The following is a 57671-nucleotide window of genomic DNA, read 5'->3' as shown; positions in this document are numbered from 1 at the left end:
AAGCAACACAGAACTTCCAAGAATTCTGCCAACTCCTCAGACACACCAGCGCCAAATCAGTTTGCACCGCGTCGCTTTGTCGTTCAGCCCAAAACCGAAGAAGTAACGCCCCAACAAGAACAAACGCCTGATTCTGAAGCTCAACGAGAAGAGACAGAGCAGTATAAAAGTGGCTTTATAGATTTCTCAAAACTTACACCCCGCCCGTCCCCAGCTAGGACACCAAGAATTCAGATGAAGCTTACCCTTGGTGAGCCTGGGACTGTATATCAGCAACAAGCAGTCCCACCAAATCCTGTTGCTATCCAGCCTCAAACAAACCCAGATTTATCCCCAGAACAAAATACAACATTAGAGCCATTCGACAAAGTTGAGGAAGTAGCGAATGAAGCTGTTGAAATCCAGCGTCTGAGCGAGCCAGGAGATAATAGTGATGAAGATGCCAATGGGGGAACAATTCAACGTGCTTGCTCAGACTGTGAAGCAGAACAAGAAGATAAAAAACACACAGGAACTATTCAGGCTAAAAAAGAATTATCTGGTTTCAATCAAAACCTATTTAAGCCATCACTATTAAATAAACCAACTGATACCCTTCAAGCTAAAACAATTGAAGAGCAAACTTCAAAAACCGTATTAAATAACAACAAGAATGAATTTTCACTAACAAAGAAACCAGTTAACCATCTGCCAGCCAAAGAAATTTCCAAGCAAGATTATCAACCACAGAATAAATTAGAGTCTGGTAAAACTGAGGTTTTAAATGCAGTTCAACTGGTGCAGTCACAGACAAATAACCCATTAATTCAGAAGCAACCAACAGATCCACGACCTCAAGGTACAAACGTTAGTAAAAGCGGTGTAGCATTTTATGAAGCAGGTTTAGAGCTATATAATCAACCCTCAAAGGGTCATGGTTCCAGTATCATACGCAAGATACCAATCGGTACTAAACTCTTCATTGATAAACAATTATCTAGTGGTTGGTATCACATCGCTTTGTCCTCTGGAGAATACGGCTATGTTGAAGCGACAAAAGTCAATACCCGCTTACCTGAACCAGGGGCACAACTCTATAAAATTAAGTCTGGGGAGAATGCTATTGCCATTGCTGAACGCTATTATAAACAGTTTGTTCAACGTGATAGAGACTTGCGGTTTTATGTCAACGTTTTAGAAGAAATTAATCGCCTTGGTGGTGGTATTCACCGTCCACCTAATAGTTCTTGGCAAAACACTCAAGCAACAGCCGGGGTTTACATTTGGATTCCCAGTGCTGAATTTGCTAATAGCTTTGTCGGTAAAATATCCACTGGTTCCCCTGTGCGTGATGCTTTAGCAGTGGCTGGGAACGTTGCTAAAACTGTGGGGAATTTTGCTGTAGGAGGAGCAGCTTTAGTCGCTGGACTATTACAAGGGGCTTTGGAATCTATTTGGAGTAACTTGGTAGGTATCAAAGACCTAGCAGTGATGGTCTGGGATATACTCAAAAGTTTATTTACAGGTAACATTCTCAACGATGGACAAAATCTGTGGAAGCAGATTACTCAAATTAATTGGGGTGATTTAGCTCAAGCTTGGCTGGGAGATTTTGAAAAACAGTGGAATAATCCAGCTATATTTCAAAAATGGCAGTTTCGCGGCAAGGTATTAGGCTATGCTGCTGCTGAGATTGCTTTAGCTGTTCTGACTGCTGGTGGAGCAACTGGGGCAAAATGGGTAGGGAAGATGTCCACTAAAGCCATTGAAGTAGTCAAAAAGATTCCAGGTGTAGCTAAGTTAGCGGAGAAAGCAAAAACAATCAAAATACCAGCAGCAGTAAAAAAGGGTTTGAAAAATGCTAATACTGCTAAATGGCTTAGTAAACATCGTAACAATGTAATTAAAAAATATGGCGCTGATGGTATCAAAATGCTATCAGAGGGAGTCATTGCCAAACGAGTTACCCGAAATGGTCATACCTTAAAAGTTCTGGCCAATGGTAAAATAGTTCGCTGTTCAACTTGTGAAGAACTTGCCAAACAATTTGCTAAAGAATTAGCCGATCCTAAAAATAGTAAGTTGGCTGAACAATTAAGTGGGCTTCAAAAAAAAGCAGTAACTGATCCAGAAGGAGTTGTTGATGAAATTATACAAGTTGAAAAACAATTACAAGATGTTAGAAAAAATAATCTAGTACCTAAGAAGAGATCTGGTGAAGAAATTGGTAAAGCAGGTAAAGACTGGGAAGAAGCTGTTCAAAAGAAAACAGGTGGCAAGTCAGCGATAATAGAAGGAAGAGAAATAGATAGTGTCACAGATGAGGCTTTAATTCAAGCTAAAAATATTAATACAAGCAACCCTAAAAATTTTTTAAATAAGAAAACTAGAACTCAAATCAAAGAAACTATAAGGCTAGCTGATGAGCGAGGAAAGAGAGCAGAATTTTGGTTCAAAGAAGAACCGCATCCTCTGATTCGTGAGTATATTGAAAATAAACGTGGAATTGTTAAAGTTGGATTATGAGGTATTAAAAAATGTCTTATTATTACTCAATTCGAGGGTGGTTAGAAATAACACCTGATAGGTTTGTCAAAGTTGTAGAAAAAATTAAATCACTCCAGGAAAGTTATATTAATGAGCAAAAATTAGGGTTATATATGAATGGTTGGTGTTGGAGCGAAACACCAATTAACTGGTCAAGATATATTTTTTATGGTGCTGACGTAACCGAGGAAGGGATTAAATTACTTGAATTAACTTTACAAGAAATTGCTAATTTAAAATGTCAAGTAAGTGGTTATTTTCATATACAAGGAGAAGATGGCGAAATTAATTTTTTGTATAAATTAAATGATGATTTAATTCTTTTTCAAGAAAGCGATCTATTAATAGATATTAGCTAAATACAATAGAGTTCAAAATGGAGAAAATTGGCTAAAAGGTACTCCAGTCCTAGGTCAGTCCCAAGCCAGATATTCCGCTATAGGTAAGGTAATTGATCAGAATGGCGAAACCTGGATTAAGGTACACATAGATGGACAAGGTAACATTCATGGAGTACCGACAAATCGATAGGAGATTGATATGAATCTGGAAACGGTAATTGAAGAAATTCACAAAAACAGCAACAAGGTTGTTTCGCCAACAGCCGATCCACAACTGTGGGATAAGCAGCTAGAGTCTGAGTTTAAAGGCTACCCAGTTTTCAACTGGACTGATGACTTCAACTATAGCAAATCCCATACATATGAGATTCTGTTGCACCCTGGTACGTTGGACAAGCCAGGTTCACTAGAGCAAGAGCAAACTTTTATCCGCAGTGTGGGTGGGCAGAAGTATAGTGTTCTGTTGAAAATGTCAGTTATCACCTCGTATTACTTAGCAGGAGTATTTCGTCGGCAATTGGATAGCAACGGACAGGTAATTGAGCAGTTGATTCAGCCAGAAATTCCCCTACAAGTGGAATTTATGCAAAAGGTGGATCAATTTGCTCAACGAAATGGATTTGAGCCGATAAACCGAACCTATCTGGCTCAAGTCGTTCCAAACGTAAAATTAGATTTGGCTCAATGCTGCACTGTATACAACTGTTTGTTTGAAGATGAGGATAATTGTATACCAGTAATTTGGTACAAATAACGGGAAAAGCAGCTGAGTTACCTTGAAGATCAAAAATTAGGGTTATATATGAAGGAATGGTGTTGGTATGAAACACCTATGAAAAATTTTCTGACCTCTTACTATCGTGTCCGCACTCAGACTGGTGGTCGGCATAATACATGTATTTCTACTATTATTGAATATTTGGATGGAAAATTCTCAATTCGGATCACCCGAAATATCTAAATCAGGTGAATCTTTATGGTAGACGGTTTTGTACATACTTTTCCAGGTGAACAGATTAGACTTGTAAATAATCCTCTGGAAGACCTGGATGACTTGCAACTGGCAGCTTTAGCTGTTGAATTTATTCAAGAATTTTACTCATTTATACAACCCCTCTCCGCTGATTTAATGGTTGTTTTCCGAGATATTGATTGGTCTCCTATGAGTAATATAGAGCCATTACTTCCACAATGGAAATGCTGAAAAGTGGTTGGGAACTAAAATTTTCTTCTCCAAGACAAGCTGATAAGCTACCAGCACTGATTCACGCTTTACCGATTAAATAAGTGAAAGTTTATGCCAGATATTAATATTAGTCAACCGATCAGTATCACTATGGAAGTGGTAGAGGTAGATGATTATCTACCTTCCCTCAGAATGCTTGTCAAATGTCATATAGAACACCCTACTGGTTTTTTTACTTATCAAGCTACAGATATTTGGTTTGATTGTTCTCAATGGGATGAATTTGTTAGGATTTTATCACAACTGGAAGCTAAGATTGAGGTAGAAGCAATCTTAGTAGATATGAGTGAATGCTTGGAATTAAAAATATCTAATGTTCATAATCAATTACATTTCAACTTTTCTTGTAAGGAACTAAATGTTGGAGAGGGTCTAACTAAAATTAACTTTTCTTGTCAAATAGATTTTGAGATACTGTCTTTGATTAAAAGGGAATATAGTGAATTTCCAAAATGGTGGTAACTGAAAGCGTAATCACTCATCAGTAAATAGGTAATTTTTTATTACTCAGTTCGCTGGTGGTTAGAAATAACACTATATATTAAAATACTTACACATCGTGCTGGCGACTTAATCACTACATATCCAGTTCCACCAAATTAGAGTAATATTATGAGTCAAAAACAGCACCCAATAGTTAGAAAAATATGGCCGCAGTTAAGAGAGTTAATATCTCCTATTCCTGAAAATAACTTTGATGAATTACTGGCTAGTTTAAAAAACTGGATCTGTCATCATCAAATTTTATTACAAAATTTAAATAGTGAATGTGCGGCTTTATCGTTATTATTAGAGGATAAAACTTCCCAGTTCCCTATGGTTAAACTGACAGCAGGAGCATACCTAAAATCGCAGATAAATTCTGATATATACCCTCCTAAAGATATAAAAGATATTATTGAGCGGCTAGAGATAATCGTGCGTGAGTTTGCCTTATTTACTAAATGGGAACGTTGCCCAATTTGCAATGAAGGCTATCTTCAATATTGGAAAGATACAAATATTAATGAAATAGTTTTATCTTGTCCTGAGTGTGGTTGGGAACAGTATCTAAATGAGCAAAATGTAGCTGAAGATAATCTGCGTTTGTCAATTTTAGTACCAGCTTCTAAAGAAGATATGAAAGAGTATATACTTCCATAACTCATCAGCTACCAAATAAGTTATGTGGATATGTTAAGAGCGTTGCTGGAAAAGGTAAAGTAAAAGTAGCTTTTGTTTGAATCAAAAGAAATAATCCAAACATTATTACTACTTTTCATATTAAGACCGTAAAAGAAGTAGCTAAAAAAGCTCCAATTTTAGGGTAGAATCAATGAAGAATGTACTAGTTAAAACAATTGAAATTCTATCAGAAGATGCAGAAGAGGCTTTATTACATATAACTGATGGCGTTTATGAATGTGCTGCTTTCTGTCAGCCTTGTAATAAATCTCCAGGTGATATTATAGAAGAGCCATTTCTTGCTTTTAATACTGGATATACTGTGCTGAATACCACACAAGAAACACCCTACATCAAACGCAAAAATAATAGTCTGGGATATGAAATATTAGCAAAAGTAACGAATATAGAAAATAATTTGTTACAAGTGGGAGATATTCTAATTGAACTAGATGTTAATTTACCTGGAGGAATTAAAGTTAATTATTGCATAGAGTTTAGTTGTGGAAGACTAGATATATTTTAATGGTGAGATTAACCCAAGTTGCAAGTGATGAGGGGTTACCCATTGTAATAAATATTAGTATGCGTCAAACTTTGCCAGTTTAATCCCCAGACAAGAATTCAATATGACCACTTTTGATGATCTGCTATCTATAGTAACTGACCCCATGATTAGCCCTGATGGGTGGGGTGACTACTATCTCGAAGTCGTTATCGAACTGGCTCATAAGTTGAGCCAATCTGGAGAAATACAAGAGTGTCTTCAGCATTTGCCATTACTTGACGAAGAAGCTCATGTCAGGCTGATTCAGGTAATAACCAATTTTCCATCATCTCAATTGTTCGAGCCTTTACTTGGCTTGTTAGTAGAGGCAGATGGAGAACTGGCAGAGGTCTTGATCGACGGACTGCGAACGTGGTCACTTGACCGAGAACAGAGGCAACAGTTGTTGTTAGTTGCTGAAAAGTTTCGAGGTCAGTCAAAACTTCTGGATATGGTCATAAATGAACTGACTACTGGCATCCGCTAATTGAAATTAATTGGGGTGATTTAGCCTAAGCTTGGCTTGGAGAAGGATTTGAGAAAGTCGGTAAACTTTACTAGTTATAGGAATATGACTGACTGTTTTGTACATACTTTTCCAGGTGAACAGATTAGACTTGTAAATAATCCCCTGGAAGACCTGAATGACTTGCAACTAGCAGCTAAAGCTATTGAATTTATTCAAGAATTTTACTCATTTATACAACCCCTCTCTGCTGATTTGATGGTTGTTTTTCGAGATATTGATTGGTCTCCTATGAGTAATTTTGATAATTCTTATTCATTGAGCTAATAGCTTGGTTGTGTTGACTGCTTAGGAATAAAGCTGCAATATTTTTTACCATTAATGTGTTACTTTTGAGACAAATTGATGTTGATACTGTCAGATTTGTTCTGAGATTTATCTGGTAGATAATAATTAAACTTTTTGATTACCTAATGTGCCAGTTTTAAAAGTGGAATTTATCATATTTTATCTTAAAGCTTAAATAAAGATTTGATGAAAGCTGATAGGTTATCCTAGCGGACAATGTTAAAAAGTTGTACTATCTATTTTTATTCATCACCTCAAAAGCTTTGCTGACTTCTCAAAAGCAAAATCGCTGCAAATGGTGTCTTATATTGAGCAAAATCTAACATTGATCGTCCTGTAAATTTCCTATTGCACATTTAGATTAAGGCTAAAACTCTACGTTGATTTTCCGGCACATTTAGATAAAACTCATTTTTTTTTATTTCTCCTGGAAAATTCTAGCAAATTGGAACCAGCCAAGCAACTAAGCATGAATTAAAAAAGAAACTAACTGGAGATATTACATCTTGATTTTGTCATTAATTTAGCGACTCAATCTGATGAGTAAAAACCTAAATTCCTCTAGTCACTAATCATTTAGTTATTACTTTTAGACTATCAATGAGTAATCTTTATAGACCAATTAACAAGACAGCTTTAAAGCAACAATTTGTTTGCAACCGTCTGATTACAACGCCTCTAGGATTTGATAAATTTAAGAAAGTAGATATTGAGCAATCACTTGCTAGTCGGTTTGAAGAACAAGTTAGCAAGTATCCCCAATCTGTTGCTGTCAAAACCCAGACAGAAACACTCACTTATGAACAGTTAAACAACAATGCTAATATTTTAGCAAAATCCATCCTTTCTTTGAGAGGAGAAAAGCAAGAAGTAATAGTAATTTTGCTGGAAAAAAGTGCAAGTTACATTACCACTATTTTGGGAATATTAAAGACAGGAAAGATTTTTGTACCTTTAGATGCTTCATTTCCCCTTGAGCGGCTGGCTTATATTTTAGCAGATTCACAAGCCGTCTTGATAGTCACCAACAATCAAAATTTGACTTTGGCAAGTAAATTAGCTGTTAATGGATGTCAGATATTTAATATTGATGATATCGAACACAATATTTACCCTAAAAATCCAACTATTAAAATAGTCCCAGATACGCCAGCATACATAATTTATACTAGCGGCTCGACCGGAAAGCCAAAAGGAGTAGTGCAGAGTCATCGCAATGCATTGCACTACTGCATGAATGATACTAACACTTTACTCATCAGCCCAGAGGATCGGGTAATTTTCCTCTACTCATGTAGTGCATTGGGTGGAATATTGTGTATTTGTTATACTTTACTAAATGGTGCATCTCTCTACTCTTTTAATGTCAAAGAAGAGGGATTAAGCAACCTAGTTGACTGGTTGATTCAAGAAGAAATAACTATTTATCATTCCTTTGCCACACTCTTTCGACATTTTGTAGATACTCTCACAGGTAGAGAGCAGTTTCCCAAAATTCGCTTGGTTAAATTGGGTGGTGAGGCTACCTTGCAAAGAGATGTAGAACTTTATAAAAAGCATTTTTCGGCAAACTGTATTTTGTATGCGAGTTTAGGAGCAACTGAAACCGGAACTTTCCGAAATTTTATTGTTGAGCAAGACACCCAAATTAAAAATAGCACTGTACCAATTGGCTATGCAGTTGAGGATATGGATATTGTGCTGCTTGATGAAGCAGGGGTTGAAGTTAAGAATGGGGTGGGCGAAATTGCCGTTAAAAGTAAATATTTAGCTCTTGGTTATTGGCAAAAGCCAGAACTAACAAATGCTGTATTTATCCCAGATTGTCAAGGTGGAAGCGAACGGATTTATCGGACTGGAGATTTGGGACGAATTGAGGCTGACGGCTGTCTGGTTCACATGGGAAGAAAAGATTTTCAGGTGAAAATTAGAGGCTTCAGAATTGAAGTTACAGAAATTGAGATGGCACTTTTCAACACTGGCGCTATCAAAGAAGCTGTCGTTGTCGCCCGTGAAGATATCCCAGAAGATAAACGTTTAGTCGCTTATATTGTTCCTAAACAACAACCAGTACCCACCACTAGAGAACTACGGCAATATTTGCAGAATAAATTGCCTGATTATATGGTGCCTAGTGCCTTTGTCTTCTTGAATGCCTTGCCATTAACACCCAATGGTAAGATAGACCGCTTGGCTTTGCCAGCCCCTAATTTAGCACAGCCAGAGATGACAGCAACTTTTGTTGCACCCCGTGATGATTTAGAATGTCAGCTAACAGAAATTTGGGAAAAAGTTTTAGGTATTGAACCCATTGGGGTGAAGGATAATTTCTTTGAATTGGGGGGGCATTCGTTGTTAGCCGTGCGTTTATTCGCTGAAATAGAGCTTAAATTTGCCAAAAAACTCCCCCTCGCCGCGCTCTTTCCATTTGATACAGTGGAAGCGATCGCGCAAATAATCCGCGCCGAAGCCAAGAAAGACTTACAGAATCAATCAATAGCGACTTGGTCATCTCTAGTAGCAATGCAACCACAAGGTTCCAAGCCACCTGTTTTCTTAATTCACCCCCAAGGGGGTGAACTGCTTTGTTATCGTGATTTAGTCACTTATCTAGGAACGGAACAGCCAGTTTATGGGCTACAACCCCAAGGGCTAAATGGAAAACAGCCTCCTTATACCCGCGTGGAAGATATGGCAGCTCACTACATTCGAGAAATCCAAACTATTCAACCCCAAGGCCCTTATTTGCTGGGGGGTTACTCTTTTGGCGGTGTAGTTGCCTTTGAGATGGCGCAACAACTCCACAGACAAGGTCAAAAGGTGGGACTTCTGGCTATGTTTGATACCTGTCGTCCTGGTTATAGTGAGCGCTTATCGTTGCTGAAGCGAATTCCCTTGCATTTAGATAATCTTGTCCACAAAGGGCCTGATTACATTTGGCATAAGGCGATGAATTTGAGCCAATTGGCTAAATACCATCTTCAACAGAAATATAAGTCTTACTTAAATGCCGCATCTCAAGTATTAGAAATGGTTCAACAGATAGATTCCACAAAGAAGCAGTTAGACGTTATTAGTGCTAATTCCCAGGCTCTCTGGGGATATACCTTTGAAGCTTACCCAGGTGCAGTTACTCTATTGCGGACTGAGGATGAAAATCGAGCCGATGCTGTAGGTGTGAAATATGAGCCGCAATTTGGCTGGGGTGAAATTGTGATGGGCGGATTAGAAATACATTATATTCCTGGTTCTCACCTTTCTCTACTCGATAAACCCTATGTACAGGTGTTGGCGGAAAAGTTTAAAGTTTGTCTGGAGAAGGCGCAGACGATGAATTTAGTCACAGAGGAATAGTTAACCTTAAAGCCGCTTGAGCCGCCTAATTTACTCCTTTATCCCTAGCAATTCAGAAAAATGTGCAAAGATTGATACAAACACCACAACGGGAGTAAGAATGGCTTGGGGAGCAGGAGAGCAATTGCAAGGTGGTAGATATACTGTTGAGCGAGAGTTAGGCCGAGGACGCTTTGGGATTACTTATCTAGCAAAAGATGGGAATGGCGATCGCTTAGTTATTAAAACCTTAAATGATGATTTGTTGAACTCCCTAACACCACAAGAACGGGACAGACTGGAGTCGATGTTTTTGCAAGAAGCCGTGAAACTTGCTCGGTTTCGACATCCTCATATTGTGGAAGTTGAAGCACCATTTAAGCAAGATTCCCACTGGTGTCTAGCAATGGAATATATTGATGGCATCAGTTTAGGCGATCGCGCTCAACAAATTCTGTCTGAATCCCAAGCGCTGACATATATTCGGCAAATCGGTGAAGCGCTGATTGTGGTTCACGAAAATCAATTGATTCATCGAGATATCAGACCAGAAAATATTATGCTTAGAGTGCGGGATGGTAAGCCAGAAGCGGTTTTGATTGATTTTGGTTTGGCGCTGGATTTTGACCATACCCTCACCACCGCACGCACCAGAGAAACTTCTGAAGGATTTACCCCCCTAGAGTTATATTCCCAACAAGGTCAACCCACAGGAGCTTACACTGATATTTATTCCTTAGCGGCTACCCTCTACATTTTGCTGACTGGGAAAATTCCTGTGAGTGCCATTAAGCGCAAACTAAATAAAAAACCTTTAGTAAATCCTAAAAAACTGAATTCGCAAATTAGCGATCGCACAAATCGCCAAATTCTTGAAGGAATGAAATTAGACGCTAAAAAACGTCCCCAATCTGTGCGCGAATGGCTAGATGCATTGGGATTAACCAGTGTAAATGCAGTACCAGATACTTCTCCCGCGAAACCAGACCCGAAAATCAGTTGGTCAGTAATTTGGACAGCCGCAGGGGTAATAGTTACACTTTTGGTAGGTATACCAGCCTGGATTGCTATATTCAAACCGTCTCCTGATAATCCCCCAACGATTACACCCAGTCCAGCAGTTACCCAAAAACCCTAGTTAAAAGGGCGGCATTTGGATTAAATACACCCCAAATAATCATGTAGAGACGTTACATGTAACGTCTCTACATTGTGTATTGTATGCAATCGAGACGCGGGGTAGGGGCACAGCACTGCTCATTGGTGTCAACTTAACGTTAAAACCTGGTAACGGCGGTATAACAACATTTACCCAATTACCAATTAATCCAGAAGAACCCCACCCCGGTTTTGCTGGCGCAAAACCTCCCCTCCCCTCATGAGGGGAGGGGATTGAGGGGTGGGGTCAAACGGCTGTGGGACAACGGTTTGAGCTTAAGTTGACACTCATGAGCACTGCTGTGCCCCTACGACTTAGGGTATGATTATAGCTACATCACCCTCATCAGTAAAATCACCAGAAAACATACATGGTCTGGGCAGCAGGGAAGCAACTACAAAATGGTAAATATCGGATTGAGGAAGTTTTAGGACAGGGTGGTTTTGGCATTACCTACAAAGCACTGCACCTCCAGCTAGGGCAACAGGTAGTAATTAAAACTCCTAACGAATTTCTCAGCCGAGATCCAGATTATGACAAGTATGTAGAGCGTTTTATTAAAGAAGGACGGATGTTAGCGCGTCTGTCTCAAGACCCCCATCCCAATATTGTGGGAGTGATTGACCTGTTTCAAGAAGGTGAAATTCACTGTTTGGTGATGGATTACATCGCCGGGGAAAACTTATTTGATATAGTCAGTCGCAGGGGAGCATTACCAGAAGCGGAAATTTTGGAATGTTTTCGCCAAATTGGGGAAGCATTGACGGTGGTACATCAAGCAGGGTTGGTGCATCGAGATGCTCACCCTGGAAATATTATGTTGCGGCCTAATGGCAAAGCAATATTAATTGATTTTGGGATTGCGGGTGAGTTGGTTCCTACTACAGTAAGCTCAATGAATCCTGGAAACCAGAGATTTGCGCCTTATGAGCAGATGAGTGGCGATCGCAATCCTACAGTTGATGTCTACTGTTTAACTGCCACTCTCTATTTTGCTGTCACTGGTCAAAAACCGCCTACTTCTTTAGACCGGAAGTTATACGCTGTTCGTCTCATTCCACCGAAGGAAATTGTTCCCAGCATCAGCAATAAGTTGAATAAAGCAATCCTCAAAGGGATGGCGTTGGAAGCGAAAAACCGTCCGCAGACTATGGAAGCGTTGCTGAATTTTTTGGACGTGTCGCAGCCTGTCAAACCACAGGTAGTTAAGCCACCAATTCCTTCAAGTCCTTGGTTAGCGTTGATAGTATATCTTTTACTTTACGCTGGGATAGGTTTTTTGTTAGCAATGCCCAATAAACCGTCCGGACCACCAGCTATAAATGGGGCTTTAGCTGTGATGATACTTTTCTCTGTAATTTTGGTGTTATTTGAGAAAACCTGGGCTGAAAAGATGCCTTACTCAGTTGCTATTGCTGGAACTGTAGCTGTTGCTCTAAGTATGAAAATGGTTGGTGATTGGGCTGAAGCCATATCTATAACTTGGGCTTTGTTTGGGGCTGTTGCTGTTGCTAGGGTTAAAACTGTTGCTGGGGATGGAGTTGGGGCTGTAGCTACAGCTGGTTCTATGGCTATAGCTGTGACTGTAGCAATAACTTGGGATTGGTATGGGAATTGGGCTATGGCTTTAGCAGGGACTTTGGCTACTATTACATTTTATATAAGCAACCCAGATAATGTAAGTGTAGGTACTAAGTTTTTGGGTAGTTTTCTTGCTGCTTTGATTTTCTGCTGTTTAGGTGTTTTTCTTGGATATATAGGTGGGGGTACATTTGGGAGTATGGCTGGAGCTTTGACTATCTCTATCACATTTTTCATAATGGTTAATATTATTGAAGTTAGGGATAGATTACAAGAGCGTTTCAGCGATAAATACACATTTCTCACAATAGCTGTAACTTCAGGAATAGGTTTAGCTTTAGGCTGGTTAGGACATTGGGTATTTTGGCGGTGACGCGCAATTCTCTACCAGCAACTACAGAAAATTTTCAATAGCCACTCCACACTTCCACCTCAGAACCCGAAACTACTAGCTCAAAACTTGAAACTCCGAGCCTAAAGCTGGAAACTACTAGCCGAAAGGTGGAAACTACTAGTTCAGAGGTAGACAATAGAGAAAGCTATTAATAAAATAATTGAGTCGGTGAAATAGAAATGAGCGCAGAAAATGAGTTGTTAGAAAAGTGGCGGGAATTACCAAAAGACAAACAGCAGGAAGTTATAGATTTTGTAGAATTTCTCCACATCAAGACCGTAGAGCATCCACTAACCCAAAAAACTAAAACTCCGCTAGGAGAACGTTTGCGGCAACTTCGTACTAAAATAGTTGCTTCTGGTGCGCCTTTGCTAACTCAAGATGATATTGAAAAAGAAATTACTAGCAGTCGAGGTGGGTTACAGGAATTTACGGAATGAAGATAACCTTTATTGATGCTGGCGTACTAGTTACAGCGGCGCGTGGTGTAGGGGAAATGTCTGAAAAAGCATTATCTATTTTAGAAGATTCTGAACGTGAGTTTGCTGCCAGCGATTTTGTTAAATTAGAAGTGCTTCCCAAGGCCATTTATAACCGACAAACCACCGAAGCCGAATTTTACGAAGCTTTTTTTAGTGCTGTCACTTACTGGGCTAATGATTTAGAACAGATTGTGGAAGATGCCTATAAAATTGGTTGTCAGTATGGTTTGGCGGCAATGGACGCCCTACATCTGGCGGTGGCATTGTCAGTTGGTGCAGAGGAATTTGTGACAACAGAGAAACAAACAAAACCTATGCACCTCCTCTACAAGTATTCGAGTTATTTCAATTTTCAACTAATCAATTGACTATTCCAAATTTTGCAAACCCATAGCAATTTTGCTGTGTTGCTCAATTTGTCCCATCACCTGTTTAGCCCGTTTAATTACCACCGCAGGTAAACCCGCCAACCTTCCCGCCTCAATACCGTAAGACTTATCAGCACCTCCCGGTTGGACTTGGTGCAAAAAGATAATTTGGTCAGGTAACTCCTTCACCGTCACTTGATAATTAGCCACATTTGGCAAAATAGTTGCCAACTCATTCAACTCATGATAGTGCGTAGCAAAAATTGTCCGCGACCGAATATCAACCGCCAAATATTCCGCCACCGCCCAAGCTATTGATAAGCCGTCAAAAGTTGCCGTTCCTCTGCCAATTTCATCTAACAAAACCAACGACCGAGAAGTGGCATGATTAAGAATATTAGCCGTTTCATTCATTTCCACCATAAACGTAGATTGACCAGTGGCTAAATCATCCACCGCCCCCACACGAGTAAAAATGCGATCGCAAATTCCCAAATTCGCCAACCGCGCCGGCACAAAACTACCAACTTGCGCCATCAACTGAATCAACCCCACCTGACGCAAATAACAACTCTTCCCACTCGCATTCGGCCCCGTCAAAATCACCAAATCAGGCTTCTCCTCCTCCTCCTTGGCGCCCTCTGCGTCTTGGCGGTTCGTTTCTCCACCCAACCCCGTAGAATTCGGCACAAAAAACCCAGCAGGTAAAGACTGTTCCACCACCGGATGACGCCCATCAAAAATCACAACCTCCCGCCCCGCAACCATATCCGGACGACAGTAACCTTGATGCGCCGCCAACTCAGCCAACCCGCACAACACATCCGCCGCCGCCACCGCGCGAGAAAGATTGCGAATTATCTCCGCGAACTGTCCCACCTCAGCCCGCAAAGAGGCAAAAATCTCATATTCCAACTCATTTAAATCATCCCGCGCCGAGAGAATGCGCGCTTCCCGTTCCTTCAAATCTGGAGTAATGAAACGTTCCTCATTTGTCAGAGTTTGTTTGCGAATGTAATTAGGCGGTACAGTATCGGACTTACTACGGGTAATACTAATGTAATAACCAAAAGTTTTATTAAATCCCACCTTCAAATTAGGAATTCCCGTTCTCGTTCTTTCATCAACTTCTAAATTAGCAATCCATTGCTGATCTCCTTCCACAGTCGCCTTTCGCTCATCCAACTGCGGATTAATTCCCGGACGAATTAACCCCCCTTCCTTGAGATGTATCGGTGGTGATTCTACGATGTGGAGGTGTAACTTTTGTGCCAATTCTTCCAACACAGGTGGCACCTTCTGCAAAGCTTTCAAAAAAGGCGAATGGGCATCAGCGACTAAGCGGGATAGTTGCGGTAAGCGGGAGAGAGAATCAGCCAAAGCTACCAAATCTCGCGCATTTGCCGTACCGGAACCCGCCCTTCCCGTTAACCGTTCCAAGTCGTAAATTTGCCGTAACAACTGGCGCAAATCTTGACGTAAAGGGGTATTTTCTACCAATTCTTGAATCGTATCTTGGCGGGAACGAATGCCTTTAATATCGAGGAGGGGTTGCAATAACCATCGCCGTAAAGCACGCCCACCCATTGCTGTGCTAGTTCTATCTAATGCCCACAACAGGGAACCGTGAAAAGTGCCATCACGGACGGTTTGGGTGATTTCTAGGTTACGGCGGGTTTGCTGGTCAACGATGAGATAATCGGTAATCGTATAGGTGCGTAAGGTTTGGAGGACGACGGTGTTGGCTTTTTGAGTATCTTCCAGGTATTCCAGCAGACCACCAGCGGCGCGAACGGCGAGGGGGAGATGTTCACAACCGAGACCTTCTAGCGATCGCACTTTGAATTTCTGCAATAATCTAGGTCTAGCTTCTGCTTGGGAAAAAGGAATTTGCGATCGCAAGCTATAACAAAATGAAGGTGGTAAACATTGGGGAAGTGAAGGCGAAGTTTCCCCCGGACGCAATAAACTACCTAAATCGGGGGCGTTGGTGGGAAACAGCACTTCTGAAGGCTGCAACCGCATTAATTCTTGAGTCAGATGTTCTAAATCACTACCTTGAGTTGTCAGGTATTCGCCGGTGGAGATGTCTGCATAAGCTAAACCCCAATGATTTGCGGCAATTACTACCGCTGCTAGGTAATTATTGCGACTTGCTTTCAGCATTCCCTCTTCTAGCAAAGTCCCCGGTGTGAGGATGCGCGTTACCTCACGTTTGACCAAACCGATAGCATCGGCGGAGTCTTCCACTTGGTCGCAAATCACTACAGCGTAGCCTTTTTCCACCAACAGGGTTGTGTAGCGTTCCCATGCGTGGTGGGGTACACCTGTCATGGCGACGCGTCCAATTTCGCCGCCGTGTTTGCTGGTGAGAACCAGTTCTAGTTCTCTGGAGATAATTACAGCGTCTTGGAAAAATGTTTCAAAAAAGTCACCCACCCGATACAGCAACAGCGCATGCGGATATTTATCCTTCATTTCTACATAGTGCTGGTACATCTTACTCAGCTTGCTGCGGTCTACCAGTTGCGTGTTGGTGTGGGGCGCACTAGGGTTATTGGGTTCCGTTGGTTGGGTTGCAGATGGGGAGGCGGTCATAGATGCTTAGGATGTTACACACGGAGAAACCACAATATCCTGATGATAGCGTTTTGTGGGTTCGGGGATGCGATCGCTCAAAGTTTATTCATCCTTCGTCGGGGAATTGGCGGTGAAGTAACAGGTTGATACGCCTTTAGTCCCTCATCACCGGTGAGAATTTCCACCTCGAAACCGCTTTCGGCGTAGTATTCAGCTACAGATTTAATTGTGGCATCACCGATAGAAATATTCCTAGATGCTAATGTCGGCCATTCTAAAGCTAACTCTTTTAGCTTTTCAGCACTCCAAAGTTCATCTAACTGAGTGGTGAAAACAGCCCAAGGTATTTCTCCCTCTGCTACTTTTACCAGAATGTTAGCGAAAGTTTGAGCAATTTCATAACGCTTTAAAGCGCCTTGGGCAATATGATTACCAGTTTCTATAATAGTAGCTAAGGGTAAAATAAAAGTTGTCCCGTTTTGCTCTTCTTCTAGAAAACGAGCATCAACTTTTTGTTTATCCCATTTATCATCATCTGAACCACAAGTTTCTTTACGAGGAACACCCAAATAAACGCCAAGTATTGATGTGTCAATAATTAAAACCTTTCTCATATTTATAGTTATTTTTTATCGGAAAGGCTTTTTTCAATAGCGCCTTTAGTTGCTAGTTTACCCAAAGAACCTGATGCTAGTAATTTAGGCAGATTTTCAATATCTTCTAAAAGGGTAAGTTTACTTTCGCCGGTTTCTGAGTCACGATGTGCGACAACTACAAAGGGGACTATTTCGGGACCTAATGCATCAAGCAAAGCTGGGTTATGAGTAGTAAGTAAAATATCAATTTTTCTTTTTGTGCCAATTTCTCGTAATATTTTCACTAGCAATTGTGTGCGGGAAGGATGCAGACCGTTATCTATTTCTTCAATTACAATTTGACTACCTTCTGGGCGGGTGAGTAGTGCGGTGAGAATTCCTAGAAACCGCAGAGTTCCATCTGACATACTTCTAGCATCAATTTCTGTGATTTCTCCAGGTTTCCATTCTTCTTGACAATATAGCATGGCATCAGTACCAAATCTGCCTACTTTTTCCGCCCATACTTTTGTAATATCACCTTCTGGTAAATCTTTGATGTAGTAAGATAGATTTGATTCAACTCCGGCTTTCTGTTCGTCAGGTAATGCTGCTAGTACACCTGCAATATTTGAAGCATCACTTTCTAGGATGTCAGCCAGCCTAGAATACTCGCGCATTTTAGATGGGACTGGATTTAGAATTGAAATATTTTCCATACTGGAACTCACACATTTTTGAGCTTTATCTGTGAAATTAAAGTCATTATCATACAATTCTTTGCCTATAAGAACACTACCGCTAGTATTAATTTTGAAATTATTATTATCAATAGTAATATCATTCCAATCTACAAGAGACCTTAATTGCCTCATACCACTTTTGTTAGGATAATCAAGGAGGACAGGAAATTTTTTCACCTTATTATCGGCATTACTTTCTACAGAATCATGTTGTTCAATATATTCTTCAATAGCTTTTATTATAGGTAGGGTTTGCGTTTTATTAACATACAAATAATCTGTTCCATCATCCTCACCTGTGACCATTACCTTTAACGTAAACTGAGTTTCCGGTTTATGTGCAGCCCATTCTACACCACCGCGAATAGATACAATTGTTCTATCTCCTGCTAGCGCTGTTTTAATATCCTCACCTCTAGCGATTCTTTGCAAAAATTCCAAGGCTTCAACTACATTAGATTTACCACTTGCATTTGTTCCGATAAGAACCGTTAAAGGGTCTAGTGGGAGTTCTGCATAACGGAAACTTTTCCAATTTTCGAGAATGAGTTGTTTAAGCATGACCAACTCCAAAATTTACTTTCACTAAATACACTTAATTAATACTAGGCGATTAGAAATCGCGTCTACACAAACAAAGTCCGCCTGCGCGGACTCAATATATATAATTTACCATCGATTACCTCCTATTTCACCCATTCGCCAAAGGTCGCCGAGAGTATATTTTTCTAACCAATCTTTTAGTTTATCAGGTTCAAGACGGTGGAGGTGAGAGCCTTTTTCATCTCTTTCACAAATCAAAACTAATTCAGGATATTCACTTAAAGCAGAAAGCAAAGTATCAGAATATGTTGTCACAATTAATTGTGTTCTCTGTGATGCTTTGATTAACATTTCTGCAATCGTTGGTAAAATATCTGGGTGTAAACCTATTTCTGGTGCTTCAAGACAAATAAGTGGTGGTGGATTTGGGTCAAGTAGTAACGCCATTAAAAATAAATAACGCAGCGTTCCATCTGATAAGCGATTTGCAGAAATTGGTTGACTCAGACCTTCTTCACAAATAAATATCTGTACTGTAGCGCCATGAATTTCTATCCTGAGTTCTTCTGCTGCATCATCAAGCTTTTTCAGATTTTCAATAACTACTTTATTACCTATTTTGTATTGTAAGTTGTTTAAAAATAATCCCAGATTCCTCCCATTTTCTAAAAGAGGATGTCCGGGCAAATCTGATTTTTGAGGCTTTTTAATTTCAGAAATTTGCGCTAAACCCCATTCTCGATATAACGCTATATTGGCAAACCGATTACCTAAATATGAAATTGCTGGATACTGTACAGTGTTTTTTATTTGAGAAAGAATAGACTGATTTGGAGTTAAACTTATTGGCTGAATATATTTAATTCCTTTGCTTAAAGTTGGAGAACCCCTGTTATTTGTATAGAAGTCAGCGACAATATTATCACTAGAATTTGATGATTTATTTTCTATTACTTCATCTATCAAATCTAGTCCTTGACCGGTGGAGGTGAATTTCAACTTATAATCTAATGACTGAGTTACTTCTGAATAATCAACAGTAACTTGAATTTCTGCTACTGGAATCTCATTTCCACCCTTCCATAAAAATTCACTCACCCCTCCACCTTGACGAAATGGGGCAGGTAAATCTGTAGGTGTTGCCCGTAAAATTCCCAAGGACTCAATTAAATTAGATTTACCAGAAGTGTTGGCACCAATTAACACATTTAGCGGTTGTAATTCAATTTCTTCTCCCTCACTTCCATAAGAAAGGAAATTTTGTAATTTAATTTTGTGAATAAATCTTTTACCTTCCATCTCTGCCCCTATTTAGCTACTCATCTAAATTTGATTAAAATCTTTAACCTCATCCAAAAAAAACCTTAGCGAACCTCTGCGTTTAAACTTAAACCTTCAACCTCACTCGCCACCTTAATAGATTCCGATTCTTGGTTAAATTCACCCGCCCGCCAAGCATCTGTTACATCTTTAATAAAACTGGCAATGGGAATGGCAATTAACAAACCTAAAACGCCGCCTAATTTCGCACCTATCAACAAAGAAATCACTACCCAAACAGGATTTAAACCAGTCAAATTTCCTAGAAGTCGTGGTGCAATGATATTAGAATTTATTTGGTCAATTGCTACCGCTACGCCTAAAACTTCTACACCTAACCAAAAGTTTTGTAATGATACCAACAGACTCACAATGGCAATTCCTATCCCCGTACCGAAGGGAAACAGCGAGAATAAGCCAATCCCAATCCCAAAAAGTAGTGCTAAGGGAACTCGCAGCGCCAAAAACGCCAGTATAATTGTTACTCCCAACACAGCGCCTAATGTCGCCTGACCGATGAAATAATTATGAAAGTCTTCTCGCAGTAATTGCCGGACTTTTGTGCCGATATGCGTGGGAAACCATTGATAAATTCCATCCCACAAGCGATCGCCATTTAATACCAAATAAATCGTCAGAACCACCGCCAGCAGCACGTTGACGACAACACCGATGGTATCGAAAGCAAAACTAAGTATTTTACCAGTAAAAGACTGAAATTGACTAGATAACCGGTCTAAAACTTGAGTGACTAAACCGCTTAAATTCACCGGTAGCTGTTGTTTCGCCGCCCAAATTTGGAAAGCATCGAGTTGTTGGGAACCAGATTCAATCCAACTCGGTAAAATGTTAGCTAGCTCGTTGAGCTGTTCTATAATCAGGGGAACCAAGGTGATGCCGACAGCCGCTAAAATTACCACAGCCGACAGCAAAACTCCGCCAATTGCTAGATTACGCTGCACCCCACGTCCTTGGAGAAACTGGATGGGGTAGTTCAAGACAAAAGCGAGGAGGACGGCAGCGGCACAAATGCTTACCTGGGGTTGAAAGTACTGCACAAGCTGGAGTAGTAGCCAACCGTTGAGAATGGCTACGGGGAATGCCAATCCGATATTTAACCATCGTGGTAGTTTGTTTGCTGATTGCATGATGGTGACTCCACTATAGTTATTAGTTGATTGTGACTGGGTGCTGAATTAATCAAAAAGCTGATTGCTAGTCAGGAAATAGGGCTGCAAGTAGGCAAACCCATTGAAAGCAATCATCATAATTGTAGGTTGGGTTGAGCGATGGCGAAACCCCGCCTAAAGAGCGATGCTGTAAAAGATATGCTTCGAGGAAGATGGCAAAATCCAAAAAATGCTCAAAGATTTTCTGTTTTCTGTCACTAACTCACCACTGATGATTGATGATTTTTTTCGATAAAATCCAGCATAATTTGCTGATGTGTTAACCCCAATGGTCGCACTTCACCAGCAATAGCTGAATAACCGCCACCCCGGCGAATATCTTCTGGCGTCAATAACCCCAAATCCCAACCTTCACTCAGCACCAGTTGATTTAATTCCACCAAAAGTGGTGCTTGAAAAACATGACGGACAACTTTTTCATCAGGATAAATGCCAAATTCGGAAAACGACGGTAAATCGTAGCCGATTTCTTCGATCAGTTCCCGCTTGAGTGCGACATTTGGGGTTTCACCCGTTTCGATGTGACCACCAAACAGTCCCCAGCAACCTGGATAGGCAATACCGGGGATGTTGTCTCGCAGCTGCATGAGAAACTTGTTTTCTTGGTAGAGAATAGCGATCGCTACATGCACAAATTGATCATTCATAAATTACTCTTCCTCTAAGTAAACTTCCCCAAACTCTTTGCCAGCTAAAGGGATACTCCTATAGCGAACTTTACCCCTAAACACCACCTGCTGTCCCTCTTGGAGATTAGTTTGATTGGTGACTACCCAGATTTTGCCAGTTGTGTCATTGATTTGATACACCCGCTGCTTGATCAGGGGAGCTTGCTTAGACACCGTACCTTGGATATAAACTGTAGCCTGATTGTTTTGTTGTGGTTTAATTTCCCGAATTGGGGTGATGTTAGCGCCAATTATCGGTTTATTGCCACTTAAGCCAGAGGGTGTTAATTTACCACAACTACAAAGTCCCCCTACCAGCAAAAAGGTCAATCCCAGGCGGTAGGGTACAATCCTCGGCATCCCCAAGGACAGGAGGGAGAAATTTAACGCTAGCTCCATAAAAGCTACAGGTTGAGCAAATTTTCGCATGATTGCTTGCCTTGTCGCCAGTTTTCTCAAGTCAGTTCCCATCCATACTATGTTGTGCTGTCCAAAAAAAGGTTTTGTCTTGATCCTTTTATTCTTTATCCTTAAGTTGACACCGCTGATCTGAGAAGATAAACAATATGGTCTTGCTGTTTGAGAGACGCTACGGCAACAAAGGGCAAGGCGATCACAGTCAACTCTCAAGGTTTAAGAGTTAAATATTTTGACTCTAGACTGGGGAAACGACTAAAAGCGAATATAGCTGGAAGTTCTCATGGAAAGACAAACTGCCAAACTACTTGATGGTAAAGCGTTAGCCGAAAAAATTTATCATCAACTGACTGTTGTCATTACAGAATCACAACCCAAAATTGGCCGGCCCCCTGGTTTAGCCGTGCTGATGGTTGGCGACAACCCAGCTTCAGCCGCTTATGTAGGCAATAAGGAAAAAGCCTGCGCTAAAGTGGGTATTGCCTCTTTTGGCAAGCATTTTCCCACCAATACCAGCCTTGGGGAACTAGAGGATGTGATTGCGGCACTTAACCACGACCCACGAGTAGATGGCATTTTGGTACAGTTACCTTTGCCAAAGCACTTAGACGCTGTCACCCTCTTACATCAAATTCACCCCGACAAAGACGCCGATGGACTGCACCCGGTTAACTTGGGGCGATTAGTCCGGGGAGAGGCGGGTTTACGCAGTTGCACCCCGGCTGGTGTGATGCGGCTGTTGGCAGAATATAAAATTCCTCTGGCAGGAAAACAGGCAGTAGTGGTGGGACGCAGTATTTTAGTGGGTAAACCAATGGCGTTGATGTTATTGGAGGCAGATGCTACCGTTACCATTGCTCACTCGCGATCGCACAACTTGAAAGCCATCACCCAGAATGCTGATATTCTAATTGCAGCAGCAGGTCTTCCGGGACTGATTACTGCTGATATGGTGAAACCAGGTGCTGTTGTGGTAGATGTGGGAATGAATCGCGTCACTGACGCCAATGGCAAAAGTCGTTTAGTCGGCGATGTCCATTTGGAAGCAACCGCTGGTGTGGCAGAATTTCTCACCCCAGTTCCTGGCGGCGTTGGCCCGATGACTGTCGCCATGTTGTTGCAAAATACAGTCTCTAGCTATTTGCGGGCGACAAAAGCGTGAGGCTTGATCTTTGATGAATTGCCATCGAACTTCGTTCCTCATTCTTCGGCGAATCTTTCCGAACCAGGACACCGTAAAATTGTGACTTATATGCAAAAAAAACCAAAAGTTTCAGGAATTTAAGCATGGTAGCAACGGACAATCTTCAAAAAACACCAGAGGAAGCCAAGTTAAACCTCGCCGCCTATCTCAAAGAGCGACAAAAGCTTTGTAACACTGCTTTGGATCAATCGATTCCCGTCGTTTATCCAGAAAAGATTTACGAATCAATGCGCTACTCGCTATTAGCAGGAGGCAAGCGGATACGCCCCATTCTCTGCCTTGCTGCCTGTGAAATGATGGGCGGCACAATCGATATGGCCATGCCGACAGCTTGCGCCTTAGAGATGATCCACACTATGTCCTTGATTCACGACGACCTGCCAGCAATGGATAACGATGATTACCGTCGCGGCAAACTCACGAATCACAAGGTCTATGGCGAAAATATTGCAATTTTGGCTGGAGATGGTTTGTTGGCTTTAGCTTTTGAGTTTCCAGCCACACAAACCCCTGCAAATGTGCCACATGAGCGAGTATTACAGGTAATTGCCCGCTTAGGCAAAGCGCTGGGGGCTGCTGGTTTAGTTGGCGGTCAAGTGGTGGATTTGGATTCAGAAGGTAAGTTAGATATTTCTCTAGAAACCCTGAATTTCATTCATAATCACAAAACAGCCGCCCTATTAGAAGCTTCGGTTGTTTGTGGTGGGCTTTTAGCCGGGGCATCATCTGAAGATATCCAACGACTCACTCGTTACGCTCAAAGTATTGGGCTGGCATTCCAAATTATCGATGATATTTTGGATATCACCGCTACCTTAGAGCAATTAGGCAAAACCGCTGGTAAAGACCTCACAGCCAAGAAAGTAACCTATCCTAGCCTTTGGGGAATTGAGGAATCACGCTCTAAGGCTACACAGCTAGTTGAGGCAGCTTGTGCGGAATTAGCACCGTTTGGGGAAAAAGCGTTACCTCTCCAAGCGATCGCTCATTACATCGTCAGTCGTAATCATTAGTCCAATTTTGGATTTTGGCTTTTGGGTTGCATCTCATCATGTTTCCTCAAAAAACACCGTCGCTAATATTTATTAACCTAACCAAAATACCATGCAGGACATAGGCAGCATCTTAGACAACCGGGTTCTGCTGGTTGCTCTGGTAGCTTGTTTCATTGCTCAAGGATTGAAACTTGTAGTCGAAATAGTCAAAAATCGCAAACTGAATGTACGTGTTTTAGTCACCACTGGCGGTATGCCCAGCGCCCACTCAGCTTTGGTGACAGCTCTTGCAGCTGGTGTCGGGCAAACTATTGGTTGGGCATCTCCTGACTTTGCTCTAGCTACAGTTTTTGCCATCATCGTCATGTACGACGCCGCAGGAGTTCGTCAAGCCGCCGGTAAACAAGCGCGTATTCTCAATCAAATGATTGATGAACTATTTGATGAAAAGCATGAATTTAGCCAAGACCGCCTCAAGGAATTACTCGGACATACACCTGTTCAGGTAATAGCTGGGTCGGCTTTGGGTGTAACTATTTATTGGTTATCTAGGTCTGCTTATTAGTCATTCTTTATCTGTTTTGAGTGACGTACTCCACACACTCCCTTGCAGGTGAGTGTGGGCTTCTCAACGACTCCTAATCCGGACATTGATTGAGCTTTAAGACCGTGCGTCCCACGGTTCTTGATATTGATAGCCGCATTTAGATCCCTGCACAAACTTGTATGACAAACTGGACAATTGTGCATTCTTTGGGATAGCGGCTTTATTACCTTGGAACCACAATTAGAGCATTCAAGGCTAGTACCGTTCGGATTTACAGCGATTACTTTTAAACCAGCATTCGCGGCTTTGTTTGAAAGTATGGTTAAAAACTGACTCCAACCAGCATCATTAATACTTTTAGCTAATTTAGTTTTAACGAGTCCTTTGATATTCAATTTTTCCACAGCTATAACATCATACTTATCGAGTAGTAATTTAGCTGTTTTAAAGTGGAAATCTTTACGAGTATCAGCCACTTTTTTATGCTGTTTACCCAATTTTTTAAGAGCTTTTTTGCGTCTGTTAGAACCTTTTTTCCGCCTTGATACCAGACGCTGCAATGATTTAAGCAAGCGTTCAGCTTTGCGTAGATATTTAGGTGCTTTGATTCTAGAATCATCAGAAGCTACATAGAAATCAATTAAGCCAAGATCAATGCCAACAATATTGTCAGGATTAAAGTCAGGCTTAACGATAGGAACTGATTTGTCATCAAGGCTGAGAGTGATGTAGTAACCATCCGCTTTTTTGGTGACAGATACAGTTTTGATCTCAAATCCTAAGCCCTTCGGGCAGGCTTCACCAACGGGTATTGGGCGATGAACAATTACCTTGATATCTCCAATTTTTGATAGCGTGATTTTGTTGTTAACAAAATGATGTCTTTTAAATTGGGTATAAGTAAAAGTTTTGTATTGTCCTTGACCCTTGAATCTAGGTCTACCTGATTTCTTGCCATTAACGTCACCTTTTAACCATCTATCAAAAGCTAATTCAACTTTCTTAGGAACTTCTTGAAGTACCTGAGAGTGAATATCTTTGTACCAAGGTCTATCTAATTTGAGTTGAACTAGAGATGCTTTTTGATTGTAATAGTTAGGCTGTTCTTTTAATTCGGGCAGATGGCAAATTAATGGACATCTATCAATAGGACTACGATTCATCTCATACCAGTCCAATCTTTGAGCCAACAAGTAGTTATATTGACAACGCAACATTTCCAGTGTTTTATTAATTTTTTCCGCCTGTTCTTTAGTTGGTTTAATTTTGTACTGATATGAGATTTTCACTTTTTGTCCTTGATTTCGACCTATACAAACGATAGCATAAACGTACAAGTATTTATGAAAAACAAATCATTGAATCTGACAATATCCGAGCGTAGATTAAATAAACTGCGTTTATATTCGGCTCAACAGGATAAAACTATGACCAATGTAATTTAGGATTTTATCGATTCGCTTAACGTCAAAAATGGCGATTCCTCATCGAGCCACTGTCCTGTCAATCCTACAGATTTATTTGGTTGTGGGTCAATTCGTCATCGCCCAAAAATTCATCCCACACTGCCCTTCGGGTCAGATGTGGGGCTTCTTTTTGATTAAGCTAAACACCTGAATAGAGACTCTACCAACTACGTTAAGCATCGGGCAAATTCTCTCAGATGCTCCTTTTTGCATTCCAGAATTGGGTTGATGAATTGTGTGCAATACAGATTATTCGTAGGGACACAGCATTGCTGTGTACCCAACGCGTATTCCATCCAAGCAAAAATCGTTATAGTTATTTTTTCTTTTTATAGAGTAGAAATAAATTTTTTAGTTGCTAATTTTTCATTCCAAGAAAGCGCTACTAGCCACACCCTGATGCCTTAATACGTCCGCCGAAACGATTTTTAACCTGACTATATTTGTCTTCCCGTCGAGCCAACCTGTACTAGGACTTACGCAAAAACTCTCTTCTTAGTTTTCTTCCTTTGGGTTCTTTGCGGTTTGTTTCTTCAAGATTTCGCAGAAGTCCTGTTAACTAAATTGCTGGGCGTAAAATCTGGCATAGCGACGCTTAAGGGCTAATAATTCCGCATGAGTTCCTGATTCCACAATTTGCCCTTGTTCCAAAACCAAAATGCGATCGCACTTTCTCACCGTTGATAATCGATGCGCTATAATCAAAACAGTGCGTTTTTGCATCAATCTCTCCAATGCTTCCTGCACCAGAGCTTCCGACTCAGAATCTAACGCCGATGTCGCTTCATCCAAAATCAAGATTTGCGGGTTGAGTAACACAGCACGTGCGATCGCAATTCTTTGTCTTTGTCCACCAGATAAATTTACCCCACGCTCACCCACCCAGGTCTGATAACCTTCTGGTAGCTGCATAATAAATTGATGGGCATTCGCAATTTTAGCCGCATTCTCAACTGCTGACAGATCAAAATAATCTTGTCCAAAAGCGATATTTTGGGCAATCGTCCCCGAAAACATGATGGTTTCTTGGGGAACTATGCCAATTTGTCGCCGCAGACTATGCAAAGTCACATCCCGAATATCAACGCCATCAATCAAGATTTGCCCAACTTCCGGATCGTAAAAACGGGGTAACAGATTCACAAAGGTGGTTTTACCAGCACCAGAAGCCCCCACAAGTGCGATCGCTTCCCCAGGCATAACTAACAAGCTGATATCCTGGATTACAGGCTCACCGGGTTTGTAGGCAAAGCTGACATGGCGATATTCTACCTTACCGCTGACTGGGGGAAGTGCGATCGCCTGTGGTTTTTCTGCAACTGTCGGTTGAATCGCCATCAACTCAAAAACGCGGTCAACCGATGCCTCACCTTGCTTAAACTCGTTGTAGTTGTTAGTAGTGTGACCAATCGGATCAATTAACAACGCCGCCGCAGTCAGGTAACTAAAAAACTCCGCCACTGTCAAATTTCGTTGAGAAATTTGCCAGGTTCCCACCATCAGCAACGATAACGCACTCAAAGCTTCCAAAAATCCGACTATGGGAATCTGAATCGCCTTCAGTCGTTCCGCTGAGTATTTCGCACTGAGACTGCGTTCTGCTTCTTGGCTAAATCGGGCGATTTCGTAGTTTTCCGCCGCAAAAGCTTGTACCAAACGGATACCATTGAAAACTTCCGTGAGGATAGCCGATAAATCCGACACCCGATTTTGACTGCGACGGGAATATTTTTGCAACCGTTCACCAAACCAGCCAATTAAAATCCCCATCAGCGGGGCCACAATCACCGTGGCTAGTGTGAGTTGCCAATTCAGGTAAATCATGTAGATGGGAATTGCCACCAACTGTAAAGCGCAGGGGGTAAAATCGTGAAAGAGTTTATTTACCACTTCCCCCACACGGTCAATATCTTCCGTGAGCCGGTAAGATAAATCACCTGCTTTGGCGGTTTCAAAATAGCTGAGATTCAGCTTTTGCAAATGGGCGTAGACTTGCTGGCGGAGATTAAAGGCAATTCTTAAAGCCGCCCTCGCCATGTATAAATCTTGCACAGACTGAAAAAAGCCGCGTACCAGAAATACCAAGGCACAAATTCCCGTCAATTGCGCGATCGCAATGATATTACCCTCTCCAAAGGGAATCGCCAATTTACCCGCAAGATTAATTAGGGTTAATGTCGCCAGCACATATCCAAAGATCCCAATTAAACCCTTAGCGATGGTTGACCACTGGGGTCGAATATAAGGTAGCAGTTGCCAATAATTAGAACGCGTTTTCAAGCTTTAACATCCACAAATATATATTTTCCTTTGTCTGACGTTATCAGCTTTTGCAGAGTTTCTGAAACGTTAAGTGATACTGCTATCAGCGTTTGATTTCACTTCCCAACGCAACAGCCTGGGCAATTGCGACACATCTAAGGCATAGTTCACAATCCAGACTACCAATTCCAAAATCAATAAATTCCGTACCCAGAGTAAATTGGTTTCTGAACCCAACAGCGTCCAACCCTCATATAACTGCCAGAAGCGGTAAGGCAGATATACATAAGGAACCATCACCCAAACTACGCTGTGATACTGCCTCAATGCCAGAATCTCTGATAAGATTTGCAACCCTAGCATCACAAGATACCAACCAAGCACGGCTAACACCGGAGTGTAGCCCCACCACAGGCCCCACAATAACATTACCAGCAGCGGCAACAGCATTCCTAGCGCCTGCACCGAACCAATCCAGATTTTAAACCACCCCGGTAGCGGTTCAGGAAGGCTGAATGGTTTAGCGTCTCTCCAGGCCCAGCCCAAAACTACAATCAAAGATGTAGCCAGCGCAAAAAATACAAGGTTTTCCAATAACAGGTAGAGGTTGGTGTTAAGTGACATCATCACCGTGCCTTGACGCTTTGGTCTGCAACATTTATTCTGGCACTTTCTCCTGGTTTCCGAGTCCTGCCTAGGCGGGAATTGGGGAATCGACCAAATTTATGTCCTGTAGCATAGCCAACATTATCACCAAGCACAGCACATACAAAAGCACCAAAAATCAGCACCCAGATGTTAAGCTCTGATTTCGGCAGAGATGCGAGAAATCCCGCTGTGAACAATAAACTATCCCCAGGTAGAAAAAAACCAATCAACAAGCCAGATTCAGCCAAGATAATTCCCCATACTCCAAAGTAACCCAGTGATTTAACAGAAACAGCAGAAGTCCCACATCTCACTCGAATGAGTGTGGGATGAATGCGCGTGAGTGAGGAATTGACCAACAGACGAAATTGAACGCAGTTCAGTCAGGATCGTTGGTCAATGACGAATGAACATTTTCTGATTTAAGAGAATCTATCCAATCTTCTACCAAAGACGTAATAGTTTTGTCTTTAGTCGCAGCGTAAGTTTGCAATACTCGCATTCTTCTTTCGCTGATTCTCAGACTTAGTCTTTTATTTTTCATAATGGGTAGTCAACGGCTATCCTTTATGTTACTATACAAACAGGTCGAAGGAAAACAAAAAAATGAGAACATCTTACCAGTACCGATTAAAGCCAACAAAAGAGCAAGCGGGAAAAATTGATAAAACGCTGGATATGCTGCGGTGTCAGTACAATTATCAACTTGCTCAACGCTTTGATTGGTATGAGCAAAATCGTTGCTATATAGATAGATGTTCCATTTTCGGTTGCCATTTACCAGAACTGAAAGATCAGCCTAACCGCTTTAGTCAGCAAGCATCATTAACTCAACTTAAAAAAGCTCGTCCTTGGTACAAAAAAATTTATTCTCAGGTGCTACAGGAAGTCCCGAAGAAAGTTGAAATAGCTTTTGATAGATGGCTAAAAGGTGACAGCAATGGCAAAAAATCGGGTAGACCTAGATTTAAAAGCGCAGGGCAATATAAAACATTTACGTTTCCTCAATTCAAACAACATCACTTTGTAAATAACAAAATTACGCTAGCAAAAATAGGTGATATAAAAGTAATTGTTCATCGTCAAATACCAGATAGGTTTGATATTAAAACCGTGTCTGTCACTAAAAAAGCAGACGGGTATTATGTAACCCTAAGTCTTGACGACAAGACAGTTCCAATAATTAAACCTGATTTTAATGCTAATAAGATTGTTGGTATTGATGTAGGTTTAATTGATTTTATTGTCACCTCAGATGATGAGAGAATTGCCGCCCCTAAGTTTTTGCGTAAAGCTGAACGTAAATTAAAATCTGCACAGCGTCGTGTTTCTCGCAGAAAGAAAGGATCTAATCGTCGTAAAAAAGCTATTAAAAACCTGGGTATTCAACACAAGAAAGTATCGGATAACCGCAAAGATTTCCACTTTAAAACGGCAAATACTTTACTCAAAAAGTACGATGTTATTGCTGTTGAGAAGTTGAACATAAAAGGACTCGCTAGAACAAGATTGGCAAAAAGTATTAACGATGCTGGTTGGGGACAGTTCATAACCATACTTTCAAACAAAGCCGAGAATGCTGGTTTAAAAGTAATCGCTGTAAATCCGAACGGTACTAGCCTTGAATGCTCTAGTTGTGGTTCCAAGGTAATAAAGCCGCTATCTCAAAGAATGCACAATTGTCCTGTATGCCATACAAGTTTGTGTAGGGACTTGAACGCGGCTATAAATATCAAGAACCGTGGGACACACGGTCTTAAAGCTCAATTAATGTCCGGATTAGGAGTCGTTGAGAAGCCCACACTCACCTGAAAGGGAGTGTGTGGAGTATGTCACTCAAATTTGGTAAATCAAAATGCATAGAATCTCCCATTGTCAAGGAGTTGCAACCAACATCTTAACGTTCAGCAATTTTCCTGAATGAAAAATCAGATTAATTTTCGGTAAAGTTGTGTTGTCTGCGGTAAGTATTGGGTTAAGGGTGCAAAATGCAAAGATATTTGAAAATCCTAAAATTATTTTGGACTGCGGCGATCGCATCTGAGTTAGAGTATCGGCTAAACTTTCTCTTAGCCACCCTCAGCAGCGTGGGAAATTTGGCAGGTAGCCTCTTTGGTCTATTCTTGTTTTACCGTAAAGGCTACACTTTTTCGGGCTGGTCATGGCAAGCAGCTTTGGTAGTTTTGGGAATATTCACCTTACTGCAAGGTTTTGCTGCCACTTTCCTTTCCCCCAATCTAAATCGCATTGTCCGCCATGTCCAGCAAGGTACGTTGGACTTTGTACTCCTCAAACCTATCCGCAGTCAATTTTGGCTTTCCACCCACACTCTTTCACCTTGGGGATTGCCAGATTTAGTTTTTGGTAGCATCATCATTGGCTACGCAGGTAACAGCCTCGGCTTAAAAATCAGTGACTACTTAGTTGGTACAGTGCCGTTGTTGTTCGGCTTGGTGATTCTTTACAGCCTGTGGTTTATGCTGGGAGCCACTAGCATTTGGTTTGTCAAAGTATACAATGCAACTGAAGTGCTGCGGGGTTTGTTGGAAGCCGGCAGATATCCGATTGCGGCGTATCCTGCGGCTTACCGCTTTTTCTTCACCTTCGTTGTGCCGGTTGCTTTTTTAACCACTATTCCAGCCGAAGCAATGCTGGGTAGAGTTCAAATTACCTGGTTACTAGGTGCAGGATTGTTAGCTGTAGCTCTGTTTTTAGTTTCCACTTGGTTTTGGCGGTTTGCGTTGCGGTTTTACACCAGCGCTTCCAGTTAGTTATGCGGTAGAAACATTTATCCAGAACTTTTTTAGAGACGTTCCGTAGAACGTCTCTACATTCTTTTCTACCAGATATCTATTTAGACGATATCTGGATTTTCCCCCAACTCCCTTAATCTAGCCGCTAAACGAGCCGCTTGTGCTTGTGCAACCTCAGCTTGTGCTTGTGCGGCTTCTGCTTCTACCTTCGCTGCTTCCTCTGGTAACAAAACCAGATTTCCAGCCACATCATAAAACCGCAACCATACCGCTGTTTCCCTATCTATGGTTCCTTCCCAAGTCCCTAACCAGAAAGATAAACGCTTACACCATAGCCACCCGCGTTCATTTGTTGTCAACGGTTGATACTGCTGATTATCATCTAAATGCCATCCTTGCAAAGAATTAGGGTCAAAAGGGTCATAGACAAAATAATCTGAAGTGCGGAAAGTTTGTTCATAAAGATTTTTCTTAATACCCTTGTCTATTGTTGCCGTAGAGGGTGACATTAATTCCACAATGACATCAGGATAGCGACCATTTTCTTCCCATACTACCCAGCCTTGTCTAGAGGTATCAGCATCAACATTGAGAACAGCAAAAAAATCTGGCCCTCGAAAATCACGGTTACGAATCTGGGTGCTGCTGTAATAAATAAACATATTGCCCCCAGTGAAATAATCATTGCGGTCAGTCCAAGCTTGTTGCAATGACCGAATCAAGACATTCATCGCTATGCGGTGACGATTTGATTCCAAGGGTTCACCATCATCAAAAATTAAATCTGTAGGTGGCATGGGGGGTTCCCAGTCCACAATGGCTAGATTGTTTTCGGTAGTCATGAGCGATAATCGCCTTTTTCATCAAGCCCTAAATTTCTATCATAATCTGGCGATCGCTTCCTAAAAGTGTTTAACATATTTGCTAAGTGCGGGATTGTTATCTGTGGTGTTGTCTTGTGTTGCCGACTCATACCAGTGGTTCGAGTTAGTAATGGTTATTAATTAGCATATTTGTAACGAAAGTTTGTCTATGATATTTTTAAGTTGGTTTACATTACAGCCTATCCTCTTATAAGAATATATATCCCTTCCCTGTAAGTCACCTATAACTTCAGGAAGTATAGTATCCATTTTTCTAGATAAAACTATAGTTGCAGCAAACGTATTATTTTCCACTATAGTTGAATGGAATTCCCTAGAATCCATAGAATATATCTCTCCCTGAGTAAATTCAGTCTCAGCTATTAAGGATGAGTAAACTAATTTTTCAGTGGCTATTAGATTAGATATATTATCATTATAAATTACCTGATAAATTTTATTTGTTGGTGCATTTTGATAATTAGAATTTAAGGTTTTAAGCTGCTTTATTCCAAAAGTAGGGATTGACCATATCGCCATCATTCTGCAAACACGGCAGCAGGGAAGACCCTCATTAAACTATAAATTATCCTTAAACCAACTCCTCAAATTACGGATAGCTTGACTTCTTCCAATGGTTAAACACTGCTGGACATACTCATTAACTAATTCAATAATTGGGATATTCGGAAAATTAGGACTAGATAAAGATTTTACATATTTTCCCTGTTGTAACAAGAAAATATCCAAACTTTGTTGTTTATATCGCCAAAGTTCAGGAACTCCCAAAAGCTGATAGTTACCAAATTGAGTACGGGAGGTAATATCAATTTCGATTGCTAAATCTGGTGGTGGGTCTATATTTAAGTCAATCCGATTTTTCCCAATTACAGCGGCTTGGTTTTGAATATAAAAACAGGCATCTGGTTCTACGGCTTGCTGCATTTGTTCATTTTTAAAGGTTGTGGAACCTAAAGGTTCAAAATCAATTTCAAGTTTGTCTAATAAAATTTTAACTAAATCACCAATAAATTCTTTATCTTTTTCGTGTTCGGGTAGGGGAACCATAATTTCTAACCAGCCGTGACTATAAGAAATACGCGCTGCACGCTTTTCTCCCATTTCTTCTAGAATGTTTTCTAACTGCTGCCAACTAATATCTTTGAGTAACATTTGTTGACCTGGTTTGACGATAATTTGTTGCAGTTCTAAAAGCATATCGCCTCAGAAATTTGGTTTGGCAATTATTATTCTCTTTCTTTAACAGTACTTACGCAACTGGCACGGCTTTGTAGGGTGCGTCAGATGTCAAAAATCTGTTTATTTGCCAGATTTATCGAGTCTGACGCACCCGACAATCTATGTTTATTGTGACACGCAGCTTTAGTCCTATTTAATAATATGACCAAAACTTAAAATCGAATTCACACACACCTCCTAACCCGTATTTCCGGTAAAATTAAGGTCTAAGGACTGTGGATTTGGAGAAACCAGGCGTGCCTACATTAGGTGTAAATATTGACCATATCGCCACCATCCGCCAAGCGCGGCGGACGGTGGAACCCGACCCTGTAGCGGCGGCGGTGCTGGCTGAATTGGGGGGTGCAGATGGCATTACCGTACATTTACGGGAAGATAGAAGACATATTCAAGACAGAGATGTGCGAATTTTACGGGAAACGGTGCGATCGCATCTGAATCTAGAAATGGCAGCTACAGATGAAATGTTAGCGATCGCACTCGACATCAAACCCGATTATGTCACTTTAGTACCCGAAAAACGGCAAGAAGTCACCACAGAAGGCGGTTTAGATATCGTCGGGCAAATTGCTAGAATAGGTGAAATCGTCGATAAATTGCAAAGCGCTAGCATTCCTGTTAGTCTATTCATCGACGCCGAACCATCACAAATCGAAGCGTCTGTCAAGGTGCAAGCGAAATTTATTGAACTGCACACTGGGCAATATGCCGAAGCTAAAGATGAAACAACACGCCAGCAAGAATTAGCGATATTAGCTCAAGGCTGTACACAAGCCCTAAAAGCTGGCTTGCGCGTAAATGCTGGTCATGGACTCACTTACTGGAACGTCTATCCTGTAGCCGCACTTCCAGGCATGGAAGAACTGAACATTGGTCATACCATCATCAGTCGAGCAGCATTAGTCGGTATAGAACGAGCAGTCCGGGAGATGAAACAAGCCATGTTGCTTCGCTCCAATTAAAAATTAAAAATGAAGAAAAATTTTTAATTTTTAATTCATCGAAGGGGAGTATTAGCTGCGAAATCCTAAACTCTTAGAGTTACATCTTTAAATCTAAAACTCCTTCTATGACCTCAACACAGTCTAACAACCTTCCGCTTTGGGTACAGGATCGGGATCAGGTGATTCAACAAAGTACTGATGCCCAGTGGCGCTATCAGGCACCACCTGATTACTCCCGCTCTAAAGAAAATCTCGCCCAAGAGAGTACACAGAATCACCTTGAAGGTACACTAGAAGCGATCGTCCAAAACTTGGTGAGAACCTTCGAGATGGAGGTATCCTTCAAAACCAACCCGCAGCAGTGGTTGTCAGTTGTGAACGACCAGTTTCGTGTTAGTACCAACGGCGGAGTAGAATATACAGCAGCAGACGTATCAGCCCAAGGTACTTACAATTTATTCATGGCTGACTCAGAACATTACAAAGCTTCTGAAGAAGACTTTGAATCATCATCAAAAATCTTTCAGTCTACATTTCCCCAAGGTTTTCCTTGGGAAGTACTAGAAGTTTATTCAGGCCCACCTAATGTAACATTCAAGTGGCGGCACTGGGGACATTTTCAGGGTGCATACAAAGACCATGCACCGACTGGAGAAACAGTGGAAATTATTGGGATGACTGTTGCCCGCGTTACCGATGACTTGAAGATTGTTTCCTTGGAACATTACTTTGATAACACCCTGTTTTTAGATAAGCTGACAGCAGGTGGTAAACAGGTAAACGGTGAAAACCAAGGAAGTCCTTGTCCCTTCAGTTCTTAGTTCAAGGGATTCCAGAAAAGTTAGTTGATCAGGGTACAGAATGCCGCACTGTACCCTTAAATTATTGATTAAGTCACCAAAGGATGAAAATGCAAACATACTATTACGTTTTGGCTAGTCAACAATTTCTTCTCCATGAAGAACCAATTGAGGAAGTGCTAAAAGAACGTACTCGGCATTACCACGAACAAGAAAAGCAAATTGATTTTTGGTTGGTTAAGCAACCAGCATTTTTGCAAGCACCTCAGTTAGCAGAGGTTAAGGCCAAGTCTCCCAAACAATCAGTGGCAATTATTTCCACCAATTCCCAATTTATTACCTGGCTAAAACTGCGACTAGAGTACGTAATCACAGGGGAATTTCAGGCTCCCTCAGAAAATATACCTGATGCCTTGGCATCTCTAGCCACCGTGTCGTAATATACTCTTATATTTTTAGCGATCGCCCCAAAGAGAAGATGAAAGGGAGACAAGGGAGAATTCTAGAATTCGTCTCCCGCAGTTTCTCCTGATTGCTCATCTCTCTCTTGGGGTAACCAAAAATATTTTTATAGTATCTTTAAAAAAATCCAATTTTATGTATCTAACGTTTGTGCAGAGATTTTCGACTTTACCAAGTGCTTTAATAATAGCGATCACCCCTTTGATCAGTGGCATCAGTTCTGTCTTTGCCCAACAAACTCTTCCCGCTTGTCAACCTCCGACTGCTGGGGAGTATGTTTTATTGGTTGTCAGCCCCACAGCAGACAATCAAAAGCAGTTACGTAGTGCCTTACCACCTGAACTTAAGTCGATAAACTGTAAATATCTCAACGAGACAGTGACGCGCATCGGTGGGTTTAAGAAGAGTGATGATGCCAATCGTTGGGCGAGGTATGTTAACAATATTGTTGGTTTGTCTGCAATTATTACCACTCGACCAACAACGCCTGCAACAACGCCTGCGACAGTGGCAACAACAGCGCCGACAATGGTGCCATCTGTAACACCATCGCAGAGAATTAGCTATCGTCCCCAAGCCTTAGGAGAGGGTTATGCAGTGCTGGTGGATTATTTCAACCGTCCAGAACTGGCAAATAGTGTGCAACAGGTGGTGGAAGGTAATGTGGGTTTTGCTTCCTATGGACAACGCCCTTACTTGCTGGCAGTCTATACAACTAATCAAAAAGAAGCATATAACACATTGCAAAAGCTAAATGAACGCGGCTTTTTTGCCGTCTTAGTAGATAGTCGTAAGGTCATGTTGCTGCGTTCAACGCTGTCTTTAAAGTAGCACTTTTTCAGGTTACCTATTCGCTATAGCTGAGGTTTATCTAACTCAGCAAGAGCTATTTTGAAACAGGTACAAATACCCAGCCAATCAGGTCTAAAATCACCGGACTCTTAATTCATTCCCAGTCTAATAGGGAAATTCGGCTTAAGCCTATAAAGTAATAAAGCCGCTATCCCAAAGAATGCACAATTGTCCGGTTTGTCATACAAGTTTGTGCAGGGATCTAAATGCGGCTATCAATATCAAGAACCGTGGGATGCACGGTCTTAGAGGTTGTTTGAAAAGTATCAAAATTGATCGAGATCCCCCCTTGCCCCCCTTTTTAAGGGGGTAAAACTTCTTAAAGTCCCCCGGAAGGGTAGCCAGCGCGGTCTTGGGGGTCTCCACGCCACATGCTTCTCCCAAGGGGAGACGCTGCGCGAACAAGTCGGCGGAGCCGCCCAACGCAGTGGCTCCCCATGAGCGACTGGCGTGGATTTAGGGGGATCTGCTGGTGCTTAATACATCACCAAAAACTTTTCAAACATCCTCTTAAAGCTCAATAAATGTCCGGATTAGGAGTCGTTGAGAAGCCCACACTCACCTGAAAGGGAGTGTGTGGAGTACGTCACCTATTAGCCTCAGAATGAATTCTGAGACAACATTATTCCTTAGTATAGGCTCCAAAAATTCCTGAACTTACAAAAAAAACAAATTGAGGTATTTGGTATATTACTTAATAAGAAAAAACCTTTACTCAGTATATGCCTTTGTTGTTACCCTAGTGATTAAAATGCCTCAAGCACACCCAAGCAGTTGGATATGGATAGGATGGATAGGCAACAAACCAATAGTTCCGGCTTTACCATCTGATGTCGCTAACAGCATCCGTTAAGCACTAGCTATTGGTTGGCAACCTTATAAGCCTGGTGGTTGACTTAAAATCACATATCAAAGACTTTCCAAATAGCTCAAAAGGTCTGCCATTTCTTGGGAGCTAGGTTGGAATTTGGGCATAGGCGGGGTTTCGCCGCTAATAACTTGGTGAATCAGTCCATAAGACGACTTATGCTTAGAAACGGCTTGCAAACTTGGGCCTACTAGCCCAGTTGCTTCCAAGCCATGACACCCAGCACAGTTAATTTGAAAGATCGCGTGTCCTTGCACTGGGTCTCCTGTCCGCGATAGAACACTCTTGATGTATGGATCAGAGGCTCGAACTATCTGAACACCAAAAAGTCCCAAAGGGACTGCTAGCAGTATCGCCAGAGCCAATAAAGCGATCCGCTGAATCAGAATTTCAGGTTTGATAATCTGGTTATCCAAGAGGTGTGCTGTTACAGACTAAGTGTGCAAGAAATATTTTAGTTCCTACACATAGCTTAAAAGTTAGCGATCGCATCTGCAAGCACAAAAGATAATTTTTCTTTGTGCGGTCGCCATCCTAAAACCAGATATAGCGAGGGATTCACGCCAGATTTGGTAAAATCAAAAACAGGAAACAAATATTGAGTAATCGCAAAAAGGAGATCTCCAGTGGTTGAACCCCTGCTATCAGGCATCGTTCTTGGTTTGATTGTCGTCACCCTCAGCGGACTTTTTTACGCTGCCTATAAGCAATACAAGCGCCCCAACGAATTGGGCGGCTGAGTCTTGAGTGCTGAGTCCTGAGTCCTAAGCGGGGAGTTGGGGAATATCTCAATTCCCCCCTGTCTCTTGCCTCTTACCTCTTGCATGAGTGCCCCTTGCCTCTTGCATTACTCAATTTCCCCGTCAGCCACAGTTGTGTAGAAAGTCAGTGCTGTATGTCCATAAACTTTCTGACGGCAAATTTCCCAAGGGGGGATTTCTGGTGGCGTCCATCCTTGAGAACTATGTTCAACTGCTATTTCACCACCAACAGCTAAAAGTTGATAGTGTGCGATCGCATCTAAGGCAGGCTGATACACACCACTGGCATAGGGTGGATCAAGGTAAATTCTGTCAAACTGCCTACCTGATAAACTTTTTAACTGCTGGATGACATCTCCTCGCAGTACCTGAAATTTTTGCTCAGTACCAGCCACCTGCTGCCAGTTTTGCTGAATAATGGCACAGGCTTGGCTCGATTGTTCAATTCCCACAACGAAGCTGGCACCTCTACATAAAGCCTCAGCGCCCATTGAACCAGTACCCGCACACAGATCCAACCATCGGCACCCGGCAATAGTTCCCTGCCAAATATTAAAGACTGCTTCCCGTACCCGCCCACTGGTAGGTCTAGTTTCTTTGCCTGGTAAAGTTTTTAGCTGGCGATTCCCGTAAATTCTTAAAGTCATTGGTCATTGGTCATTGGTTATTAGTCATTGGTTATTAGTCGTTAGTCATTAGTCATGGAAAAAGAGTTAACAACTAACAACTGACAACCGACAACTGACAACATAACCTTAAGCAAAGACTTTTTCGCGGACTTGAGCAACAAAATTAGACAGAATTTGCAATCCGATGTTCGAGGATTTTTCGGGGTGAAATTGAACTGCCATCAAGTTATTGTGTGCGATCGCTGCTGTTACAGTCTGATTCCCGTGGGTGACGGTTGCAGCCCGGATTTGTGGCTCAGTTGGCTCAACATAATAGGAATGAACAAAATAAACCCAAGGTTCCGATGGTAAATGCTCCCACAAAGTACTTTTTGGCTGAGTCAGTTCCAGTTGATTCCAACCCATGTGGGGAATGGCAATCTCTGGTTCTGGCAGAAACCGTTTCACTTTTCCGCGCACAATTCCTAGTCCTGGTTGGGTACCTTCCGCACTTGATTCAAAGAGAATTTGCAGTCCCAAACAAATGCCTAAGAAAGGTTTACCAGATGCGATCACCTCTTTAATCGGTTGTTCCAAACCACGTGCTCGCAAGTTTTGCATGGCTGGATCAAATGATCCCACTCCAGGCAAGACTATTGCATCTGCCTCTGCCAATTCCTTGGGAGAAAAAGTAACTTTAGGAGTTGCTCCAGCTTTCTCCAAGCCTTTGCAGACTGAGTGCAAGTTCCCCATATCGTAGTCTACGACCGCAATAACTGGCATTTACCTACTCCCTGTAAATTTATTATGGAGGGCTTTTTCTTATTCTAATAGTAAATAATATTAATTATGACGAAAACAATACTATTAACTTCTTTTGACACTTGGCTAGAGGAGCAACAGTCAAATTCTTCTGATGATTTATTACTAGAACTAGCCAAACTGGCTTCAGTCCCTGATGATTTATTTTTTTTACGCCTGCTACCCGTAGATGTGCAACTCGCCAGTTCTCAGGTTATTGCCAAAATCAATGAACTCCAACCTGATTACGTCATCTGTTGTGGCATGGCTGCTAGCCGCAGGCAATTGAGTGTGGAAGTAGTTGCTCGTAATACAAACATCTTACCTGTAGAATCTACAGACACCTTGCCTCTAGATTGCGGGGAAAGTATTTTGCAAACAACCGTTGATTTAGAGCAGTTAGTAGCAGGAACAACAGAAATTCAGATTAGCTATGACTGTGGTAAGTTTGTTTGCGAAGGGCTTTATTATTCGGTGTTGGACTATTTACGCCAATCTCAACTCTCGGTTAGTTGCATCTTTGTTCATGTTCCTGTATTGAACCAAGAAAATTTAAGCGGAATCCTCCCCGATTTCGTCTTAATTCTTAACAATTTGGCATCTTGATAAATTTGTGGGCGTCTGTTTAGAAAAAGTATCTAAGTATATGTTGCCGTTATTGCTAAGTTTGACCATTGCTCAATCAACTCCAATCACACCACCAGCAGAAGAAGTGGTACAACCTCAACAAGTGCGCCCTTTAACAGGCCAGCTAGATAGAATCCCGGTATTTAACAGCAATAGCCCAGAATTGGTATTGAATGAAGGAATTTTACTCTCTACCTTTCCAGTCAATGGAAAAAAAGCGCCAACGGCTCATTTGAATTTTCCCTTTCGGGGAAGATTTGATATTTTTGCCCACCACATCGCTAGGGCGGAACCAGCCGATAATTTGCGATCGCTATATTTAGGGATAATTCTCCATAACCCTAGTTCGGAAACTGTAACTGTGAATATCTTGCAGGCGGCGAGTTATTTAAGTCAACCGGATGCCCCATTTATTCAGTTACCCTCATTTAGCCCCAATGCTTTGGGGACAATTTTTGCTGGGCCAGGCGATCGCGCCATGTCTGATATCCTGAGAGGAAAGCGACAAGAGATTTTCCCGTCTCAAATAGTCATTCCACCGGGACAAAGTCAGATGTTAATGAATCTGCCAATTCCCGTCCTTGGACTGACACCGCCGCTCAATGGTCGTTCTACATTAATGCGACTGCGGAGTAATGGCACTATCTATGCAGCTAGTTTAGCGATGTTTGCTAGGGCAAATGCCGATGGTAGCGAACGTGCCCCTAATCTCGAAGAATGGCAAAATTTACTAAATAACGGTGATTTGTCTACCCCACGAGATAAAGTACCCACTCCCCTAGAGGAAACAGGTAAACCAAGAATTTATGGGCGTGTAGCTGGAGTAGCTGGTGGTTCTCAGTGGCGAGCTTTTTTAGTCGATAGTCCAAAAGCTAAATCTTTGACAATTCCTCAACCTGGCCAAGCTTATTCTTACGCCTTAAGCACACTGCATGGCGGCACCTTGGGAACCGGACAAATTCAGAGTGCATCGATGTTGGTGCGCTATCCTGATACAGCTTATCGCGCTCACGGTAATTATGGAATTCAATATAGTCTCAAATTGCCGCTATATAACAATACTCAAAATCCGCAGACTGTGAGTATATCTGTGCAAACGCCACTGAAAGAAGACCAGTTGACGAAATCAGGGTTACGCTTTTTTACTACACCAGCCCGTCAAGTCTTTTTCCGGGGTTCGGTGCGGGTACGTTATAAAGATGAACAAGGACAGGTGCAAACCAAATTTGTGCATTTAGTCCAAAAAAGGGGTCAACCAGGGGAACCGTTGGTACTATTAAAGATGAAAGCAGGCGATCGCTCTTTAGTAGACGTAGATTTTCTCTATCCCCCAGACGCCTCACCGCCCCAAGTCCTAACAGTTTCTACCCAACCACCTCAATAGACAATTCCGGGAACGCACAAACCACCCCACGGCTGCGTTCCCTAACCCAAAACCCAACCGTAGGGTGCGTTCCCTAACGCACCATCTCTAGGATATTCAAGAAATAAAACCAAAAATCATATTTACCATTTTTTCTCAAAACGTAAGTTTACTTAGCTAGGGCGACTACTTACAGTGTTTACTTTTGCTAGGCATCGTATCTATTAAACAGGTACTGTTTAAGAACCACTCAAAATTGTAAACGCCTATTGCAGTTGCAATAATAGATATTACGACTACTAAGCTAGTAGTCCAAGGTTTTATCTCACGCATAGATTGTTTTGTGATGATGAATTGTGGACGATATACCCTAGTTACATTACCCAAACCAAGTTCTAGTAAGTACTGTTTTTAATAATACGTTCTACAATACACCATACCATGTTTCAGAATTATCTCGTTCCCAGTCTCCGACTCTTAATGCAATCAGTACGGCTCTGCCGCCGATACGGAAGGCGGCAGCCCTAAAGTAGGCATTCCCAGCCTCTTGCCATAAAATCTAGCTCTTGTGGGGTGGGCGTCGCACTACGTGCCGCTACGCTAACGCCCGCCCATAACAGGCGAGACGCCTGTTCCACAAGAAAATCATAATGGACAAATTTAACGAAAACCTTTGGCTGGTTTTTTCTGTGTCTTGGTTTTAGACTGAGATTTATTAACTTCGGCTACGGCTTCTTGAAATAAATTGTGCAGATGTTCAGGGACACTGGCAATTTCTGGTAACTCTGGTTCAATGGGTTTATGATATTCTTGTAAAAGCGCGTCTAATTCACTTTCAAGGCGAAAGTCTGGACGTTGCAGAAAAGTTTGTAAAACCTTTTCTAACTGCGTTGGGTACTTTTCGGCTAAACGATGCCAGATAAAAGCGTTAATACTTTTGTCTTCGAGATAATAGCGAATCAGTTTTTCGCTACCTTCAACACTTTCACCGTCCTGGGCTGATAAAATGGTCTGGATTTTACTGTAGGTTGGTAAAAACATTTGCCCCCAACGAGGATGAGAAAGCGCCGTTACCTGTTCTGCTTTTTTGAGTTCAGGGGGTAAATCGACCTTTGGCGTCACCATTTTATTCTTGCTGCTATTAAATACCTGGGAAACTGTGTCGGAGTCAGCACCAAGCTCTTTCGCTGCGGCTGTGATTTCTTCTTCTCCAACTCCAGCTTGTTCTGCCATTTCTGCGAGAGATTTAGAAGTATCAATTCCTGCTGCGGCTAAATGTTTATCAGTAATTACTTGTTGAAAATCAGCAATTTTTTTATTTAGTTGATATCCAGGTAGTGTAATTTCATCACTGCCAAAAAAGTCTACAAACTGCTGATGATATTGGATGACAGACTGCCAAGCTAATTCTAGCAATTCTGGAGCATCACTATAAAGATTATGTTTATGGTTTTCTTTAAAGTTACCAATTGCTACAGCAAGTTTTGGTTTTCCGAGTTTACCCATCTGTGTGTAGGGTCCAGAAAATGTCCAATAGCTTTCGGTAACGGGTGAAATGCGGGTTAGTAATATTTCTCCGGTCTTTAGGCGAGATAATTCTTGTAGTGTTTGGGGATTGTTTGGCTTGACAATATAGTGTTTGTCTGTTAGCCAGTTCATCAACTCAAAGCCATCGGGTAGGGTATTAACGATCGCAAATAAGCCGATAAAACTATCATGCCAGCTTTTAATCAGATCGCGATCGCTCTCTGTTAACTCAGGATGGCTGTTAACAAACAACTCCAGCGGTGAGGAATCAGCGATTTTTCCTTCTGTAATAAAGCTATCAATGGTTAAGTTTTGCTGGGTGCTATCCCCAGAACCACGGCGGAACTGTTTAGCTGCATAGGTTTCTAGCGCTTGTGCGAGTTCACCTTCTGCATCCAAGACAAAATCGACCAAGGCTTGTTTGAGTTCATGCGATCGCTTTAATATGGTATCCACTGGTCTAGCTCTTGTTTCAACAATCGTCAGATTAAAGCAAACGAGAGGACTTTAGCATCTAGCAATAGCTAGATTTGTGAGGTGAAATCAGGTAATAGCGAGAACTAGAAAGCTGGCGCTTTGCGCCATCAGTTACACCACGCGGTCGGCAATCGCAGCTAGGACTACCTTAGCTTGTGAAACCGTTATATAATGGCTAATCTAGCGGCAAGTGTGAGAACAGAACCACCATGATCCCTAGAAGGAGCTACGGTTGGTTTTTGGCGATTTCTCACCCACCCCACTTTTGGTAGTAGGCACTTGCTTCAATTCACACTCATAGCAACGTAGTCTCCTCCTGAATTATCGTCAGGATTGTCGAGAGAGGTGGGATTCGTCACGATTTACGGAGTTAAAGATGGCTTAAACTATCAACCTATCATTATATTTTTTATCGCCCCAATCAATCAGCGGTGAAGCTCTCTCCAAAAAAGCTCAACAACTTTGCAGAGAATTACGGTAGAAATCGGTTAAATTTGTTCATAAAGATTTGTAAACTGTTAGCAGCAGAGTAGCCGCGTGTCACATCTTGTTAAGGAAATATCATGAGACAACTTGTTATTGCTGAACGCGTATGTCTGATTGGTCATATCGTGTCGATGGTGTTTGGATTAGTAGGCATACTACTGGTCGTACCTAATGCCGAAGTAATTTTGAACTTATCCGAAGTTGGACAAACCGCCATGCAGTGGAGTATGGCTGGTGGCGGTGTAGTTTATATGATTTTGGGTGCAGTAGGCGTTTTCCTATATGCTTACCGGACGTTGGGTTTAGGTCGCACTTTGGGCTTTTTGCTGCCTTCGGTGTTGATTTCTTTAACCAGTGAATTACTAGGAACCAGCACAGGCTTTCCTTTTGGTCACTACAGCTACCTCAGCGGCTTGGGTTATAAAATTGCAGGTTTAGTACCGTTTACAATTCCCTTGTCCTGGTTTTATGTGGGATGCGTTTCTTACCTGCTGGCGCGTGCAGGTTTAGAAGTAGACAAAAAACCCAGCTTGTTACGTCACTTTGGGGCGATCGCCTTGGGAGCTTTACTGCTCACCTCTTGGGATTTTGTGCTTGATCCCGCAATGAGTCAAACTTCTCTACCCTTCTGGTATTGGCAACAACCGGGGCCTTTCTTTGGTATGCCTTACCAAAACTTTGCTGGCTGGATGGGTACTGGCGCCTTGTTTATGACTGTGTCGGCGCTGTTGTGGAGAAACCAGCCAATTGAATTAGAGCGATCGCAACTCAACGTTCCCTTGGTAGTTTATTTAGGTAACTTTGGTTTTGCTACAGTTATGAGCTTGGCTGCTGGGTTCTCCATCCCGGTGTTGCTAGGGTTAGCGCTGGGTGTAGCACCTGCTGTATTGCTGTGGTTAAAAGGCGGTCGTACAGCAGCGACTGTTGCTGTCGAGTCAGCAACCAAAGAAGTCTCAGTTGCTAGTGTCAAAGTGGCTTTCAAGTAAGCCAACAACTTTAATGTAGCTTCTGGAGATGTGAGGTGCGGCATACTCCGCACCCTCCCAGACCTCAGTTAATATTTTTGATATTTATTTGCTAATTATTTTGATCAGCGCCATTTTTCTTCTATTACTACTTATCCAATTACCAGCAACGGCGATTTTGCTTTCGCGACTGTTGCAAGGACCAAGACGCCAACCCCCAGTCCAAGCCCAACAGCCAACCCAAGAACTTTTGGGTAGCGTGAGTATTGTCATTCCTACACTGAACGAGGCGCTGCGGATTAGTCCCCTGTTGGCTGGCTTAAGTCGGCAAAGCTACGAAGTCCGGGAAATTATCGTCGTTGATAGTAAATCCCAAGATGGTACACCTGACTTAGTCAAAGCCGCACAGCAGAAAGATCCCCGCTTTCGGCTGATCACAGATGACCCTTTACCGAATGGTTGGGTGGGACGTCCTTGGGCGTTACATAACGGCTTTTTGTCTAGTTCAGAAGCGAGTCAGTGGTTTTTAGGGATGGATGCTGACACTCAACCTGATTTTGGTTTGGTTGCTGGGTTGCTCAAAACTGCCGAAGCACAAGACTATGATTTGGTTTCCCTATCTCCCCAATTCATTCTCAAGTATCCAGGAGAATGCTGGCTACAACCGGCTTTGTTGATGACTCTGCTTTACCGATTTGACCCAGTTGGGATTAATACCCAGCAACCAGAACGGGTGATGGCTAATGGACAGTGTTTTTTGTGTCGGCGCTCTGTTTTAGCGGCTGTGGATGGTTATAGCAGTGCTAGGGGTTCTTTTTGTGATGATGTGACATTGGCACGAAATATTGCCACCCAAGGCTTTAAAGTGGGCTTTTTGGATGGTGCAAAAGTGCTGAAGGTGCGGATGTATGAGGGAGCGATGGATACATGGAAGGAATGGGGACGCAGTCTCGATCTTAAAGATGCTGCTTCCCGCGCTCAAATTTGGGGAGATTTATGGCTACTCTCAGCAGTTCAGGGTTTACCGCTGTTGATTGTCCTTGCTTACCTCTTGAGTTCTTCTGTTATCGTCCCTTCGTTATCTCCTCAGTTCTTAGTATTGGCATTGAATATATTTCTGCTAGTAATTCGTTTTGCTTTGTTATTTGCGATCGCACCTTCTTATGATCGCCAAAGCGCCAAAGGTGGTTGGCTGTTCTGGCTTTCCCCCTTGGCTGACCCTTTAGCAGTGCTACGAATCTTCTTATCTGCCGCACGCCAGCCGCGAGAATGGCGGGGGAGAAAGTATGGTCATTAGTCATTGGTCATTAGTCATTGGTCATTGGTCATTGCCTATTGCCGATTATTCCTCGCTCTCTACTTGATCCCCACGTTCTAATTCCCAGAGAATTTGATTACCTTCACGTCTTACCCGCGAAACTATCCAGTTTCGCCAACGCCATTGGTCTCCCCGACTCGTAACAGCGCTGGCGTGGACATCCATTAAATCTGCTAGTTCGGAACTGGTGATTAAGTAGCCTTTATCAGCAATTTCGTCAGCAATTCGGAGAGTTTCAACTAAATTGCGGAGTTGTGAAACCCTGATTTCAGAAGGTTGTGCTTCAATTGTGGTCGCAGACGGTGCCGTCGATGGTTCCATAAAGGTTATGTCTGGTGCAAAAGTACTGCTTTCCTGTGTTTGTTTGTGAGTTATTGAAGAGTGTAAGTCAGAACCAGCTACTTTTGCTACATTTATTTCTGTTGCTGGAGGTAAAGTTTGATGGGTATTAGGTGAGGGTAATTGTTGTAGAGATGGGATTTTGCCGCTGGCGTAGGAACGGGCAATTACATCACAACGCTCGTTACCTATGTTACCAGAATGTCCCCGGACGTGTTGCCATTTTACTCGTTTGCTATTGAGTTCGTCGAGAGTTTCTAAAAGGTCTTGGTTTTGGACTGGGTTTCCATCTGACTTTTTCCAACCTTTCTTTTTCCAGCCTGTTACCCACTTGGTAACGCAGTTAATCAGATATTCGCTATCGGTGTAAAGGGTGATAGGTTCAGTTTGTCCAGATGTTTCCAAAAATTGCAGAGCTGCGATCGCCGCCTGCATCTCCATTTTATTATTGGTGGTATGGGACGCTCGATCTCCCATTTCGTGAACTGAGCCATCATTAAAGTAGACGACAACAGCCCAACCACCAGGGCCAGGGTTGCCGGTGCAAGCGCCATCAGTGTAGATACTTTGAATTGTGCGTTGGGTAGACATGGGGGGAAATTTAAAATTTAAAATTCATAATTTAAATTGTGCCAAAAAAATTTTTTGACCAAACTCACTGAAATCTTGGAAAAATTGCCAAATACTATGACTCTTTAATTCCCGGATTTTTGAACACCGTTTTTAGTTAGTTTTTACCTTTTTTAGATGGTAGCTTTATTTCCACAGTGACTTACTCAGAATTGGGAATAAGCTCCGAAGATAATTTTTCGGAGCTTTATTACTCAATCAAATAAAATATCATATATCTAAAACAAATGAACTATAATTATGCTGAAGCGGACTTTTCCCTCAGCATTCGCGTTACGACGCTTCCCATTTGGGTTAGCCGACGTTGCCCTAATTTTAGCTCATCAAGCAAAAGCGTCATCGCTAACCCCATCACGTCCACCACAGCATCAATGCTGTAACCCAATCACACTAAGAATCACAGCTTATTTGCAGTTAATGTGGTTTCAAAAATGCCGCTGGGAAAGCAGTTCGCTACAGTTAATTAATGCTAGTGTTAACAGTTTTTGCTTCTACAAAAGCTTCTCGACCTGTAATCAATCTAGAGCGACGATTACGAGTGATATAATTCCACGCCCACTGAAATACTACTAGTAATTTAGTGTCAAACTCGATTAAGAAGTAGATGTGAACTAATAGCCAAAATGCCCAAGCAATGAAACCTGTGAGTTTGATTAAGCCTAAATCTACAACAGCTAAATTTTGCCCAATCATCGCCAAACTACCCACATCGTTGTAATTAAATTGTGGCAAAGTCTTACCTTGAAGCCGTCGTTGAATTAGTTTACCTACATACTCTCCTTGTTGTTTAGCTACGGGTGCAACACCAGGTAAGACTTTACTATCTTGGTGGGAGAAGTTAGCTAAATCTCCAATTACGAAAATGTTGTCATAACCCTCGATAGACAAGTCAGGTTCTACAATTACACGCCCAGAGTAATCGCACTCTACACCTGTAGTTTCTTTTAAGACTTTCCCCATTGGGGAACCTTGAACACCTGCTGCCCACAATATAGTTTTTGAGGCAATTTCTGTAAATTTATTGTCTTGCTTGAAAGTAACAATATCACCTTCAATATTTGTCACCCTGGTGTGAGTGTGGAGTTCTACACCCAACGTTTGCAAAGATACTGCTGCTGATGCCGATAACTCTGGCGCCATGTGTGGGAGGATGCGAGGGCCCCCTTGTAATAGTAAAATTTTCGTTTCTGAGGTGTCGATGCTGCGGAAATCTTCTTTGAGAGTTTTGTATGCCAATTCTGCGATCGCACCTGCTAATTCTACACCAGTCGGGCCACCCCCCACAATCACAAAACTCAACCAAGCCCGGCGTTTTTCAGGATCAGTTTCTTTTTCTGCTGCTTCAAATGCGCCAAATATCCGGCGACGCATTTCTATCGCATCTTCTACAGTTTTCAAGCCAGGAGCAACTTTTTCCCAGTTATCTTTACCAAAATAGGAATGGTTAGCACCTGTGGCGACAATTAATGTGTCATAAGGTACTACTTCATCACCCAAAGTTACTTGTTGCGCTTTTGGGTCAATATCCTTTACTTCTCCTAACAACACCTTTGTATTCTTGCTTTTGCTGAATACAGATCGCAATGGTGCGGAAATATCAGAAGGTGATAGCGTACCTGTGGCAACTTGATATAAAAGCGGCTGAAATAGGTGAAAGTTGCGTTTATCAATGAGAGTAACATTTACATTCGCTGCATTCAGAGCCTTTGCTGCATACAGTCCACCAAAACCACCACCAACGATTACAACCTGATGTGGTGCCTTATTTTCTTCAAGTGAAACTACCATAAAAAATATTTCCTTGTGTCAAGAGGCTTGTAATTATTCTTAACAAGAAAATAACAAAATTATGATGAGCGTCGCTGTTTATTTAGAACAATTGAAAAAATCATAAAAGTGCTCAATATGTCTGCTGTCACTGAGTTTGATTCGTTGCACTAAATTTATTTATGGGGATGTTAATTTTGAATTTTGAATTTTGAATTTTGAATTCCCCAAAGGGGTCGATTTTGCCTGAAATCAAAAATCATCCCAAAAACAGCTTATATGCAGGATTCTGGCTTTCATCCCAGTAGCGATAGCCGAGAGTATCGAGAAATGCCTGCCACTCTTCCATCTCGTGGGGCGGAACTTGCATTCCTACCACAATTCGCCCGTAGTCTGAGCCGTTGTTGCGGTAGTGAAATAGGCTGATATTCCAATCAGGACACATAGAAGCGACAAACTTCATCAATGCACCGGGACGTTCGGGAAATTCAAAACGGTAGAGTAATTCATTGTGCGCTAAGGGAGAATGTCCGCCTACCATGTGCCTTAGGTGCAATTTTGTCAGTTCGTCGTCTGTTAAATCAAGGGTTTTTAAGCCGGCGTTTTCAAAGTTTGCTACCATTTTGGCAGCGTCAGCCCGGTTTTGAATTTGCACCCCAACAAAAATATGTGCTTCTTGTTGGTCGGCTATGCGATAGTTAAATTCTGTTAAATTGCGATCGCCGATACATTCACAAAACAAGCGCAGACTTCCCTGTTCTTCGGGAATTGTCACCGCAAATATCGCTTCCCGACGTTCACCAAATTCTGCCCGTTCTGCCACAAATCTCAGGCGGTCAAAGTTCATGTTAGCACCGCAGGCAACGGCGATTAAGGTTTGTCCTTGAATTTGTTCGCGTTCGGCGTAGACTTTTGCAGCGGCGATCGCTAATGCCCCCGCAGGTTCTAAAATTGAGCGTGTATCCTCAAACACATCTTTAATCGCGGCACAGGTGGCATCAGTATCCACCAAAATAATTTCATCCACATACTGCTGACATAAGCGGAAGGTTTCTTCCCCCACTTCCCGCACCGCTACACCGTCAGCAAATAACCCCACCTGAGACAAGCGCACCCGATGACCAGCTTTGAGAGATTGAGACATCGCATCAGCATCAACCGGTTCAACGCCGATAATCTTGATATCAGGACGCAACCGTTTAACATAAGCCCCAATTCCCGAAATCAAGCCGCCCCCACCAATAGCCACAAAGATTGCATGGATGGGTTGTTGATGTTGGCGGAGAATTTCCATCCCGATGGTTCCCTGTCCGGCAATTACATAAGGATCATCAAAAGGATGTATAAAGGTTAGCCCTTTTTCTGCTTCTAGTTGTCGGGCGTGAATACAAGCTTCATCAAAGGTATTGCCATGTAATACCACCTCTCCCCCCCGTGCTCTAACTGCATCTATCTTTACCTGGGGTGTAGTGACCGGCATGACGATAATTGCTCGCGTTCCTAGCCGACTTGCACCGAGGGCGACTCCTTGGGCATGGTTACCAGCGGAGGCAGTGATTACACCTAGAGACAGCAAATCTGCTGGCAGGTTTGCCATTTTGTTATAAGCCCCCCGCAGCTTGAAAGAAAAGACTGATTGCATATCTTCCCGTTTCAGCAGGATTTGATTGTTCAGCCGTGCGGAGAGGTTAGGAGCATAATCCAGTGGTGTTTCCTGGGCAACATCATACACGCGGGCAGTCAGGATTTGTACCAGGTAATCACAATACATGGGGTCAAGGGTTGGGCATTTGGGGATGGATGTTAATTTTACTCTAGTTGGGTAGTTGTTTTGCGGCTTGTTGGGCGGGATGCGATCGCGCCGATTATAGCGCGTATACACGCTATAATAAATAATGAACGGGCTGACAAAGTACTTTTGTCTGATAATGCCTGGATAATTAATTATTAATCACCTTTCTACTGAAAGCGTTAATTTTTTCAGCTATATGAAGTTACACTCATTGGATATAGAAAACTTTCGAGCTATTAATAAAATCTCTTTAGATTTTACAGATTATCTTGCTCGTCCTAGACCTATAAGCTTAATTGTTGGACCAAACCAATCTGGAAAGACTTCCATTCTAGATGCTATTCATGTTGTAGTCAAAGTCTTTGAAAACCCAGCGACTCCATCGTTAAGGGATGGGTTGCAGTATAATGTTCAGCAATTGGTTAGAGGTAGAGGAAATATAGCTAAAATTTCGTTTGAATATTCAATTGACAAAGATGAAGCCAAGGCGATAAATAATGTTTATTCTTCACTTGAATTACGCCAACACTTTGATTTATCTAATGCAAATCAACCACCTCTAAATAATCCAGTTAAAGTAATTTGGACTTTTCCAAAGAATCTAGACATTAATACATCCAGGAAAAATTTATATGACTACAAATATGAACCAGATAATTCCATTAAAGTTCTAGGGGCACGAGGAAGAGCATCTGAGGCAGTTTCTTTAAATCTTCAAGATCATGAGATTTTTGATAAAATTGGTGGTGTTTGTTACTTAGATCAAAGACGGAATGTTAGACTTTTCAAAAATATCACTCGTGAAAAAGACGAAAAAAAGGTACACAGTGATGTTCTATCTTGGCTGAATGAGTATTATCGAAAAGACGTAACTTGGAATGAAAATAAATTTGGAGAATCCTACTGGAAGAGAGTACAAAGATTATTTAATAAAATTTGTTTTCCTTCAAAATTAATAGGTTTAGAGTCTGGGCCTGCATCTGATGCTCTAATTCTCAAAAAAAATAATATAGAATATGATTTATACCAAATGAGTTCAGGTGAACACCAAATTTTAAGAATTTTGGTTGGTTTAGCAGCAGACACGGCTAAAAATTCTATTGTTCTAATCGACGAAGTAGAACTACACCTGCATCCTACTTGGCAAAAAAGATTAATTCAAGTACTTCGAGAAGATGATTCAAATAATCAATATATATTTACTACTCATTCCCCTACTGTGGCAGAAATGTTTTATGATTTTGAAATTATAACCTTGGGTAATTTGGAAGAAAAATAATGCAGATTCTGAATGATTTATTGTATATCTTAATTGAAGGTGAGCCAAATAGCCCCGAAGTTCAATTCATCAATCGAGTTATCTATAAACTGATTTCTGAAACAATTTTACCTAATATAAACTTTGAAGTGCTTGAGGTAGGTGGCAGTGGAAACTTTAATTCTCTTGCTAAAATTATATATAGAACAAGTAATTTACACAAAACAATACCAGTAATTGCAATTGCAGATAAAGATTTTAGAACACAAAGCCAAGTTGATGAAACAGTCGGTAAAACAGATAGTAAATTAATTGAAAATAAAGCTGCTAGAATAATTTATTGGCAAAAGCATGAATGGGAAAATTTTTTGTTGGATGAAACGGAAACGATAGCTAGTCTTTTCAATCAGATACCTACTAAAACATCACAGGATAAGCCGTTTAGAAGAAATACCACAAATACTTTAACAAAAGAAAAACTAGATGAATGGCTAATACAGTATTTTCAAACCTCTATTATTCAAGAATTAGTTCAATGCTTAAAGTTCCGATTTAGGGAAAAATCTAATTTACGGTTTAGTTTAGATAACCCAACATCTTTGCTTTTACCAGATATTAAACCTTGGTATAGAAGTCAAATAGCTAGTAAAGCTAGAGAATCTAAAACAAATATAATTCATTTAAAATCTCTGCTTGATGACAAATTACAAGAAGAATTTTGGCAATCCTGTCTAAATAATCCAAATACGCTAGATTTTGCTAAAGCAAAGAGGCTTTTTCGAGGTAAGGAAGCACTAGAAAGGTTATGTAAACAAGCTGCTCAACATCTTTTAATAGAAAATATGAGTGATAAAATATTTGTTCAGAAAATACTTTTACCGGAGTTAGAAAAAAATGTAGATTCTCCTATTGTTCGAGAGATAAATGGGATGTTGAATCCCTATTTTGAAAGAGCTGCCAATTCTCGATCAGCATCTTAAAATAAAGCATAATTTAAAGCAATGGAGTGACTAACCGAGATATTCTCACAGCTAACTTAAACCAGAAAGGTTTTCTTTTGTACTCAGATAAATCAACAGTAACAGAGACAGCCAAATCATCTTCTAACATTTTCTCGACACTTTCAACAAAGCGATGCCCTGTTACAAAGCCCATTACTTCAAAATTGAGGAAAAAAGAGCGATTATCTAAGTTAGTAGTGCCGACACCTGCCATGTCATCGTCAATGAGGATGATTTTTTGGTGCATGAAACCTCTTCTGTAGCGAAATAGCTTGATACCAATCGTTGCTAGCTCGGTGTAGTACGAGAAAGAACATAGATAAACAAGTAAATGATCGGCGCGGTTCGGTAAAATAATTCGCACATCTACACCGCGCATTACTGCCAACTTTAAGGCTGACAAAGTTGATTCATCTGGGACAAAATAAGGGCTGGCAATCCAGAGACGAGTTTGAGCTAGATTAATTGAATTAACGAAAAAGAGGTTACAAGCTGGTAGCTTATCTGCGGGGCCTGTAGGTAGCATAAATGCGGTTTGGTTAAATTCGTGATTAACTTTTACCTGCCACTTAACTTCGAGAACTTTTCGCTTCGCCCAGTACCAATCTTGCAAAAAAGTTGCTTGCAAAGTTTGGACAGTCGGCCCTTTTAGCATCATGTGGGTATCACGCCAAGGACTGAGGCGGGGATTTTTTCCTAAGTATTCATCACCAATATTCAAACCACCGACAAATGCTGTTTCACCATCCACTACCAAAATTTTGCGATGATTGCGAAAATTGAGTTGCAGACGATTGCCTCTGCCTTTGGTAGTGTGGAATGCACTCGCCTGTATTCCATTTTGTTGAAGAGAGTTAATATAAGAGCGAGATAGTTTGTTTGAACCAATTTCATCGTAGAGAAAGTAGATGTTTATTCCTTGTTTTGCCTTGGTAATCAAAGCATCCTTAAACTCGTTCCCGGCTTGGTCATCAGCCACGATGTAGGATTGCAGTAGAATATAATCTGTTGCTGATGCGATCGCATTTAACATCGCTGCATAGGTCTGCTGGCCATTGATCAGCAATTCAGCCGCATTGCCTGAGGTGAAAGAAGTGCCTGTAAAAGCCTCAGCCAGCGCTTGCAATGGCGCTAAATTGTCTGGTAGTGCCACCTTAAATTTAGCGAGTTCACTGTAAGTCTGGCCAACGAGTTGATGATGTTGGTCATAAACTGAGCGCAAAGCTTCGCTATATCCATGAAATTTAGTCCTGCCGAGAATCCAATACAATGGAATTGCTAGCCAAGGAAAGGTGACTAAAGATATACCCCAAGCGATCGCACCTTGAGAAGAACGCACATTCATCACCGCATGGGCCGCATGAGCAATTCCCAAGATATGAACCACAACCGCAGCTGCGCTAAAAAAAGCGAGAATACCACCATCTACAAGCATTTTAATTCTCTTTGGTATCCATATAGGCAAATTCTGCTAGTAATGGACTGTGATCGGACGATAAAAACTGGTCTAGCACTTTAGCACCGGCTTTTTTCTCACACAGTCCTCGGTAAAAGATATAGTCTAGAGGCGGTGATAACAGAAACCGTTTAATTTTCTTGCTCTCATGGGGTGCAAAATCTACTGGTTCTAACCCCAGTTGAGTAACCGCCTTACCCAGGATATCTGCTCTTTTTTGACTCCAGGTATTGAAATCTCCTGAAAAGATCAGGGGTCCACGATGTGCTGATATTGCTAATTGTAATTCATGCAATTGTGTTTGGAATTTGTCTAAATTTACAAAATTGATTAGATGACTATTGATAGCTAGGAGAGTTTGTTTTTTATTAGCTAGTGGATACTCGGTAATGAGGGAAACTTTAGGAGTTTGAATAATCGGTTCATGATGGCTAGTGATGATTGATTTTTGGGTTAGTGGACTGGTTTTAGCCGCCGTCAAAATTCCTGAATAAGTCTGATCATGAGTATCGATAAAATTAGGGGCGAAATTCCAACTCATATCTATCAATTCTACAACCTTGTCTGCATCCATCTCTAGGTTGAATTCTTGCAAAAATATTAGGTCTGGTTTGTATTGCTGAATAATGTTTAAGAAATCTCTCACCCAAATTTCATCATAATTTTTCTTAGCAATGTTCCAACTCAGAACTTTAATTGAGGCATTATTCAGTTCTGTTTGGAGTATCTGTTTGCTATTAATGGTAGATTTTTGCGAACGAATAAATCGCTGGGATGGAACAAATTGTTTTGTAAAAGTATCTATGTGTTCTTTGAGACAAAACATCACTGTTATTTAACTAAATTTTATCTAGCTTAACGCTATTACAGCAGTTTTCGATTGATTAGACCACAGTGTAGAGACGTTGCATACAACTACAAGATATGTATTTCATTCACATGAAAACCACTCTAACTAGAAGCCTAAAGGCAGCCAATTACATCAAGTTCAGAAAATTACCTTTCATTTTCCAAGAACCCCACGTCGCTTTTAGCTGGCGCTAAAATCTCCCCTCTTTCCCGTGGTAGAGGGGATTAAGGGGTGGGGTTCTTCGGGTTTAATCAGCAATCAATTGCTAAATTGTTTCTGCGATAAATCTAGCAAATTCGCCAGCTTATAAACAATCCTGGCCCCCACATTCCCATCCCACTCAGCATCACCAACTTCGCAGAGATCAAAACCTATAATCTTTCTCCCACTATTTACCAACTCCCGAAATAAACAAAAAGTCTGCTCTAATTCCAGTCCACCAGGGACAGGTGTACCTGTACTTGGGCAAAGTTTAGGATCTAAACCATCAGCATCAAAGCTAATGTAAACATACTCAGGTAAATGACTGATAATTTCTCGACAGATATCAATCCAAGTCGCCCCAGAATAAAGTTTTTGTTTGATAGCTGTATCGTAATAAGCCACAATTCGATTATTTGATTGGTTAATTAGTTGTACTTCATCATGGCAAATATCCCGCACTCCTACTTGCACTAATTTAGAGATTTGCGGGATTTTTAACCCATTAAACATGATTGATCCATGAGAAAACTCAAATCCCTCATAAGCATCGCGTAAGTCTGCATGGGCATCTATGTGCAAAATGCCAAAATTTGCATATTTAGTGGCTAATGCTTGGAAATATCCTAAAGGTGAACTGTGATCACCACCAATGACTGCAACTTGTTTACCATTGTTAATTGCTGCTTGAGACTGGGTAAACAGCCATTGATTCACCTGTTGACAAGCTTGATTAATTTCTGTCAGCACAGGTGTTAAATCTGGTGTATCTGTCAGTTGTTTACCTTCTGCCAGTCGTTCAATAATTTTGGTAGCTTCGGCGCGATAATATTTATTTTTATCTAAGATATCTTGGGGAATTTCTACCAAAAAAATTCCCTGTTTCCAGCCATCAGGATGATCAAAATCGAACAAATCCAGTTGCACCGAAGCATCCAAAATTTGCTGCGGCCCGTTGGCGGTACCAGCGCCATAGGAAACAGTGACTTCCCACGGTACAGCGAAAACAATCAGGTTTGCAGACTCGTAATTAAAAGGTAAACCAAGGAGATTACCATTTTTTTCACCGACGCTGCTGGGGTTGTAGTCCTGGATTTGATTACTCATCGATTTCTGGATGTACGTGGGCAGACAAAACGCCGCTTGCTAGACATCTGCATTGTAACAGTCGTAGGGCATCTTAAAAATTGCGGCCATATACCCTTTGGTTGTACTCCTGCCACTCTTTATCTGACAACTGGGCAAAGCGTGTTAATGTTGCCTGTTGGATATATGCCATCATTGGGCGGCGAATATGCTCATATTTCTCGAAGGCTGTGGCGATCGCTTCTTGATTATCCCATTGATCGTTCTCTGCAATATTAGCGATTAGTGTAACAATTGCTAAAGCATCTTCTAACCCTTGATTAGCACCTTGGGCCATGAAAGGGGGCATTCCGTGGGCTGCATCACCAACCAATACAACTCGGCCTACACTCCAAGCTGGTTGAATTTTCGCAAAATCGCCTTCAGAATTGGCTGTGCTAGGA

The 57671-nt window shown here is 41.6% G+C and carries 56 protein-coding genes and 1 pseudogene (2 of these 57 only partly in view); 31 read left to right on the top strand and 26 right to left on the bottom strand.

What is annotated here, in order from left to right; translation table 11 throughout:
- The 14 genes from CYLST_RS35495 to CYLST_RS07735 all read left to right on the top strand — a co-directional run.
- Window positions 1-2505, top strand: the 3' portion of a protein-coding gene (locus CYLST_RS35495; protein ID WP_015207165.1) for a restriction endonuclease fold toxin. Its footprint begins 9 nt before the window's first position; the window shows 2505 of its 2514 coding nt (coding positions 10-2514); its start codon lies beyond the left edge, outside the window; it ends in the stop codon at window positions 2503-2505.
- A gap of 11 nt (window positions 2506-2516) precedes the next feature.
- Entirely contained in the window at window positions 2517-2885 is a 369-nt protein-coding gene (locus CYLST_RS07795; RefSeq protein ID WP_015207164.1) for a hypothetical protein, read from the top strand.
- Between the two features lie 181 nt (window positions 2886-3066).
- Window positions 3067-3621, top strand: a complete 555-nt coding sequence (locus CYLST_RS07790; protein ID WP_015207163.1) for a hypothetical protein — start codon at window positions 3067-3069, stop codon at window positions 3619-3621.
- Between the two features lie 222 nt (window positions 3622-3843).
- Window positions 3844-4071, top strand: coding sequence for a hypothetical protein (locus tag CYLST_RS07785; RefSeq protein WP_015207161.1), 228 nt, complete (start codon window positions 3844-3846; stop codon window positions 4069-4071).
- A 93-nt stretch (window positions 4072-4164) separates the two neighbouring features.
- The gene (locus CYLST_RS32185) at window positions 4165-4575 is read left to right on the top strand and encodes a hypothetical protein (RefSeq protein WP_015207159.1); all 411 of its coding nucleotides are present in this window, start codon (window positions 4165-4167) and stop codon (window positions 4573-4575) included.
- Between the two features lie 150 nt (window positions 4576-4725).
- Window positions 4726-5256 carry a hypothetical protein gene (locus CYLST_RS07775; protein WP_015207158.1) on the top strand — a complete coding sequence of 177 codons (531 nt, stop codon included), beginning with the start codon at window positions 4726-4728 and terminating at the stop codon, window positions 5254-5256.
- A gap of 172 nt (window positions 5257-5428) precedes the next feature.
- Window positions 5429-5803 (top strand): hypothetical protein, encoded by a 375-nt coding sequence (locus tag CYLST_RS07770; protein ID WP_015207157.1) that lies wholly within the window; start codon window positions 5429-5431, stop codon window positions 5801-5803.
- A 103-nt stretch (window positions 5804-5906) separates the two neighbouring features.
- Entirely contained in the window at window positions 5907-6311 is a 405-nt protein-coding gene (locus CYLST_RS07765; protein ID WP_015207156.1) for a hypothetical protein, read from the top strand.
- A gap of 84 nt (window positions 6312-6395) precedes the next feature.
- Window positions 6396-6617 (top strand): hypothetical protein, encoded by a 222-nt coding sequence (locus tag CYLST_RS07760; RefSeq protein WP_015207155.1) that lies wholly within the window; start codon window positions 6396-6398, stop codon window positions 6615-6617.
- Between the two features lie 621 nt (window positions 6618-7238).
- Window positions 7239-9992, top strand: a complete 2754-nt coding sequence (locus tag CYLST_RS07755; RefSeq protein ID WP_015207154.1) for an AMP-binding protein — start codon at window positions 7239-7241, stop codon at window positions 9990-9992.
- 100 nt (window positions 9993-10092) lie between these two features.
- The gene (locus CYLST_RS07750) at window positions 10093-11109 is read left to right on the top strand and encodes a serine/threonine protein kinase (protein ID WP_015207153.1); all 1017 of its coding nucleotides are present in this window, start codon (window positions 10093-10095) and stop codon (window positions 11107-11109) included.
- A 391-nt stretch (window positions 11110-11500) separates the two neighbouring features.
- Entirely contained in the window at window positions 11501-13084 is a 1584-nt protein-coding gene (locus tag CYLST_RS07745; protein WP_015207152.1) for a serine/threonine protein kinase, read from the top strand.
- A 200-nt stretch (window positions 13085-13284) separates the two neighbouring features.
- On the top strand, window positions 13285-13545 hold the full coding sequence (locus CYLST_RS07740; protein WP_015207151.1) for a DUF2281 domain-containing protein: 261 nt from the start codon (window positions 13285-13287) through the stop codon (window positions 13543-13545).
- The gene (locus tag CYLST_RS07735) at window positions 13542-13955 is read left to right on the top strand and encodes a type II toxin-antitoxin system VapC family toxin (protein ID WP_015207150.1); all 414 of its coding nucleotides are present in this window, start codon (window positions 13542-13544) and stop codon (window positions 13953-13955) included. The genes CYLST_RS07740 and CYLST_RS07735 overlap by 4 nt, the downstream gene beginning before the upstream one ends.
- Here the strand turns inward: CYLST_RS07735 and mutS are convergent, their stop codons facing one another.
- The 7 genes from mutS to CYLST_RS07700 all read right to left on the bottom strand — a co-directional run bounded on the left by mutS (window position 13956) and on the right by CYLST_RS07700 (window position 22045).
- Window positions 13956-16553: a DNA mismatch repair protein MutS gene (gene mutS, locus CYLST_RS07730; RefSeq protein WP_015207149.1), complete on the bottom strand. Its 2598-nt coding sequence runs from the start codon at window positions 16551-16553 to the stop codon at window positions 13956-13958.
- Window positions 16554-16630: 77 nt separating this feature from the next.
- Complete coding sequence (locus CYLST_RS07725) at window positions 16631-17149, bottom strand: hypothetical protein (protein WP_015207148.1); 519 nt, start codon at window positions 17147-17149, stop codon at window positions 16631-16633.
- Between the two features lie 8 nt (window positions 17150-17157).
- The gene (locus tag CYLST_RS07720) at window positions 17158-18414 is read right to left on the bottom strand and encodes an AAA family ATPase (protein ID WP_015207147.1); all 1257 of its coding nucleotides are present in this window, start codon (window positions 18412-18414) and stop codon (window positions 17158-17160) included.
- A 108-nt stretch (window positions 18415-18522) separates the two neighbouring features.
- Entirely contained in the window at window positions 18523-19695 is a 1173-nt protein-coding gene (locus tag CYLST_RS07715; protein ID WP_015207146.1) for an AAA family ATPase, read from the bottom strand.
- Between the two features lie 65 nt (window positions 19696-19760).
- Entirely contained in the window at window positions 19761-20804 is a 1044-nt protein-coding gene (locus CYLST_RS07710; protein WP_425389081.1) for an AI-2E family transporter, read from the bottom strand.
- A 299-nt stretch (window positions 20805-21103) separates the two neighbouring features.
- Entirely contained in the window at window positions 21104-21553 is a 450-nt protein-coding gene (locus tag CYLST_RS07705; RefSeq protein ID WP_015207144.1) for an NUDIX hydrolase, read from the bottom strand.
- A gap of 3 nt (window positions 21554-21556) precedes the next feature.
- Window positions 21557-22045, bottom strand: a complete 489-nt coding sequence (locus tag CYLST_RS07700) for a hypothetical protein (protein ID WP_015207143.1) — start codon at window positions 22043-22045, stop codon at window positions 21557-21559.
- Window positions 22046-22274: 229 nt separating this feature from the next.
- Here CYLST_RS07700 and folD point away from each other — a divergent pair, with 229 nt between their 5' ends.
- From folD to CYLST_RS07685, 3 genes are all read left to right on the top strand, one after another.
- The gene (gene folD, locus CYLST_RS07695) at window positions 22275-23153 is read left to right on the top strand and encodes a bifunctional methylenetetrahydrofolate dehydrogenase/methenyltetrahydrofolate cyclohydrolase FolD (protein ID WP_015207142.1); all 879 of its coding nucleotides are present in this window, start codon (window positions 22275-22277) and stop codon (window positions 23151-23153) included.
- A gap of 125 nt (window positions 23154-23278) precedes the next feature.
- Window positions 23279-24208, top strand: coding sequence for a geranylgeranyl diphosphate synthase CrtE (gene crtE / locus CYLST_RS07690; protein WP_015207141.1), 930 nt, complete (start codon window positions 23279-23281; stop codon window positions 24206-24208).
- A gap of 91 nt (window positions 24209-24299) precedes the next feature.
- A complete protein-coding gene (locus CYLST_RS07685) occupies window positions 24300-24755 on the top strand; it encodes a divergent PAP2 family protein (protein WP_015207140.1) in 456 nt (151 codons plus the stop codon).
- On the opposite strand, the gene CYLST_RS07680 is transcribed toward CYLST_RS07685, so the two are convergent.
- The 4 genes from CYLST_RS07680 to CYLST_RS07665 form a co-directional block, all read right to left on the bottom strand.
- Window positions 24752-26026: an RNA-guided endonuclease InsQ/TnpB family protein gene (locus CYLST_RS07680; protein WP_015207139.1), complete on the bottom strand. Its 1275-nt coding sequence runs from the start codon at window positions 26024-26026 to the stop codon at window positions 24752-24754. The genes CYLST_RS07685 and CYLST_RS07680 overlap by 4 nt on opposite strands.
- Before the next feature lie 732 nt (window positions 26027-26758).
- Entirely contained in the window at window positions 26759-28483 is a 1725-nt protein-coding gene (locus CYLST_RS07675) for an ABC transporter ATP-binding protein (protein ID WP_015207138.1), read from the bottom strand.
- 69 nt (window positions 28484-28552) lie between these two features.
- Window positions 28553-29092, bottom strand: coding sequence for a hypothetical protein (locus tag CYLST_RS07670; protein ID WP_015207137.1), 540 nt, complete (start codon window positions 29090-29092; stop codon window positions 28553-28555).
- The gene (locus CYLST_RS07665; RefSeq protein ID WP_245587479.1) at window positions 29092-29472 is read right to left on the bottom strand and encodes a DedA family protein; all 381 of its coding nucleotides are present in this window, start codon (window positions 29470-29472) and stop codon (window positions 29092-29094) included. The genes CYLST_RS07670 and CYLST_RS07665 overlap by 1 nt, the downstream gene beginning before the upstream one ends.
- A 247-nt stretch (window positions 29473-29719) precedes the next feature.
- On the opposite strand from CYLST_RS07665, the gene CYLST_RS07660 reads away from it, so the two are divergent.
- Complete coding sequence (locus CYLST_RS07660) at window positions 29720-30925, top strand: RNA-guided endonuclease InsQ/TnpB family protein (RefSeq protein WP_015207135.1); 1206 nt, start codon at window positions 29720-29722, stop codon at window positions 30923-30925.
- A 176-nt stretch (window positions 30926-31101) separates the two neighbouring features.
- On the top strand, window positions 31102-31884 hold the full coding sequence (locus tag CYLST_RS07655) for an ABC transporter permease (protein ID WP_015207134.1): 783 nt from the start codon (window positions 31102-31104) through the stop codon (window positions 31882-31884).
- A gap of 83 nt (window positions 31885-31967) precedes the next feature.
- Here the strand turns inward: CYLST_RS07655 and CYLST_RS07650 are convergent, their stop codons facing one another.
- The 3 genes from CYLST_RS07650 to CYLST_RS07640 all read right to left on the bottom strand — a co-directional run bounded on the left by CYLST_RS07650 (window position 31968) and on the right by CYLST_RS07640 (window position 33947).
- Window positions 31968-32708 carry a Uma2 family endonuclease gene (locus CYLST_RS07650; RefSeq protein WP_015207133.1) on the bottom strand — a complete coding sequence of 247 codons (741 nt, stop codon included), beginning with the start codon at window positions 32706-32708 and terminating at the stop codon, window positions 31968-31970.
- A gap of 162 nt (window positions 32709-32870) precedes the next feature.
- The gene (locus CYLST_RS07645) at window positions 32871-33272 is read right to left on the bottom strand and encodes a hypothetical protein (protein WP_015207132.1); all 402 of its coding nucleotides are present in this window, start codon (window positions 33270-33272) and stop codon (window positions 32871-32873) included.
- A gap of 36 nt (window positions 33273-33308) precedes the next feature.
- The gene (locus CYLST_RS07640) at window positions 33309-33947 is read right to left on the bottom strand and encodes a Uma2 family endonuclease (protein ID WP_015207131.1); all 639 of its coding nucleotides are present in this window, start codon (window positions 33945-33947) and stop codon (window positions 33309-33311) included.
- Window positions 33948-34225: 278 nt separating this feature from the next.
- Here CYLST_RS07640 and CYLST_RS07635 point away from each other — a divergent pair, with 278 nt between their 5' ends.
- The 5 genes and pseudogenes from CYLST_RS07635 to CYLST_RS35795 all read left to right on the top strand — a co-directional run.
- Window positions 34226-34951: a pyridoxine 5'-phosphate synthase gene (locus tag CYLST_RS07635; protein WP_041233496.1), complete on the top strand. Its 726-nt coding sequence runs from the start codon at window positions 34226-34228 to the stop codon at window positions 34949-34951.
- A 107-nt stretch (window positions 34952-35058) separates the two neighbouring features.
- On the top strand, window positions 35059-35754 hold the full coding sequence (locus CYLST_RS07630; RefSeq protein ID WP_015207129.1) for a nuclear transport factor 2 family protein: 696 nt from the start codon (window positions 35059-35061) through the stop codon (window positions 35752-35754).
- A gap of 89 nt (window positions 35755-35843) precedes the next feature.
- The gene (locus tag CYLST_RS07625; protein WP_015207128.1) at window positions 35844-36173 is read left to right on the top strand and encodes an MgPME-cyclase complex family protein; all 330 of its coding nucleotides are present in this window, start codon (window positions 35844-35846) and stop codon (window positions 36171-36173) included.
- 157 nt (window positions 36174-36330) lie between these two features.
- Window positions 36331-37026 (top strand): hypothetical protein, encoded by a 696-nt coding sequence (locus tag CYLST_RS07620; RefSeq protein ID WP_015207127.1) that lies wholly within the window; start codon window positions 36331-36333, stop codon window positions 37024-37026.
- 151 nt (window positions 37027-37177) lie between these two features.
- Window positions 37178-37360, top strand: a pseudogene (locus tag CYLST_RS35795) (zinc ribbon domain-containing protein); the annotation flags it as partial.
- 596 nt (window positions 37361-37956) lie between these two features.
- Here CYLST_RS35795 and CYLST_RS07615 read toward each other — a convergent pair.
- Together CYLST_RS07615 and CYLST_RS35115 are read right to left on the bottom strand one after the other, a co-directional pair.
- Complete coding sequence (locus CYLST_RS07615) at window positions 37957-38331, bottom strand: c-type cytochrome (RefSeq protein ID WP_015207126.1); 375 nt, start codon at window positions 38329-38331, stop codon at window positions 37957-37959.
- Window positions 38332-38387: 56 nt separating this feature from the next.
- On the bottom strand, window positions 38388-38567 hold the full coding sequence (locus CYLST_RS35115) for a hypothetical protein (protein WP_041233012.1): 180 nt from the start codon (window positions 38565-38567) through the stop codon (window positions 38388-38390).
- Between CYLST_RS35115 and petG the strand changes: the two genes are divergently transcribed.
- On the top strand, window positions 38542-38655 hold the full coding sequence (gene petG, locus CYLST_RS33185; protein WP_011320710.1) for a cytochrome b6-f complex subunit V: 114 nt from the start codon (window positions 38542-38544) through the stop codon (window positions 38653-38655). The two genes, CYLST_RS35115 and petG, sit on opposite strands and share 26 nt — an antisense overlap.
- A gap of 107 nt (window positions 38656-38762) precedes the next feature.
- Here the strand turns inward: petG and rsmD are convergent, their stop codons facing one another.
- Both rsmD and hisH read right to left on the bottom strand, forming a co-directional pair.
- Window positions 38763-39323 (bottom strand): 16S rRNA (guanine(966)-N(2))-methyltransferase RsmD, encoded by a 561-nt coding sequence (gene rsmD / locus CYLST_RS07605; protein WP_015207125.1) that lies wholly within the window; start codon window positions 39321-39323, stop codon window positions 38763-38765.
- Between the two features lie 108 nt (window positions 39324-39431).
- The gene (gene hisH / locus CYLST_RS07600; RefSeq protein WP_015207124.1) at window positions 39432-40067 is read right to left on the bottom strand and encodes an imidazole glycerol phosphate synthase subunit HisH; all 636 of its coding nucleotides are present in this window, start codon (window positions 40065-40067) and stop codon (window positions 39432-39434) included.
- A gap of 66 nt (window positions 40068-40133) precedes the next feature.
- Between hisH and CYLST_RS07595 the strand changes: the two genes are divergently transcribed.
- Window positions 40134-40691 (top strand): pyroglutamyl-peptidase I family protein, encoded by a 558-nt coding sequence (locus tag CYLST_RS07595; RefSeq protein ID WP_015207123.1) that lies wholly within the window; start codon window positions 40134-40136, stop codon window positions 40689-40691.
- Window positions 40692-40731: 40 nt separating this feature from the next.
- Complete coding sequence (locus CYLST_RS07590) at window positions 40732-42096, top strand: DUF3370 domain-containing protein (protein ID WP_015207122.1); 1365 nt, start codon at window positions 40732-40734, stop codon at window positions 42094-42096.
- 639 nt (window positions 42097-42735) lie between these two features.
- Here CYLST_RS07590 and CYLST_RS07585 read toward each other — a convergent pair.
- Window positions 42736-44058: a hypothetical protein gene (locus CYLST_RS07585; protein WP_015207121.1), complete on the bottom strand. Its 1323-nt coding sequence runs from the start codon at window positions 44056-44058 to the stop codon at window positions 42736-42738.
- 584 nt (window positions 44059-44642) lie between these two features.
- On the opposite strand from CYLST_RS07585, the gene cruF reads away from it, so the two are divergent.
- Entirely contained in the window at window positions 44643-45551 is a 909-nt protein-coding gene (cruF, locus tag CYLST_RS07580) for a gamma-carotene 1'-hydroxylase CruF (RefSeq protein ID WP_015207120.1), read from the top strand.
- 88 nt (window positions 45552-45639) lie between these two features.
- Window positions 45640-46827 carry a 2'-O-glycosyltransferase CruG gene (gene cruG / locus CYLST_RS07575; RefSeq protein ID WP_015207119.1) on the top strand — a complete coding sequence of 396 codons (1188 nt, stop codon included), beginning with the start codon at window positions 45640-45642 and terminating at the stop codon, window positions 46825-46827.
- A 45-nt stretch (window positions 46828-46872) separates the two neighbouring features.
- On the opposite strand, the gene rnhA is transcribed toward cruG, so the two are convergent.
- From rnhA to ilvA, 3 genes are all read right to left on the bottom strand, one after another.
- Entirely contained in the window at window positions 46873-47778 is a 906-nt protein-coding gene (gene rnhA, locus CYLST_RS07570; protein WP_015207118.1) for a ribonuclease HI, read from the bottom strand.
- Between the two features lie 498 nt (window positions 47779-48276).
- The gene (locus CYLST_RS07565) at window positions 48277-49605 is read right to left on the bottom strand and encodes an NAD(P)/FAD-dependent oxidoreductase (protein ID WP_015207117.1); all 1329 of its coding nucleotides are present in this window, start codon (window positions 49603-49605) and stop codon (window positions 48277-48279) included.
- 238 nt (window positions 49606-49843) lie between these two features.
- Entirely contained in the window at window positions 49844-51355 is a 1512-nt protein-coding gene (gene ilvA / locus CYLST_RS07560) for a threonine ammonia-lyase, biosynthetic (RefSeq protein WP_015207116.1), read from the bottom strand.
- A 217-nt stretch (window positions 51356-51572) separates the two neighbouring features.
- On the opposite strand from ilvA, the gene CYLST_RS07555 reads away from it, so the two are divergent.
- Window positions 51573-52655 (top strand): AAA family ATPase, encoded by a 1083-nt coding sequence (locus tag CYLST_RS07555; RefSeq protein ID WP_015207115.1) that lies wholly within the window; start codon window positions 51573-51575, stop codon window positions 52653-52655.
- Window positions 52655-53614, top strand: a complete 960-nt coding sequence (locus CYLST_RS07550; protein ID WP_015207114.1) for a hypothetical protein — start codon at window positions 52655-52657, stop codon at window positions 53612-53614. Before CYLST_RS07555 ends, CYLST_RS07550 begins: the two co-directional genes overlap by 1 nt.
- 13 nt (window positions 53615-53627) lie before the next feature.
- Here the strand turns inward: CYLST_RS07550 and cls are convergent, their stop codons facing one another.
- From cls to CYLST_RS07530, 4 genes are all read right to left on the bottom strand, one after another.
- Window positions 53628-55070 (bottom strand): cardiolipin synthase, encoded by a 1443-nt coding sequence (gene cls / locus CYLST_RS07545; protein ID WP_015207113.1) that lies wholly within the window; start codon window positions 55068-55070, stop codon window positions 53628-53630.
- Between the two features lies 1 nt (window position 55071).
- Window positions 55072-55917 (bottom strand): endonuclease/exonuclease/phosphatase family protein, encoded by an 846-nt coding sequence (locus tag CYLST_RS07540; protein WP_015207112.1) that lies wholly within the window; start codon window positions 55915-55917, stop codon window positions 55072-55074.
- A 282-nt stretch (window positions 55918-56199) separates the two neighbouring features.
- Entirely contained in the window at window positions 56200-57249 is a 1050-nt protein-coding gene (gene speB / locus CYLST_RS07535; RefSeq protein WP_015207111.1) for an agmatinase SpeB, read from the bottom strand.
- 73 nt (window positions 57250-57322) lie between these two features.
- A protein-coding gene (locus CYLST_RS07530; RefSeq protein WP_015207110.1) for an FAD-dependent oxidoreductase crosses the window boundary here: on the bottom strand, window positions 57323-57671 show its final stretch. The gene runs 1145 nt beyond the window's last position; the window shows 349 of its 1494 coding nt (coding positions 1146-1494); its start codon lies beyond the right edge, outside the window; its stop codon occupies window positions 57323-57325.

Origin of the sequence: Cylindrospermum stagnale PCC 7417 (assembly GCF_000317535.1) — a bacterium.
Classification (GTDB): domain Bacteria; phylum Cyanobacteriota; class Cyanobacteriia; order Cyanobacteriales; family Nostocaceae; genus Cylindrospermum; species Cylindrospermum stagnale.
Note: the sequence above shows the minus strand (reverse complement) of the source record. Positions and strands in the feature narration are given on the sequence as shown.

Coding starts and splice junctions, on each gene's coding strand:
- CYLST_RS07795 (WP_015207164.1), top strand. CDS start 2,517: ATGTCTTATTATTACTCAATTCGAGGGTGGTTAGAAATAACACCTGAT.
- CYLST_RS07790 (WP_015207163.1), top strand. CDS start 3,067: ATGAATCTGGAAACGGTAATTGAAGAAATTCACAAAAACAGCAACAAG.
- CYLST_RS07785 (WP_015207161.1), top strand. CDS start 3,844: ATGGTAGACGGTTTTGTACATACTTTTCCAGGTGAACAGATTAGACTT.
- CYLST_RS32185 (WP_015207159.1), top strand. CDS start 4,165: ATGCCAGATATTAATATTAGTCAACCGATCAGTATCACTATGGAAGTG.
- CYLST_RS07775 (WP_015207158.1), top strand. CDS start 4,726: ATGAGTCAAAAACAGCACCCAATAGTTAGAAAAATATGGCCGCAGTTA.
- CYLST_RS07770 (WP_015207157.1), top strand. CDS start 5,429: ATGAAGAATGTACTAGTTAAAACAATTGAAATTCTATCAGAAGATGCA.
- CYLST_RS07765 (WP_015207156.1), top strand. CDS start 5,907: ATGACCACTTTTGATGATCTGCTATCTATAGTAACTGACCCCATGATT.
- CYLST_RS07760 (WP_015207155.1), top strand. CDS start 6,396: ATGACTGACTGTTTTGTACATACTTTTCCAGGTGAACAGATTAGACTT.
- CYLST_RS07755 (WP_015207154.1), top strand. CDS start 7,239: ATGAGTAATCTTTATAGACCAATTAACAAGACAGCTTTAAAGCAACAA.
- CYLST_RS07750 (WP_015207153.1), top strand. CDS start 10,093: ATGGCTTGGGGAGCAGGAGAGCAATTGCAAGGTGGTAGATATACTGTT.
- CYLST_RS07745 (WP_015207152.1), top strand. CDS start 11,501: ATGGTCTGGGCAGCAGGGAAGCAACTACAAAATGGTAAATATCGGATT.
- CYLST_RS07740 (WP_015207151.1), top strand. CDS start 13,285: ATGAGCGCAGAAAATGAGTTGTTAGAAAAGTGGCGGGAATTACCAAAA.
- CYLST_RS07735 (WP_015207150.1), top strand. CDS start 13,542: ATGAAGATAACCTTTATTGATGCTGGCGTACTAGTTACAGCGGCGCGT.
- mutS (WP_015207149.1), bottom strand. CDS start 16,553: ATGACCGCCTCCCCATCTGCAACCCAACCAACGGAACCCAATAACCCT.
- CYLST_RS07725 (WP_015207148.1), bottom strand. CDS start 17,149: ATGAGAAAGGTTTTAATTATTGACACATCAATACTTGGCGTTTATTTG.
- CYLST_RS07720 (WP_015207147.1), bottom strand. CDS start 18,414: ATGCTTAAACAACTCATTCTCGAAAATTGGAAAAGTTTCCGTTATGCA.
- CYLST_RS07715 (WP_015207146.1), bottom strand. CDS start 19,695: ATGGAAGGTAAAAGATTTATTCACAAAATTAAATTACAAAATTTCCTT.
- CYLST_RS07705 (WP_015207144.1), bottom strand. CDS start 21,553: ATGAATGATCAATTTGTGCATGTAGCGATCGCTATTCTCTACCAAGAA.
- CYLST_RS07700 (WP_015207143.1), bottom strand. CDS start 22,045: ATGGGAACTGACTTGAGAAAACTGGCGACAAGGCAAGCAATCATGCGA.
- folD (WP_015207142.1), top strand. CDS start 22,275: ATGGAAAGACAAACTGCCAAACTACTTGATGGTAAAGCGTTAGCCGAA.
- crtE (WP_015207141.1), top strand. CDS start 23,279: ATGGTAGCAACGGACAATCTTCAAAAAACACCAGAGGAAGCCAAGTTA.
- CYLST_RS07685 (WP_015207140.1), top strand. CDS start 24,300: ATGCAGGACATAGGCAGCATCTTAGACAACCGGGTTCTGCTGGTTGCT.
- CYLST_RS07670 (WP_015207137.1), bottom strand. CDS start 29,092: ATGATGTCACTTAACACCAACCTCTACCTGTTATTGGAAAACCTTGTA.
- CYLST_RS07660 (WP_015207135.1), top strand. CDS start 29,720: ATGAGAACATCTTACCAGTACCGATTAAAGCCAACAAAAGAGCAAGCG.
- CYLST_RS07655 (WP_015207134.1), top strand. CDS start 31,102: ATGCAAAGATATTTGAAAATCCTAAAATTATTTTGGACTGCGGCGATC.
- CYLST_RS07650 (WP_015207133.1), bottom strand. CDS start 32,708: ATGACTACCGAAAACAATCTAGCCATTGTGGACTGGGAACCCCCCATG.
- CYLST_RS07645 (WP_015207132.1), bottom strand. CDS start 33,272: ATGATGGCGATATGGTCAATCCCTACTTTTGGAATAAAGCAGCTTAAA.
- CYLST_RS07640 (WP_015207131.1), bottom strand. CDS start 33,947: ATGCTTTTAGAACTGCAACAAATTATCGTCAAACCAGGTCAACAAATG.
- CYLST_RS07630 (WP_015207129.1), top strand. CDS start 35,059: ATGACCTCAACACAGTCTAACAACCTTCCGCTTTGGGTACAGGATCGG.
- CYLST_RS07625 (WP_015207128.1), top strand. CDS start 35,844: ATGCAAACATACTATTACGTTTTGGCTAGTCAACAATTTCTTCTCCAT.
- CYLST_RS07620 (WP_015207127.1), top strand. CDS start 36,331: ATGTATCTAACGTTTGTGCAGAGATTTTCGACTTTACCAAGTGCTTTA.
- CYLST_RS35115 (WP_041233012.1), bottom strand. CDS start 38,567: ATGCCTGATAGCAGGGGTTCAACCACTGGAGATCTCCTTTTTGCGATT.
- rsmD (WP_015207125.1), bottom strand. CDS start 39,323: ATGACTTTAAGAATTTACGGGAATCGCCAGCTAAAAACTTTACCAGGC.
- hisH (WP_015207124.1), bottom strand. CDS start 40,067: ATGCCAGTTATTGCGGTCGTAGACTACGATATGGGGAACTTGCACTCA.
- CYLST_RS07595 (WP_015207123.1), top strand. CDS start 40,134: ATGACGAAAACAATACTATTAACTTCTTTTGACACTTGGCTAGAGGAG.
- CYLST_RS07590 (WP_015207122.1), top strand. CDS start 40,732: ATGTTGCCGTTATTGCTAAGTTTGACCATTGCTCAATCAACTCCAATC.
- cruF (WP_015207120.1), top strand. CDS start 44,643: ATGAGACAACTTGTTATTGCTGAACGCGTATGTCTGATTGGTCATATC.
- rnhA (WP_015207118.1), bottom strand. CDS start 47,778: ATGTCTACCCAACGCACAATTCAAAGTATCTACACTGATGGCGCTTGC.
- CYLST_RS07565 (WP_015207117.1), bottom strand. CDS start 49,605: ATGGTAGTTTCACTTGAAGAAAATAAGGCACCACATCAGGTTGTAATC.
- ilvA (WP_015207116.1), bottom strand. CDS start 51,355: ATGTATTGTGATTACCTGGTACAAATCCTGACTGCCCGCGTGTATGAT.
- CYLST_RS07555 (WP_015207115.1), top strand. CDS start 51,573: ATGAAGTTACACTCATTGGATATAGAAAACTTTCGAGCTATTAATAAA.
- CYLST_RS07550 (WP_015207114.1), top strand. CDS start 52,655: ATGCAGATTCTGAATGATTTATTGTATATCTTAATTGAAGGTGAGCCA.
- cls (WP_015207113.1), bottom strand. CDS start 55,070: ATGCTTGTAGATGGTGGTATTCTCGCTTTTTTTAGCGCAGCTGCGGTT.
- CYLST_RS07540 (WP_015207112.1), bottom strand. CDS start 55,917: ATGTTTTGTCTCAAAGAACACATAGATACTTTTACAAAACAATTTGTT.
- speB (WP_015207111.1), bottom strand. CDS start 57,249: ATGAGTAATCAAATCCAGGACTACAACCCCAGCAGCGTCGGTGAAAAA.